This is a genomic window from Neomegalonema sp. (assembly GCF_028688855.1).
Taxonomy (GTDB): domain Bacteria; phylum Pseudomonadota; class Alphaproteobacteria; order Rhodobacterales; family Rhodobacteraceae; genus Neomegalonema.
On record NZ_JAQTXI010000001.1, the window covers coordinates 219,758 to 274,812 of the forward strand.

52 protein-coding genes and 2 tRNA genes (2 of these 54 running past the window's edge) are annotated in these 55,055 nt (G+C 69.5%); 31 read left to right on the forward strand and 23 right to left on the reverse strand.

Annotated features, from left to right (window positions below; translation table 11 throughout):
• Positions 1–1,156, reverse strand: partial view of a Ppx/GppA family phosphatase gene (locus PHN62_RS01110; protein ID WP_300145064.1) — the 5' portion only. Its footprint begins 359 nt before the window's first position; 1,156 of the gene's 1,515 nt are visible here — the first part of the coding sequence; its start codon is at positions 1,154–1,156; its stop codon lies off the left edge, out of view.
• A 244-nt stretch (positions 1,157–1,400) separates the two neighbouring features.
• Positions 1,401–1,904 (reverse strand): Hsp20 family protein, encoded by a 504-nt coding sequence (locus PHN62_RS01115; protein WP_300145067.1) that lies wholly within the window; start codon positions 1,902–1,904, stop codon positions 1,401–1,403.
• A gap of 254 nt (positions 1,905–2,158) precedes the next feature.
• Here PHN62_RS01115 and PHN62_RS01120 point away from each other — a divergent pair, with 254 nt between their 5' ends.
• The 13 genes from PHN62_RS01120 to PHN62_RS01180 all read left to right on the forward strand — a co-directional run bounded on the left by PHN62_RS01120 (position 2,159) and on the right by PHN62_RS01180 (position 16,345).
• Positions 2,159–2,884: a tetratricopeptide repeat protein gene (locus tag PHN62_RS01120; RefSeq protein WP_300145069.1), complete on the forward strand. Its 726-nt coding sequence runs from the start codon at positions 2,159–2,161 to the stop codon at positions 2,882–2,884.
• 128 nt (positions 2,885–3,012) lie between these two features.
• Entirely contained in the window at positions 3,013–4,164 is a 1,152-nt protein-coding gene (locus PHN62_RS01125; protein WP_300145071.1) for a COX15/CtaA family protein, read from the forward strand.
• 33 nt (positions 4,165–4,197) lie between these two features.
• Positions 4,198–5,730, forward strand: a complete 1,533-nt coding sequence (locus tag PHN62_RS01130) for an acyl-CoA carboxylase subunit beta (RefSeq protein WP_300145074.1) — start codon at positions 4,198–4,200, stop codon at positions 5,728–5,730.
• Between the two features lie 124 nt (positions 5,731–5,854).
• Positions 5,855–6,058 (forward strand): 50S ribosomal protein L35, encoded by a 204-nt coding sequence (gene rpmI, locus PHN62_RS01135; RefSeq protein ID WP_300145077.1) that lies wholly within the window; start codon positions 5,855–5,857, stop codon positions 6,056–6,058.
• A gap of 19 nt (positions 6,059–6,077) precedes the next feature.
• Positions 6,078–6,431 (forward strand): 50S ribosomal protein L20, encoded by a 354-nt coding sequence (gene rplT / locus PHN62_RS01140; protein WP_300145080.1) that lies wholly within the window; start codon positions 6,078–6,080, stop codon positions 6,429–6,431.
• A 197-nt stretch (positions 6,432–6,628) separates the two neighbouring features.
• The gene (locus tag PHN62_RS01145) at positions 6,629–7,261 is read left to right on the forward strand and encodes a hypothetical protein (RefSeq protein WP_300145082.1); all 633 of its coding nucleotides are present in this window, start codon (positions 6,629–6,631) and stop codon (positions 7,259–7,261) included.
• Between the two features lie 13 nt (positions 7,262–7,274).
• Positions 7,275–8,123 (forward strand): hypothetical protein, encoded by an 849-nt coding sequence (locus tag PHN62_RS01150; RefSeq protein WP_300145085.1) that lies wholly within the window; start codon positions 7,275–7,277, stop codon positions 8,121–8,123.
• 181 nt (positions 8,124–8,304) lie between these two features.
• A complete protein-coding gene (locus tag PHN62_RS01155; protein WP_300145088.1) occupies positions 8,305–8,838 on the forward strand; it encodes a hypothetical protein in 534 nt (177 codons plus the stop codon).
• Between the two features lie 115 nt (positions 8,839–8,953).
• Entirely contained in the window at positions 8,954–9,457 is a 504-nt protein-coding gene (locus PHN62_RS01160) for a hypothetical protein (protein WP_300145091.1), read from the forward strand.
• 107 nt (positions 9,458–9,564) lie between these two features.
• Positions 9,565–10,641, forward strand: a complete 1,077-nt coding sequence (pheS, locus tag PHN62_RS01165) for a phenylalanine--tRNA ligase subunit alpha (protein ID WP_300145094.1) — start codon at positions 9,565–9,567, stop codon at positions 10,639–10,641.
• Between the two features lie 22 nt (positions 10,642–10,663).
• Positions 10,664–13,078, forward strand: coding sequence for a phenylalanine--tRNA ligase subunit beta (gene pheT, locus PHN62_RS01170; RefSeq protein WP_300145095.1), 2,415 nt, complete (start codon positions 10,664–10,666; stop codon positions 13,076–13,078).
• 306 nt (positions 13,079–13,384) lie between these two features.
• Positions 13,385–15,313, forward strand: a complete 1,929-nt coding sequence (gene acs, locus PHN62_RS01175; protein ID WP_300145097.1) for an acetate--CoA ligase — start codon at positions 13,385–13,387, stop codon at positions 15,311–15,313.
• Between the two features lie 129 nt (positions 15,314–15,442).
• Positions 15,443–16,345: an HNH endonuclease signature motif containing protein gene (locus PHN62_RS01180; protein ID WP_300145099.1), complete on the forward strand. Its 903-nt coding sequence runs from the start codon at positions 15,443–15,445 to the stop codon at positions 16,343–16,345.
• 13 nt (positions 16,346–16,358) lie between these two features.
• On the opposite strand, the gene PHN62_RS01185 is transcribed toward PHN62_RS01180, so the two are convergent.
• The 3 genes from PHN62_RS01185 to PHN62_RS01195 form a co-directional block, all read right to left on the reverse strand.
• Positions 16,359–19,142, reverse strand: coding sequence for a [protein-PII] uridylyltransferase (locus tag PHN62_RS01185; protein WP_300145102.1), 2,784 nt, complete (start codon positions 19,140–19,142; stop codon positions 16,359–16,361).
• Positions 19,139–20,692, reverse strand: coding sequence for an ABC transporter substrate-binding protein (locus PHN62_RS01190; RefSeq protein WP_300145105.1), 1,554 nt, complete (start codon positions 20,690–20,692; stop codon positions 19,139–19,141). Before PHN62_RS01190 ends, PHN62_RS01185 begins: the two co-directional genes overlap by 4 nt.
• Before the next feature lie 240 nt (positions 20,693–20,932).
• Entirely contained in the window at positions 20,933–21,478 is a 546-nt protein-coding gene (locus tag PHN62_RS01195; protein ID WP_300145108.1) for a hypothetical protein, read from the reverse strand.
• Between the two features lie 587 nt (positions 21,479–22,065).
• Between PHN62_RS01195 and PHN62_RS01200 the strand changes: the two genes are divergently transcribed.
• From PHN62_RS01200 to PHN62_RS01215, 4 genes are all read left to right on the forward strand, one after another.
• Complete coding sequence (locus PHN62_RS01200) at positions 22,066–22,794, forward strand: hypothetical protein (protein ID WP_300145111.1); 729 nt, start codon at positions 22,066–22,068, stop codon at positions 22,792–22,794.
• A 182-nt stretch (positions 22,795–22,976) separates the two neighbouring features.
• Positions 22,977–23,750: a 30S ribosomal protein S2 gene (gene rpsB / locus PHN62_RS01205; protein WP_300145114.1), complete on the forward strand. Its 774-nt coding sequence runs from the start codon at positions 22,977–22,979 to the stop codon at positions 23,748–23,750.
• Between the two features lie 151 nt (positions 23,751–23,901).
• Positions 23,902–24,828: a translation elongation factor Ts gene (gene tsf, locus PHN62_RS01210; RefSeq protein WP_300145116.1), complete on the forward strand. Its 927-nt coding sequence runs from the start codon at positions 23,902–23,904 to the stop codon at positions 24,826–24,828.
• A 215-nt stretch (positions 24,829–25,043) separates the two neighbouring features.
• A tRNA-Arg gene (locus PHN62_RS01215) sits at positions 25,044–25,120 on the forward strand.
• Between the two features lie 75 nt (positions 25,121–25,195).
• Here the strand turns inward: PHN62_RS01215 and PHN62_RS01220 are convergent.
• Both PHN62_RS01220 and nadA read right to left on the reverse strand, forming a co-directional pair.
• On the reverse strand, positions 25,196–25,687 hold the full coding sequence (locus PHN62_RS01220; RefSeq protein WP_300145119.1) for a hypothetical protein: 492 nt from the start codon (positions 25,685–25,687) through the stop codon (positions 25,196–25,198).
• Positions 25,688–25,714: 27 nt separating this feature from the next.
• Positions 25,715–26,803: a quinolinate synthase NadA gene (gene nadA, locus PHN62_RS01225; RefSeq protein ID WP_300145121.1), complete on the reverse strand. Its 1,089-nt coding sequence runs from the start codon at positions 26,801–26,803 to the stop codon at positions 25,715–25,717.
• A 489-nt stretch (positions 26,804–27,292) separates the two neighbouring features.
• Between nadA and PHN62_RS01230 the strand changes: the two genes are divergently transcribed.
• From PHN62_RS01230 to prfH, 3 genes are all read left to right on the forward strand, one after another.
• A complete protein-coding gene (locus tag PHN62_RS01230) occupies positions 27,293–27,496 on the forward strand; it encodes a hypothetical protein (RefSeq protein ID WP_300145124.1) in 204 nt (67 codons plus the stop codon).
• Positions 27,497–27,807: 311 nt separating this feature from the next.
• Positions 27,808–28,956 carry an RtcB family protein gene (locus tag PHN62_RS01235; RefSeq protein ID WP_300145127.1) on the forward strand — a complete coding sequence of 383 codons (1,149 nt, stop codon included), beginning with the start codon at positions 27,808–27,810 and terminating at the stop codon, positions 28,954–28,956.
• Positions 28,953–29,576 carry a peptide chain release factor H gene (gene prfH / locus PHN62_RS01240; protein WP_300145130.1) on the forward strand — a complete coding sequence of 208 codons (624 nt, stop codon included), beginning with the start codon at positions 28,953–28,955 and terminating at the stop codon, positions 29,574–29,576. The genes PHN62_RS01235 and prfH overlap by 4 nt, the downstream gene beginning before the upstream one ends.
• Before the next feature lie 65 nt (positions 29,577–29,641).
• Here the strand turns inward: prfH and pnp are convergent, their stop codons facing one another.
• From pnp to truB, 3 genes are all read right to left on the reverse strand, one after another.
• Positions 29,642–31,885 (reverse strand): polyribonucleotide nucleotidyltransferase, encoded by a 2,244-nt coding sequence (gene pnp, locus PHN62_RS01245; protein ID WP_300145132.1) that lies wholly within the window; start codon positions 31,883–31,885, stop codon positions 29,642–29,644.
• 208 nt (positions 31,886–32,093) lie between these two features.
• A complete protein-coding gene (gene rpsO, locus PHN62_RS01250; protein WP_300145135.1) occupies positions 32,094–32,363 on the reverse strand; it encodes a 30S ribosomal protein S15 in 270 nt (89 codons plus the stop codon).
• Positions 32,364–32,375: 12 nt separating this feature from the next.
• Positions 32,376–33,275, reverse strand: coding sequence for a tRNA pseudouridine(55) synthase TruB (gene truB, locus PHN62_RS01255; protein WP_300145138.1), 900 nt, complete (start codon positions 33,273–33,275; stop codon positions 32,376–32,378).
• A gap of 341 nt (positions 33,276–33,616) precedes the next feature.
• Between truB and PHN62_RS01260 the strand changes: the two genes are divergently transcribed.
• A complete protein-coding gene (locus tag PHN62_RS01260; protein WP_300145140.1) occupies positions 33,617–34,219 on the forward strand; it encodes a hypothetical protein in 603 nt (200 codons plus the stop codon).
• 25 nt (positions 34,220–34,244) lie between these two features.
• Here the strand turns inward: PHN62_RS01260 and PHN62_RS01265 are convergent, their stop codons facing one another.
• The gene (locus tag PHN62_RS01265) at positions 34,245–35,237 is read right to left on the reverse strand and encodes a polyprenyl synthetase family protein (protein ID WP_300145143.1); all 993 of its coding nucleotides are present in this window, start codon (positions 35,235–35,237) and stop codon (positions 34,245–34,247) included.
• Between the two features lie 139 nt (positions 35,238–35,376).
• On the opposite strand from PHN62_RS01265, the gene PHN62_RS01270 reads away from it, so the two are divergent.
• From PHN62_RS01270 to PHN62_RS01280, 3 genes are read left to right on the forward strand one after another with little or no spacing between them, the layout of a single operon-like run.
• On the forward strand, positions 35,377–35,610 hold the full coding sequence (locus tag PHN62_RS01270; RefSeq protein WP_300145326.1) for a DUF2007 domain-containing protein: 234 nt from the start codon (positions 35,377–35,379) through the stop codon (positions 35,608–35,610).
• Positions 35,603–36,370, forward strand: a complete 768-nt coding sequence (locus PHN62_RS01275; protein ID WP_300145146.1) for a methyltransferase — start codon at positions 35,603–35,605, stop codon at positions 36,368–36,370. Before PHN62_RS01270 ends, PHN62_RS01275 begins: the two co-directional genes overlap by 8 nt.
• A gap of 59 nt (positions 36,371–36,429) precedes the next feature.
• Positions 36,430–37,617: an amidohydrolase gene (locus tag PHN62_RS01280; protein ID WP_300145149.1), complete on the forward strand. Its 1,188-nt coding sequence runs from the start codon at positions 36,430–36,432 to the stop codon at positions 37,615–37,617.
• A gap of 20 nt (positions 37,618–37,637) precedes the next feature.
• Here PHN62_RS01280 and PHN62_RS01285 read toward each other — a convergent pair whose 3' ends face one another.
• The 4 genes from PHN62_RS01285 to PHN62_RS01300 form a co-directional block, all read right to left on the reverse strand.
• Positions 37,638–38,072: a glyoxalase superfamily protein gene (locus PHN62_RS01285; RefSeq protein ID WP_300145152.1), complete on the reverse strand. Its 435-nt coding sequence runs from the start codon at positions 38,070–38,072 to the stop codon at positions 37,638–37,640.
• A gap of 10 nt (positions 38,073–38,082) precedes the next feature.
• Complete coding sequence (locus PHN62_RS01290; protein WP_300145155.1) at positions 38,083–40,011, reverse strand: potassium transporter Kup; 1,929 nt, start codon at positions 40,009–40,011, stop codon at positions 38,083–38,085.
• Positions 40,012–40,087: 76 nt separating this feature from the next.
• Complete coding sequence (locus PHN62_RS01295) at positions 40,088–41,122, reverse strand: patatin-like phospholipase family protein (protein ID WP_300145156.1); 1,035 nt, start codon at positions 41,120–41,122, stop codon at positions 40,088–40,090.
• Positions 41,119–41,919 (reverse strand): 3-hydroxybutyrate dehydrogenase, encoded by an 801-nt coding sequence (locus PHN62_RS01300; RefSeq protein ID WP_300145158.1) that lies wholly within the window; start codon positions 41,917–41,919, stop codon positions 41,119–41,121. The genes PHN62_RS01295 and PHN62_RS01300 overlap by 4 nt, the downstream gene beginning before the upstream one ends.
• Positions 41,920–42,119: 200 nt before the next feature.
• On the opposite strand from PHN62_RS01300, the gene PHN62_RS01305 reads away from it, so the two are divergent.
• Positions 42,120–42,389, forward strand: coding sequence for a hypothetical protein (locus tag PHN62_RS01305; RefSeq protein ID WP_300145161.1), 270 nt, complete (start codon positions 42,120–42,122; stop codon positions 42,387–42,389).
• On the opposite strand, the gene PHN62_RS01310 is transcribed toward PHN62_RS01305, so the two are convergent.
• The 3 genes from PHN62_RS01310 to PHN62_RS01320 form a co-directional block, all read right to left on the reverse strand.
• Complete coding sequence (locus PHN62_RS01310; RefSeq protein WP_300145164.1) at positions 42,356–43,288, reverse strand: chorismate mutase; 933 nt, start codon at positions 43,286–43,288, stop codon at positions 42,356–42,358. The two genes, PHN62_RS01305 and PHN62_RS01310, sit on opposite strands and share 34 nt — an antisense overlap.
• Before the next feature lie 74 nt (positions 43,289–43,362).
• Positions 43,363–44,202 (reverse strand): methyltransferase domain-containing protein, encoded by an 840-nt coding sequence (locus PHN62_RS01315; protein WP_300145167.1) that lies wholly within the window; start codon positions 44,200–44,202, stop codon positions 43,363–43,365.
• 95 nt (positions 44,203–44,297) lie between these two features.
• Positions 44,298–45,176 (reverse strand): 3-hydroxybutyryl-CoA dehydrogenase, encoded by an 879-nt coding sequence (locus PHN62_RS01320; protein ID WP_300145170.1) that lies wholly within the window; start codon positions 45,174–45,176, stop codon positions 44,298–44,300.
• Between the two features lie 368 nt (positions 45,177–45,544).
• Between PHN62_RS01320 and PHN62_RS01325 the strand changes: the two genes are divergently transcribed.
• The gene (locus PHN62_RS01325; RefSeq protein ID WP_300145173.1) at positions 45,545–46,186 is read left to right on the forward strand and encodes a hypothetical protein; all 642 of its coding nucleotides are present in this window, start codon (positions 45,545–45,547) and stop codon (positions 46,184–46,186) included.
• A 73-nt stretch (positions 46,187–46,259) separates the two neighbouring features.
• Here the strand turns inward: PHN62_RS01325 and PHN62_RS01330 are convergent.
• Positions 46,260–46,334 (reverse strand) — tRNA-Asn (locus PHN62_RS01330).
• A gap of 210 nt (positions 46,335–46,544) precedes the next feature.
• Between PHN62_RS01330 and PHN62_RS01335 the strand changes: the two genes are divergently transcribed.
• From PHN62_RS01335 to PHN62_RS01345, 3 genes are read left to right on the forward strand one after another with little or no spacing between them, the layout of a single operon-like run.
• Positions 46,545–47,348, forward strand: a complete 804-nt coding sequence (locus PHN62_RS01335; protein ID WP_300145175.1) for a GNAT family N-acyltransferase — start codon at positions 46,545–46,547, stop codon at positions 47,346–47,348.
• Complete coding sequence (locus tag PHN62_RS01340; RefSeq protein ID WP_300145178.1) at positions 47,345–48,190, forward strand: 1-acyl-sn-glycerol-3-phosphate acyltransferase; 846 nt, start codon at positions 47,345–47,347, stop codon at positions 48,188–48,190. The genes PHN62_RS01335 and PHN62_RS01340 overlap by 4 nt, the downstream gene beginning before the upstream one ends.
• A complete protein-coding gene (locus PHN62_RS01345) occupies positions 48,187–48,660 on the forward strand; it encodes a hypothetical protein (protein ID WP_300145181.1) in 474 nt (157 codons plus the stop codon). Before PHN62_RS01340 ends, PHN62_RS01345 begins: the two co-directional genes overlap by 4 nt.
• A 19-nt stretch (positions 48,661–48,679) precedes the next feature.
• Here PHN62_RS01345 and PHN62_RS01350 read toward each other — a convergent pair whose 3' ends face one another.
• Together PHN62_RS01350 and truA are read right to left on the reverse strand one after the other, a co-directional pair.
• Positions 48,680–49,591, reverse strand: coding sequence for a transferrin-binding protein-like solute binding protein (locus PHN62_RS01350; RefSeq protein ID WP_300145184.1), 912 nt, complete (start codon positions 49,589–49,591; stop codon positions 48,680–48,682).
• Between the two features lie 207 nt (positions 49,592–49,798).
• Positions 49,799–50,566, reverse strand: a complete 768-nt coding sequence (gene truA / locus PHN62_RS01355; RefSeq protein ID WP_300145187.1) for a tRNA pseudouridine(38-40) synthase TruA — start codon at positions 50,564–50,566, stop codon at positions 49,799–49,801.
• Between the two features lie 145 nt (positions 50,567–50,711).
• On the opposite strand from truA, the gene PHN62_RS01360 reads away from it, so the two are divergent.
• Together PHN62_RS01360 and parC are read left to right on the forward strand one after the other, a co-directional pair.
• Positions 50,712–51,731 carry an AbrB family transcriptional regulator gene (locus PHN62_RS01360; RefSeq protein WP_300145190.1) on the forward strand — a complete coding sequence of 340 codons (1,020 nt, stop codon included), beginning with the start codon at positions 50,712–50,714 and terminating at the stop codon, positions 51,729–51,731.
• 59 nt (positions 51,732–51,790) lie between these two features.
• Positions 51,791–54,031 carry a DNA topoisomerase IV subunit A gene (gene parC / locus PHN62_RS01365; protein ID WP_300145194.1) on the forward strand — a complete coding sequence of 747 codons (2,241 nt, stop codon included), beginning with the start codon at positions 51,791–51,793 and terminating at the stop codon, positions 54,029–54,031.
• Between the two features lie 48 nt (positions 54,032–54,079).
• Here the strand turns inward: parC and PHN62_RS01370 are convergent, their stop codons facing one another.
• Both PHN62_RS01370 and pyk read right to left on the reverse strand, forming a co-directional pair.
• Positions 54,080–54,958, reverse strand: coding sequence for an HNH endonuclease (locus tag PHN62_RS01370; protein ID WP_300145197.1), 879 nt, complete (start codon positions 54,956–54,958; stop codon positions 54,080–54,082).
• 38 nt (positions 54,959–54,996) lie between these two features.
• Positions 54,997–55,055 carry the end of a pyruvate kinase gene (pyk, locus tag PHN62_RS01375; RefSeq protein WP_300145200.1) on the reverse strand. It continues 1,369 nt past the right edge of the window, so 59 of the gene's 1,428 nt are visible here — the last part of the coding sequence; its start codon lies beyond the right edge, outside the window; it ends in the stop codon at positions 54,997–54,999.

Below are 55,055 nucleotides of genomic sequence, written 5' to 3' on the forward strand. Positions count from 1 at the left end.
TCATCAGCTCGAAGCAGGCCTCGGCGCGATAATCCGGATGGGCCCGCCAGGCCGTGTCGCTGAGCCGCGACGCCGCCCGCAGAAGCCGCGGCGACAAGGCGGGATAGAGCGGCGCCAGCCAGTCGCCGAGCTCGTCGCCGAAGCCGGGAAAACGCGCGGTCTCGCGCTCGATGGCGGCGGCGGCCTCCAGAAGCGGATCGCGGCGGCGCTCCTCCTCGGAGAGGGTCTCGAAGAGCAGCCCCTCGCGCAGGCCCGTCGCCGAGACCCGCAGCCGCGCAGGCTGGCCGAGGACGATCAGCCGGCTCAGCACCCGCGCCGCGAAAGGCACGGTCGCCAGCCGCGTCGAGGAACTGTCCACCATGGGCTTGAGCGCGGCGGGCGCCTGCCGGGCGGCCCAGAGCGCGGTGTCGAGCGCCTGCTCCGGCGACATGTCGTATTCATGCAGGACGTGCAGCGGATAGGCGCGGCGCGTCATGTCGATCCGGGCGAGGGCCCGCCAGGCGCCCCCCACGCAATAGATGGTCTTGCCGGAGATCTGGGGCAGCTGCGGAGCGGTCCGGAGCCGCTCGTCGATCCAGTCGTCGAGGGCGGCGGGCTTGAGCTTCAGCGCCTCCAGGCGCAGGGGTCCGAGCGGGCCGGTCCAGCCCTCGCCGACCCCTCCGCCGCCGATGGCGATCAGCTCCAGCGAGGCGCCGCCGAGGTCCGCCGCCACGCCTTCGGCGTCGGGCGCGCCCATCAGCACCCCGAGCGCCGAGAGCCGGCCCTCCTCGGGACCGCTGACGATGCGCGGGACGAGGCCGGTTTCGGCCTCCATGCGGGCGGCGAACTCCCGGCCGTCGGAGGCGTCGCGCACGGCGGCGGTGGCCGCGACGGTCGGGTTCTCGACGCCCATGGCCCGCGCGATGGAGGCGAAGCGCCGCAGGTTGACCAGCGCCGATTCCTTGCCTTCCGGATTCAGGACGCCGGTCTCCTGGAGGCCGCGCCCGAGGCCGCAGAGCACCTTTTCATTGAACATGTAGGCGGGGCTGCGCGTCGAACCGGCGAAGACCACCAGCCGGATGGAGTTGGAGCCGATGTCGATCACGCCGAAGGGGCGTTCGGAGGGATTCCGGGAATCTTCTCGGGAGAGGGGTGGGGCGGCGTCGGTCGGCGTCATGATGGCTCCCCTTCTGCGGACGCTCCGGAGCGCCTCCACGCCTTTCGACGAGGCCGCGCTCCAGCGCCGGATAAGCGCAGAGGCGGGGGGCGGTCAAGCGCGGAGGAGGAAGGACGCAGGCGGAGGACGCAAAAAGCGCCCCGGAACGCGGAAGGCTCCGGGGCGCAGGCGCGGTTTCGGGTCGGGGAAGGCGGAGGAGCCGGGCGCGGAGAAGTCCGGATCCCCCGTCATGAGGGAGAGAAGGTCAGGCGGCCTGATCCTCCGGCGCGGTCCCGACGGTCGGGGCGGCGGAGGTCGGGGAGCCAAGGGACGCGATCCGGATGCGGCGGGGCTTCAGGGCCTCGGGCACCTCGCGCACGAGGTCCACGTGCAGAAGGCCGTTCTCCAGCGAGGCGTCGGTGGCGCGCACATGGTCGGCGAGCTGGAAACGGCGCTCGAAGCCGCGCTTGGCGATGCCGCGGTGCAGATAGACCGTCTTCGGCGTCTCGCCTTCGGCGCCCTCGGCGGGGCGGGCCCGGGTCGCGGAGATCACGAGCGCGTTCTCGCGGCTCTCGATGGCGATCTCGTCTCCGGTGAATCCGGCCACCGCGATGGTGATCCGGTAGGAGGCTTCGCCGGTCTTCTCGATGTCGTAGGGGGGATAGGTCTGCGGCTCCGAGGCGTCGGTCAGCAGATTGTCGAGCAGCGAGGCCACGCGGTCGAAGCCGACGGTGGAGCGGTGCAGCGGAGCGAAATCAAGCGTGCGCATGAATCATACCCTTCATCAAGCGATATGGTCGTGTCGGGGCCCCTCCGGTTGCGGACGGGGCCGGGTCGTCTCGCCGGACCCTGCAGGAGGCGTCCGGTGAGGATGGATTTAGGAGAGCCCCGCGCCTTGTGAAGAGGCGCCTCCCGATTTTTCCCCGCGCCCGGAGAAACTCCGGAAAGAGGCGGATCCTTCAACCTTCTCCTAAGGTCCGCGCGTCTAGCCTCCTGCGCTCGGCCCTCTGCGGTTGGGGAGGAATGGACAAGGGAGACCGCGTGCGCGATCCGGCCTGGAAGCTCTGTTTCGCCTTCGTCGTGTTCCTCGGGACGGGGATCGCCGCCGACCGCTGGCTGGAGCGCGGACGCGCGGACACGCTCCGCGTCATGCGCGAGGCGCCCCCGCGCGACGACCCGCGTCGGCTGCGCTGGCTGGAGGCGGGCGCGGCGGCGGGCCACCCCCGGTCGATGATCCACCTCGCCTTCATGCACGAATGGGGATGGGGCGGACTCGAGCGGAACCAGGCCCTCGCCTGGTTCTGGACGCGCAAGGCCGCCGAAACGGGAGACCGCATGGCGATGCGGATCTTCGGCGAACAGCTCATGTGGGGAGAGCCCGAAGGCTCGCCGAGGGCGCGCGAAGGGCTCGTCTGGGTCGAGAGATCCGCCGCGGCCGGGAATCCGCTGGCCTTCCTGACGCTCGGGCGGCTCTCGGAGAGGGGCGCCCAGGGCAGGCCCCGCGACTGGGCCGAAGCCGCCCGGCTCTACGCGGTCGCGCAGGATTTCGTCGAGCCCCTGACGGCCCTCGCCGCCCTTTACGAAGAAGGCGGGCCGGGTCTGCCGCGCGATCCGGCGAAGGCTCTGGCGCTCTACGAGAGGGCCGCGCAGATGGGTCCGAAGCGCCGCGCCTCCTCGCCGCAGGAGGCCCGGGCGGCGCTGAGCCGCGCGCAGGAGCGCGCCGAGGCCCTGCGCGCCGCCGCTCCGTGAAGCCTCGTCCTTCCGTCCGCGACCTTCTCGGCGACCTCTCCGCGACTTCGCGTCCCGGCCTCTCCTCTCGCGCCCCGCGCCGAAATCCCTTAAGGACTCCAGCCGGGAACAGCGCAAGGAGAGGCGAGATGTCGCGTCTGGTGTTCGAAGAGGTGGCCCCCGAAGAGGAGGTCCGCCGTCGCGCGGCCGAGGCTCCGCGCCCCGGCGAAGCGGACCGGATCAGGGCGCGTCAGCGTCGGGCCGTGGCGATCTGGCTGTTCGTCATGGCGGCTCTGGTGGCGCTGGTCGCAGCGGTGGGCGCGGCCACGCGTCTGGCGGAGGCGGGGCTCTCCATCGTGGAGTGGGCGCCGATCAAGGGGATCCTGCCGCCCTTCTCCGAAGCCGCCTGGCTCGCGGAGTTCGAGAAATACAAGCTGATCCCCCAGTTCACCGAATCCGACCAGATGATGACCCTCGCCGAGTTCAAGGGAATCTACTGGTGGGAATGGGCGCATCGGCTGGTCGGGCGGCTGCTGGGCGTGGTCTTCTTCATTCCCTTCGTCTTCTTCGCCGTGAAGAAGTGGATTCCGGCGGGCTACATGGGCCGCATCCTGCTCTTCGGGGCTTTGGGCGCCTTTCAGGGCGTGCTCGGCTGGTGGATGGTCTCCTCGGGGCTGGAGGGCTCGGACCGGGTGCGGGTCGCGCCCTATCGGCTGATGGCGCATCTGGGGCTGGCGGCTCTGCTCTTCATGTTCATGCTCTGGACGGCCCTCAGCCTGCTGCGGCCCGCCCATGAGCTGCTCGCCGCGCGGCGGGGGCGCTCGAAGGGGCTGATGGCCTTCGCCGGCGCCACCCTGACGCTGCTGTCCCTTCAGGTTCTGGCGGGAGCTCTGGTGGCGGGGCTTCAGGCGGGCTGGCAATATTCCGACTGGCCGATGATGGGCGGGAGCTTCTTCCCGGCCGAGGGCGCTTCGATCTCGCCCTTCTGGCGCAATTTCTTCGAGGACGCCGCGACCACGCAATTTTTGCATAGAATGCTGGCTTATTGCTTTATAGGTATGGCGGTCGTGTTCTGGATGCGGGCGCGCCGCGCGGGCCACGCCGAGATTCGTCGTCGGGCGAACTGGGTTCTGGGCCTGACGCTGACTCAGGTTCTGATCGGCGTGACGATCCTGACTCATGGAATGCCCTTCTGGCTCTCCGTGGGACATCAGGTCTTCGCCTTCGCGCTGATGGGCGCCTTCGTCTGGGCCAAACATGAAGTCGCCTATCCGCGCGAGGAAAAGATCGCGCGCGCCTGAGCCCCTGACTGACGCTGAGGAGAATTTGCTCGAATGAAGGCCGTTCTTGACGAACTGGAGTCCCGGCGCGCTCAGGCGCGTCTCGGCGGCGGCGCCAAGCGCATCGAATCGCAGCACGCCAAGGGCAAGCTCACCGCCCGCGAGCGGCTGGAGCTGCTGCTCGACGAGGGCAGCTTCGAGGAATACGACGCCTATGTGCTGCATCGCTCCCATGACTTCGGCATGGAGCAGAGCACCATTCCCGGCGACGGCGTGGTGACGGGCTGGGGAACCATCAACGGCCGCCCGGTCTACGTCTTCAGCCAGGACTTCACCGTCTTCGGCGGCTCGCTCTCCGAGACCCACGCCCAGAAGATCTGCAAGATCATGGACATGGCCGTGCGCAACGGCGCGCCGGTCATCGGACTCAACGATTCGGGCGGCGCGCGCATCCAGGAAGGCGTCGGCAGCCTCGCGGGCTACGCCGACGTGTTCCTGCGCAACGTCATGGCCTCGGGCGTGGTGCCCCAGATCAGCGTGATCATGGGGCCCTGCGCGGGCGGCGCGGTCTATTCGCCCGCCATGACCGACTTCATCTTCATGGTCCGCGACAGCTCCTACATGTTCGTCACCGGGCCGGACGTGGTGAAGACCGTCACCAACGAGACCGTGACGCAAGAAGAGCTGGGCGGCGCCCGCACCCACACGACGAAATCCTCGGTGGCCGACGGCGCCTTCGAGAACGACGTCGAGACGCTCTTCCAGATCCGCCGGCTCTTCGACTTCCTGCCGCTCAACAACCGCGAGAAGCCGCCCGTCCGCCCGGTGAACGACGTCCCCGACCGGCTCGACAATGCGCTGGACACGCTGATTCCCGAGAATCCCAACACCCCCTACGACATGCGCGAGCTGGTCCTCAGCCTCGCCGACGAGGGCGACTTCTTCGAGATCCAGCAGGATTTCGCGAAGAACATCCTCACGGGCTTCATCCGCATCGAGGGCTCGACGGTGGGCGTGGTGGCGAATCAGCCTCTGGTGCTGGCGGGCTGCCTCGACATCGAATCCAGCCGCAAGGCCGCGCGCTTCGTGCGCTTCTGCGACGCCTTCAACATTCCGATCCTGACGCTGGTCGACGTCCCCGGCTTCCTGCCGGGCGTGGCTCAGGAGCATGGCGGCGTGATCAAGCACGGCGCCAAGCTGCTCTTCGCCTTCGCCGAAGCCACCGTGCCCAAGGTCACGGTCATCACGCGCAAGGCCTATGGCGGCGCCTATGACGTCATGAGCTCCAAGCACATCCGCGGCGACGTGAACTACGCCTGGCCCACCGCCGAGATCGCCGTGATGGGCGCCAAGGGCGCCACCGAGATCCTCTATCGCAGCGAGCTCGGCGACAAGGACAGGATCGCCGCCCGCGCCAAGGAATATGAGGACCGCTTCGCCAATCCCTTCGTGGCGGCGCAGCGCGGCTTCATCGACGAGGTGATCAATCCGCATTCCACCCGTCGGCGCGTGGCGCGGGCCCTCGCCGCCCTGCGCACGAAGAAGCTCGAAAACCCGTGGCGCAAGCACGACAACCTTCCGCTCTGAGGCTTGAAGCCCTCCCCCGCGCCTCTTGCCTTGAGGCGCGGGGGAGCCTATAAGCCCCGACTTCCTGTCGCCCGGCCGGATGGGCTGCCGCGGCGACCTCACGTTCCAGACTTCAGGAGCCGAAATGCCCAAGATGAAGACCCACTCGGGAGCGAAGAAGCGCTTCAAGGTGACCGCTGGCGGCCATGTGAAATACACCCAGGCCGGCAAGCGTCACGGCATGATCAAGCGCACGACGAAGTTCATCCGTCAGGCCAGGGGCACCGCCGTGCTCTTCGAGACCGACGGCGAGAACATCAAGCGCTATTTCCTGCCCAATTCCTTCTGACGCCTGAGGAAGAGACAAAATGTCCCGAGTCAAACGCGGCGTCGTCGCCCGCGCCCGCCACAACCGCATCCGCGCCGCCGCCAAGGGCTATTACGGCCGTCGGAAGAGCATCTTCCGCGCCGCAGCCCAGGCCGTCGACAAGGCGCTGCAGTATCACTACCGCGACCGCAAGAACAGAAAGCGCAACTTCCGCGCGCTCTGGATCCAGCGCATCAACGCGGCCGCCCGCGAGCACGGCCTGAAGTACTCCCAGTTCATCCATGGACTGGCCAAGGCCGGAATCACCGTGGACCGCAAGGTCCTGGCCGATCTCGCCGTGAACCAGCCCGCCGCCTTCGCCGCGGTGGTCGCCAAGATCCGCGCCGCCGCCTGAGCGGACCGCCAGAAGGCCGGACAGAGCCTCTGATCCTGAATCCGGGACGCCCTGCGTGAGCAGGGCGTCCTTTTTTACGGCTTCATGCGCCCGAAAACGCGAATGAATTTGCCATTTCCTGACAGATGGTCTCAAAATGAAACGAAACTGCGCTTTTTTTCAAGAGAGCGCGGATCATTTGTCTCAGGAGCGGTCAAATGCTTGGATCCCTGTCTGTCGTCCGGAGGGCTGGAGCCTTCCAGACGCAAGGTCCGGTCACCCCGAGATGGGGGGCCTTCGCCTGCCTGCCGCGAGGCTTCGCTCCGCGCGCGGGCGCGGCTCCGGTCGGGTGGGGCGGATTCGCGGCTCCGGCGCGTCCGGACGGCGGCTGGCCCGCCTCCGGAGCGGCCGCGCCGCGCTGGAGCTCCTTCGGCGCCGACCGCGCCCAGGATCGGGACTCCGCCGCCGCGGAGGACGCTCGGGAGGATTCCGGAGAATCCTCCTCACGCGAATCTTCCTCGGGGGGAGCCTCTTCGGCGGATTCCTCCTCCATGGCGCAGAAGCTCGCGGCCCTGCGCGCGGAGGCCTATGCGGGCGGATCCTCCGGCCAGAGCGAAGCCGGATCGGACGCCGGATCGGGCGAAGAGGCTGATTCGGGCGAGGCCGCGGAATCCGCCGCCCAGGAGGCCTCGTCCTCCGACTCCTCCTCCGGAGAGGATTCCGCGCAGGGTTCGGGTTCTTCGTCGGGCGTCGACATGCGCGGGATGCTCGCGGCGCTGCGCGAAGAGGCCTACGCCGGGGGCTCCTCGGACTCCTCGGGTCCGGATTCCCCGGCCCGGGCCGGAAGCTGAAGGCGGGAACATCATGCGGCTCTCCCCGGTCGCGGCCCGTCATGGCCGTTTCGCGGCTTCGGATCCGAGGATCCGATCCGCTCAGGAAGTCCCTCCGGCGCGCGACGCCGGAGGATGGGAAGCGCAGGCGCGGCGCGAGGCGCGGGAGGCGGGAGGCTGGTCCTCCTCCTGTCCGCCCTGCGGGCCCGGGGAGGCTCCGGGACGCGGCGGCTCTCCGGAGGGAGGGCCGCCGCCCTACGAACCGATTCGGCTCCGGATCTCCCTGCATGAGGAGGAGCCCGATTCCGACTTCGCGGAAGCCGCCGAATCGCCCGGGCCGTCCCCCTCCCGGCGCGAGGCGGCGCGGTCCGCCGAACCGGAGCCCGGATCTCTGGCCCATCGCCTCCGGGAGATGCAGGCCGAAGCCCGGGGCGAGGCCCGGCCTGCGGAGGGCGCGGGCCGCGCCGGAGGGCCTCAAGCGGCGGGCGGGGTCATGGCGGCGGCGGCTCCGCCGGATCCCCGACGCTGGGCCGCCGCGACCTGGGCTCAGGCGGCCCAACCGGCTCCTCCGCAGGAACGGGAGGAGGAGCCTTCGCCCTTCCTGCGGCTGCTCGAAGGGGCCTTCGGCTCCGTCCTGAAGCTCAAGGAGAAGCTCCTGACGAAGCTGTTCTCCCTGTTCGGGGGGGGCGGGCTCCTGCGCAGGCTCGCGGGCGCGGAGGAGGAGGGCGAAGGCCGCTCGCCGGAGCGGGCCGCCGCATCGGGCGAGGGCCGCAGCGCAGGAGGCCGGAACGGCGGCGGTCGGGAGGAGGCCCTCGCGCAGGCGCGCCGCGAAGCCGGGACGCCTCTGGAGGCGACGCCGACGCCGCATCAATTGCAGACCTGATCCGGAGCGGATCTTCAGACCCCGAGGCCTCAGGTCTCGGGGTCGTTCCGGAACGGGGCTTCTCAAGCGGGATTTTCTGCAAGGACGAAGAAAATTTTCACACTTTCCTGTTGATTGCTCCATATTGGGACAATACGCGCCTCATCGTGAGGCGTTGCAGATGTTCTCAGGAGCAGAACAGATGACCCTTGGATTGAAAGCGGCCCTCTTGGGCGGCCTGCACCGACCTCGCCAGGTGGTGACCTTCGCCCAGCCTCAGGGCGCCTCCGGATCGGGCGCGGCCTGGAACGGCGCCTACGGCCCCTCGTGGATGACCGGATCCAGCAGCGGCAACTGGCGCAACATCATCAACGGCGGCGGCGCGGGCGGCGCTTCGGGCGGCCTGCAGTCGACCTCCGCGCCGGGATCCTCCAGCGGCTGGATCGGCGCGCCGAGCTGGTCCAACTCCAACGCCAAATGGCGGCAGTATTACGCCAGCGTCGAGCAGCAGCCCCAGACGGTGACCGTCTCGCATGGGCGCCGCGGACTCCTGGGCGCGAAGCTGGATCTGCTGGGCCTCGGCGGCGGCTGGGGCCGCAGCTACAGCTACGCGGCGCCCGCGGGGAACGTGAGCTACGGCTACGGCTACGGCGCTCCCGCCGTCGGCGTGAGCTACGGCGCTCCGGCGGTCGGCGTCAGCTACGGCGGGCCGCGCTTCAGCGCGAGCTACGGCTGAGCCCGAGGCGGTCCGCCGCCCGAAGCTCCGCAGACCGCATCAGGTCAGGGATTGAAGGGCGTCTCCGCGAGGGGCGGAGGCGTCCCGGATCTTGTCAGACAGGGGATCGATACTCATGAACGCTTTCAACCTCGCCGCCTCCGGCGGAGCGGCGCAGCCGCGCGCCGCATTCTCCGCTCCGCTTCCGGGATCGGGCGCCGGACGCCTCCCGGCCTCCGCGGGGCCCGCCCCCGCCGGCTTGAGCGCGCCGGGCTGGTCCGGCTCGGGCGTCCGGTCGGGCTGGAGCGCGCCGGGCTGGGGCGCCGCAGCGCCCGGGACTCCGGCCGGCTCCACGACCGTGATCCATCACGCGCCGCCGCTGAGCCGCGGATTCTCCCGGAAGCTCGACAAGGCGCTCGGCAAGCAGCTGCATCACGAGCTCAAGGATCTGGGCAAGCTCGACAAGGCGCTCGGCAAGCAGCTGAACCGCGAGCTCAAGGACCTGGGCAAGCTCGACAAGGCGCTCGGCAAGCAGCTGCATCACGAGCTCAAGGACCTGGGCAAGCTCGACAAGGCTCTGGGCAAGCAGGCGGGCCGCGAGCTCAAGGACCTGGGCAAGCTCGTCAGGCGCTTCTCCTGACGAAGGCTGCGGCGCGCCTCGGGGAACCCGGCGCGCCGCGGTTGGCGCGTCGGGCGAAGATGTGCTATTCCGCCCGCTCTCGATACGGAACATCAGGTCAGGCGGGCATGAGCGATCTCGAAGGTCTCAGGACGCGTCTCCTTGCGGAGATCGCGGCGGCGGCGGACGACAAGGCGCTGGAGGCGGCGCGCGTCGAAGCTCTCGGCAAGAAAAGCGCGCTGATGGGCTTTCTGCGCGACCTCGGCGGTCTCGACGCCGAGGCGCGCAAGGCCCGGGGCGCGGAGGTCAACGCCGTCAAGGCGGAGGTCGAGGAGACCTTCGCCGCCCGCAAGGCGGGCTTGAAGGCGGCGGCGCTCGAAGCGCGGCTGGCGGGCGAGAGGCTCGACGTCACGCTTCCGGCGCGTCCGGCTCCGGCGGGCTCGGTCCATCCCATCTCGCAGGTGACCGAGGAGGTCACGGCCATCTTCGCCGACATGGGATTCTCGCTGCGGGAGGGACCGCAGATCGAATCCGACTGGCATAACTTCGACGCGCTCAACATGGCGCCGGAGCATCCGGCCCGCCAGGAGCACGACACCTTCTTCATGGCGCCCCGTCCCGACGGCTCGCGCCATGTGCTGCGCACCCACACCAGCCCGGTGCAGATCCGCACCCTGCTGGAGGAGGGCGCTCCCGTGCGCTTCATCGCGCCGGGCCGGGTCTACCGCTCCGATTACGACATGACCCATACGCCGATGTTCCATCAGCTCGAAGGCATGGCCATCGGCAAGGATGTGACCATGGCGAATCTCAAATGGGTGCTGGAGGAGTTCCTCAAGGCCTTCTTCGAGATCGACAACGTGGAGCTGCGCTTCCGCGCCTCGCATTTCCCCTTCACCGAGCCCTCCGCCGAGGTGGACATCCGCTGCGACCGCTCCGGCGGCAAGATCAGGCTGGGCGAGGGCAACGACTGGCTGGAGATCCTCGGCTCGGGGATGGTGCATCCGAACGTCCTGCGGGCGGGAGGCGTCGATCCCGACCAGTGGCAGGGCTTCGCCTTCGGCATGGGGCTGGATCGTCTGGCCATGCTGAAATACGGCATCGCGGATCTGCGCGGCTTCTTCGACGCCGATCTGCGCTGGCTGCGTCATTACGGATTCCAGGCGCTGAACGTCCCGACCCTGCGCGGCGGCGTGAGCGGTTGATCCGGCTGAGGGAAGAAACATCATGAAAATCACCCTTGGCTGGCTCAAGGACCATCTCGAAACCTCCGCGACGCTCGACGAGATCGCGGCGGCCATGACCGACCTCGGGCTGGAGGTGGAGGGGATCGAGGATCCCGCCAGCCGCCTGAAGGGCTTCGTCGTGGCCCGCGTGGTCGAGGCCGCGCGCATCGAGGGCTCGGACCATCTCAACCGCTGCCGCGTGGACGCCGGGACCGGTCAGGAGATCCAGGTCGTCTGCGGCGCGCATAACGCCCGCACCGGCATGAAGGCCGTCTTCGCGCCGGTCGGGACCTACATCCCCGGCCTCGACAAGACCCTGAAGCCCGGCAAGCTCATGGGCGTGGAGTCCAACGGCATGCTCTGCTCGGAGCGCGAGCTGGAGCTCTCGGACGAGCATGGCGGAATCATCGAACTGCCCGAAGACGCGCCGGTCGGCGTGGCCTTCAGCGATTACCGCCCTGCGGATCCGGTGATCGAGTTCAAGCTGACCCCCAACCGCCCCGACGCCCTCGCGGCGCGCGGCGTGGCGCGGGATCTCGCGGCGCGGGGACTCGGGACCCTGAAGCCCGCCCCCGTCGAGCCGGTTCCGGGCGGCTTCGCCTCGCCGGTCGGGGTGAAGCTGGCGGCGGAGGTCGCGGAGGATCTTTGCCCGCATTTCGTCGGGCGGCTGATCCGGGGCGTGAAGAACGGGCCTTCGCCGCAATGGCTTCAGGATCGCCTGAAGGCCGTGGGGCTGCGTCCGATCAACGCCCTGGTGGACGTCACCAATTTCTTCACCCTCGACCGCGCGCGGCCCCTGCACGTCTATGACGCGGCCAGGCTGAGCGGCGACATCCTCGTGCGTTCGGCGCGCGAGGGCGAGAGCCTCGCGGCCCTCGACGGCAAGAGCTACGAGCTCGCGCCCGGCATGACGGTCATCGCGGATCAGGCGAAGGCGGTCGGCGTGGGCGGGATCATGGGCGGAACCGACACCGGATGCGAAGCGGAGACCACCGAGGTCTTCCTCGAAGGCGCCTGGTTCGACCCCATCCGCACCGCCGAGACCGGCCGCAAGCTGCGCATCAACTCCGACGCCCGCTACCGCTTCGAGCGGGGCGTGGATCCCGGCTTCACCCGCGAGGGCGTCGAGGCGGCCACGCGGATGATTCTCGAGCTCTGCGGCGGCGAGGCCTCCGATCTGGTCGAGGCGGGCGCGGCGCCGATCCGGACCCGCATCCTTCCGCTGCGCAAGGGGCGGCTCAAGGCTCTGGTGGGGCTTGATCTCGCGCCCGAGACCCAGGCCTCCCATCTGGAGGCCCTCGGCTTCAAGGTCCACGACCGGGGCGACCGCTTCGAGGTCGAGGTCCCGAGCTGGCGTCCGGACGTCCATGGCGAGGCGGATCTCGTCGAGGAGACGGCGCGCGTCGCCTCGCTGACCAGGCTCGAGTCCCAGCCTCTGGCGCGGCCTCCGGGCGTGGCGAAGCCGGTCCTGACCCTCCGCCAGAAGCGGACGGCGGCGGCGCGTCGGGCTCTGGCGGCGGCGGGCCTCGACGAGGCCGTGACCTGGAGCTTCATTCCGGCGGATCAGGCGGAGCTCTTCGGCGGCGGCGCTCCGGAGATGAAGCTCGCCAATCCCATCGCCTCGGATCTCTCGGACATGCGGCCTTCGCTGCTTCCGGGCCTTCTGGCGGCGGCGGCGCGCAATCAGGCGCGGGGCTTCCTCGACCTCGGGCTCTTCGAGATCGGCGCGGAGTTCTTCGGCCCCGAGCCCGGCGAACAGCGCGAGACGGCGGCGGGTCTGCTCGTCGGCGGGACGACGGCGCGCGAATGGTCGGGCGCGCGGCGGCTCGTGGACGCCTTCGACGCCAGAGGTCTGGCCGAAGCCGTGCTGGCGGCTCTGGGCGCGCCGGTGGCGAGCCTTCAGGTCGCCCGCGAGGCGCCGGAATGGCTGCATCCGGGACGCTCGGGCGCGCTGAAGCTCGGTCCGAAGAACACCCTCGCGGTCTTCGGCGAGCTGCATCCGCGCGTCGTGGAGTTCTACGGCCTGCGCGGCCCCGTGGCCGCCTTCAGCGTGGATCTCGACGCGCTTCCGGCGGCTCCGGCGGGCAAGACCCGCGCCCGGACGCCTCTGGAGGCTTCGGATCTGCAGCCCGTCGAGCGCGATTTCGCCTTCGTGGTCGAATCCTCGGCGGAGGCCGCGGCCTTCCTGCGGGCGGCCCGCGGCGCCGACAAGGCCCTGATCGCCGAGGCGCGGATCTTCGACGTCTTCGAAGGCCCCAGAGCCGAAGCGCAGTTCGGTCCGGGCCGCAAGTCGGTGGCGCTGACGATTCGCCTCCAGCCGCGCGAGCGCACCCTCACCGACGCCGAGATCGAGGCGGTGTCGGACAAGCTCGTCAAGGCCGTGGCCAAGGCCACGGGCGCGAGCCTGCGGAGCTGACCGCCGTCGCCGCGGGCTTCGGGCCGCGCGGCGGCGCCCGGCCTCCGGTCCCGAAGCATCGGGGCGAGCCCTGGAGCGCCTTCCGCGCGTTCCGGGGCTTTTTCGCGTCGGGCCCCGGGAGGCGCCCGCAGAAGATCTGCGCGCCGCGCGGGTTTTTCTCCGTCTTGGCGCTTTTGACTATTGGCGCCCCCGCCCGAACCCTGGATAATGCCCGCAAGATTCTTGCCCGAACGATAGGGACAGCCGCTCTGCGCTGCGGCTGGGCAGGGGTTTTCAGAAGAAAAGCGCGGAGGGAGACGTTCGAATATGGCTGCCGAACAGAACGACTACAAATCCTCCATCATCGACGCCGAAGGCTATCAGCGGCTGTACAAGCAGTCGGTGGAGGATCCCGACGGCTTCTGGGGCGAACAGGCCAGGCGCATCGACTGGATCAAGCCCTTCACCAAGGTGAAGAACGCCAGCTTCGCCTATCCCGACGTCTCCATCAAATGGTTCGAAGACGGCGTGCTGAACGTCTCGGCGAACTGCGTGGATCGCCACCTCGCCAGGCGCGGCGATCAGACCGCGATCCTCTGGGAAGGCGACGATCCGAAGGACAGCAGGCGCATCACCTATCGCGAGCTTCACGAGCAGGTCGGCAAGATGGCCAACCGCCTGAAGGCCATGGGCGTGAAGAAGGGCGACCGCGTCACGCTCTATCTGCCGATGATTCCCGAAGCGGCCTACGCCATGCTGGCCTGCGCGCGCATCGGCGCGCCGCACTCCATCGTCTTCGGCGGCTTCAGCTCCGACGCCCTGGCCGACCGCATCGAAGGCGCCTCCTCGAAGATCGTGATCACCGCGAACGAAGGTCTGCGCGGCGGCCGCAAGGTCGCGCTCAAGACCAACGTCGACAAGGCGCTGGAGCGCCTCAAGGATGATTCGGTCAAGGTGCTGGTGGTCCGCCGCACCGACAGCGACACCCCCATGGTCGCCGGACGCGACGTCTGGCACGACGAGGGCCTGGACAAGATCTCCGCCGACTGCCCCCCCGAGCCGATGAACGCCGAAGATCCGCTGTTCATCCTCTACACCTCGGGCTCGACCGGCAAGCCCAAGGGCGTCGTCCACACGACGGGCGGCTATCTGGTCCACGCCTCGCTGAGCCATCAGGTCGTCTTCGACTATCGCGAGGGCGACGTCTTCTGGTGCACCGCCGACGTGGGTTGGGTCACGGGCCACAGCTACATCGTCTACGGGCCGCTGGCCAACGGCGCGACCACGCTGATGTTCGAGGGCGTGCCGACCTATCCGGGGCCGGACCGCTTCTGGGAGGTCTGCGAGAAGCACAAGGTCAACATCTTCTACACCGCCCCGACCGCCATCCGCTCGCTGATGGGCGCCGGAGACGGCAACGTCACGAAGCACGACCTCTCCAGCCTGCGGGTTCTGGGCTCGGTGGGCGAGCCGATCAATCCCGAGGCCTGGCGCTGGTATCACCGCGTGGTGGGCGGCGGACGCTGCCCCATCGTGGACACCTACTGGCAGACCGAGACCGGCGCCTTCATCATCACGCCCATCGCGGGGGTGAATCCGGCCAAGCCCGGTTCGGCCACGACGCCCTTCTTCGGCGTGGTGCCTGCGGTGCTCGACAACGACGGAACCGAGCTGCAGGGCGCCGCCGAAGGCGTCCTGGTGATCAAGGACAGCTGGCCGGGCCAGGCCCGGACCATCTACGGCGATCACGACCGCTTCGTCTCGACCTATTTCGAGACCTTCAAGGGCAGCTACTTCACCGGCGACGGCTGCCGTCGCGACGCGGACGGCGATTACTGGATCACCGGCCGCGTGGACGACGTGATCAACGTCTCGGGCCATCGCATGGGCACCGCCGAGGTGGAATCGGCTCTGGTGGCGCATCCGAAGGTCTCGGAGGCGGCGGTGGTCGGCTATCCGCACGACCTGAAGGGCCAGGGCATCTATTGCTACGTGACCCTGATGGAGGGCGAGGAGCCCAGCGACGCGCTGCGCAAGGAGCTGGTCGCCTGGGTCCGCAAGGAGATCGGCCCCATCGCGAGCCCGGATCTGATCCAGTTCGCGCCGAGCCTGCCCAAGACGCGTTCGGGCAAGATCATGCGCCGCATCCTGCGCAAGATCGCCGAGAACGAATATGGCGCGCTCGGCGACACCTCGACTCTGGCCGATCCGACCGTGGTGGACCATCTCATCGAGAATCGCCAGAACCGGAGCTGAAGCTCCGGAGCAGGCGGGGCGCGCGGTCCGGGGGGCCCTTCAAGGGGGAGCGCGCGCCGAAAATCCGCAGAGGGACGAAGACGGGGCGGCGAAAGCCGCTCCGTTTTCATTGGCGGGGTGAGGGAGAGAATGCGGAATCCCATCGACGACGAAGGGCGGGAGCTGGATGCGCGATATTCCGTCGAGGCCGCGCCAGGCGGCTTCGATCTGATCGTCGAATCGCGCGGCGGAGCGATCCGTGGGCCGCAGGTCCGGAACCGGGATTATGCGCCCGCCCTGACGTTGCATCTCGTCAGACTGGGCGCGCTGGGCGCAAGCCTGCATGAAGTGCAGGTCGTCAGCGGGCCGGCCCTGAAAAGGCCGGAGGAGGAGCGGCGGCTGTCCCTGCGAGGGCTCCGCCTTCCTGCGAGGCTGTCGGAAGGCGGCGATGTTCAGGCGCTCCGCGCGGAGATCGGGCGGGCTTCGGCGGCTTTCGGGCAGGCGGAAGGCGTGAAGGGCGGGAACGCCACGAAGCGGATCCTGCTGCGTCTGACATGGCCGGGCGCGGCGGGAATGTCGGCTCAGGAGATTGAAGATCTCCTGGCCCGACCGATCCGGCCGCCCGCGCGGGAGCCGGAGGCGCCGACCGCCGATCCCCGGGAGTTTTCAGAGCGCGTCGCCCGCGCTGCGAACCGCCTGCGCGGCGCCCCCGAAGCGCCGCCGGTCGGGCGGAGGGAGGTTCCGAGGGTGGAGCGCGTCGTCTCGTCGTTTCTCCGGGATCCGGAGGTCGTCGCATGGGCGTCGCGCGTGGCGGCGGGGCGTTGCGAACTCTGCGGCGCGCCTGCGCCCTTCCTCCGCGACGACGGCGAGCCTTACCTCGAAATCCATCATCTGCGGCCTTTGTCGGAGGGCGGACCGGACACGATCGACAATGTGCTGGCCTGCTGCCCGACCTGCCACAGGCGGCTGCATCATGGCGCCGATCGGGAGAGCCTCCGGCGAGGCGCGCTCAAGGCCGTTCCCAGACTCCGGGATCATCCCCTCGCCCTGTGATTTCGCGCCGACCTCAGCCCTCGGCGGGCGCGGGGCTGGCCTCTGCCTCTTCGGGGTTCAGGGCCGCCCTCAGACGCCGCTCCAGAGCCTTGCGCTTGCTCTCCTGGGTGATCTTGTGGCCGAAGAGGTCCTTCACGTAGAAGCTGTCCACCGCCCGCTCGCCATAGGTGGCGATCACCGCCGCGAAGATGTTGACGTTCTCTTCCGCGAAGGCGCGGGCCAGCTCGTGCAGAAGCCCGAGGCGGTCGCGGCCCGTGGCCTCGACCACCGTGTAGAACTCCGAGGCCTCGTTGTCGAAGGCCACATGCGGCGCCACCACGAAGCCCTGCTCGCGCTTGCGGATCTTCGCCCGGCGGCGCAATTCCTGACGCGGCAGGATCTCGCCGCGCAGCGTCCGGAAGAGCGTGTTGCGCAGACGCCCGATGCGGTCGGGATCCTCGTAGGCCCCGCCCTCGTCGTCCTGGATCCAGAAGCTGTTGAGCGCCATGCCGTCCGAAGTGGTGAAGCTCTTGGCGTCCACCACATTGGCTCCCGCCAGGGCTATGGCCCCGGTCATGCGCGCGAAAAGTCCCGGATGGTCGTTCATCGAGAGGCTGAGCCGCGTCGTGGCGCGGGCCGGATCGTGATCGACATGCATGTGCGGCTCCTCGCCGCCTTCGGCCAGCATGCGGGCGTGCGCCTCGTGCATGTCGGTCTCCAGCCCCAGCCAGTAGGACGGATAATGGCGTTCGAGGAAGCGGTCCACGCGCTCGGCGGGCCAGTCGGCCAGACGGGCGCGCAGGGCGGCTCTGGCGGCCTCCTCGCGAGCCTGCCGCGTCTCCGAGGCCGCGGCGTGTCCGCCGCTGAGCAGCGCGTCCGCCTCGCGGTAGAGGTTGCGCAGCAGCTCGGCCTTCCAGCCGTTCCAGACGTTCGGACCCACCGCCCGGATGTCGCAGACGGTCAGCAGCAGCAGCAGCCTCAGCCGCTCGCGGCTCTGCACCGTCGAGGCGAAGTTGCGGATGGTCTCGATGTCCGAGAGGTCGCGCTTCTGGGCCACGTCCGACATGAGCAGATGCCAGCGCACCAGCCAGGCGACGGTCTCGGTCTCCTCGGGGCTGAGCCCCAGACGCGGACAGACCTTCAGCGCGACCCGCTCGCCGACGATGGAGTGATCCTCCTCGTAGCCCTTGCCGATGTCGTGCAGCAGGATGGCGACGTAGAGCGCCCGGCGGGAATTGGGCTCCAGCCCCCTGGCCAGCCGCGTCGCGAGGGGCAGCTCCTCCTTGAGCGCGCCATGCTCGATCCGCGACATCACGCCGACCGCCGTGATGGTGTGTTCGTCCACCGTATAATGATGATACATGTTGAACTGCATCATCGCCACGATCCAGCGGAATTCGGGCAGGAAGCGGCCGAGCACCTCCGTCTCGCTCATCAGCCGCAGGGCGCGTTCGGGATCGCCCCGCGAGGAGAGGATCGCGAGGAAAAGCTCCTTGGCTTCGGGGTTCTCGCGGAAATCGGCGTCGATCAGCCGGAGGTTCTCGCGGATGCGCTTGAGCGCCGCCGGATGGGCGGGAGCGCCGGTGTCGGCCACGGCCTTGAAGAAGCGCAGGATCTCCAGCGGATGGGCCTTGAGGTCGAGCTCCGGCTCCAGAGCCAGCCGCCCGCGCTCGATCTTCACCTCGGAGACGCCGCCCGGCGGCTTCAGCCGCGAGAGCAGCCCCCGGAAGATCCAGGGACGCGGACGCTCCACGTCGGCGCGCTCGACCTTGTGCTGCTCCTCGATGGCCGAGCAGAAGATGCGCGTCAGGTCGCCGACGTTCTTGGCGGTGTGGAAATAGCGCTTCATGAAGCGCTCGACGCCGCGGCGTCCGCCGCGTCCGCGGAAGCCCATGCGGTCGGCGATCTCCAGCTGAAGGTCGAAGGTGAGCTGCTCCTGAGCCCGGCCCGTCAGCAGATGGAGCCAGAAGCGCACCGTCCAGAGGAAGACCTCCGCCCGGCCGAACTGCCGCGCCCGCGCCGCCGTGAAGACCTCCTTGGCCACCAGATCCTCGACGGAATCGGCCTCGTAGAGATATTTGGCGATCCAGAAGAGGCTCTGCAGATCGCGCAGGCCGCCCTTGCTCTCCTTGACGTTGGGCTCCAGCAGATAGCGCGAGCCTCCGGCGCGCTTGTGGCGCTCGGCGCGCTCTTCGAGCTTGGCGGCGACGAATTCGGGTCCGGTGCGGGAAAACAGCTCCTTCCAGAGCCTTTCGCGCATCTCCTCGTAGAGGGCGGCGTCTCCGCAGATGAGCCGCGTCTCCAGCAGCGAGGTGCGGATGGTCATGTCGGCCTGGGCCTGCCGGAGGCATTCGTCCACCGAACGCGAGGCGTGGCCGACCTTCAGCTTCATGTCCCAGAGCGCATAGAGGATGCTCTCGATGACGCTCTCGCCCCAGGCGGTCTGCTTGTAAGGCGTGAGGAAGAGCAGATCCACGTCCGAGGCCGGAGCCAGCAGCCCCCGCCCGTAGCCGCCCACCGCCACCAGAGCCATGCGCTCGCTGGAGGTGGGGATGGCGTTGCGGTGCAGACGCCGCGCCGCCACCTCGAAGAGCAGCGAGACGGCGGTGTCCTGAATGGCGCTGAGGGCGCGTCCGGCCTCGACGCCGTCGGCGCCATGGGCCTCGAAATCGGCGACGACTCCGGCGCGGGCCTCGCGCAGCACGCGGCCGATGCTCTGGGAGGCGCGCTTGCGGATCTCCTCCGGCGAGCCGGAGGAATCGGCGAAGACCGCTTCAAGGGCCTGATCGAAGGCCCCCAGACCCAGCGCGCGGCTCATCTCGGAGGGGCGCCCGCGAATCCGGCGGAGCCTGGCACGAAGGTTCTGGGCGCGGGATCGACCACGGTGAATTCGCGCCGTCCGACCTCCAGCACGGCGAGTCCGCGTTCGTTGCGGCCGTCGGGCAGGAAGCGGTAGACGCCCGTCACGCCCGAGAACCCGTTGGGGTCCATGATGTCCTGAGCGTCGAAGGGCGAGGAATCGCCGGTGCGGCGCGCGTCTTCGAGCAGGGCGGCGGCGGTGGCCACCGCGTCATAGGCGAGGCGGGCGAGGGGGTCGGGCTTGACGCCGTAGGCGCTTTCGTAGCGCGTCTCGAAGGCCTTGCGCAGCTCGGGGTCGGGGGCGGCGAACCAGCCGCCGCGCAGGGTGGCCTCGCGGAAGACGTCGTCCTCCTCCCAGGAGCCGGGGCCGAGGAACTTCACCTTGCTCGGCAGCACGTCGTTGTAGGCGAGGAAGCTGGCGAGGGCCTGGAGCGTCTGGCCTCCGGCGGCGAGCATCACGCCCTGCAGCTGCGGATTGCGGCTGTATTGGGCGCCGAAGCTCTTGGCCTGGGCCTCGATGGCCTGGAAGTCCTGGGCGAAGTTCTGGGAGTCGAGGATCTGGATGCGGGCGTCGGTCGCGGCGCGCTGGGCGGCGGCGCGCACCACGGCGCCATAGGGCGTCTGGGGCGTGAAGAGCGCCAGGGAGGCGAGGCCCCGCTGGGCGGCGTAGGTCAGGATGCGGCGGGTCTCGGTTTCGGGCAGGAAGCCGATGGACCAGACCCCCTGGCCGAGCACGCCCGCATCCGTCGAGAAGGAGATGACGCTGATTCCGCGCGGCGCGGTCTCGCGGCGCACGGCCTGGGTGTTGGCCGAGAAGAGCGGCCCGAGGATCAGGCGCGCGCCGTCGTCCATGGCCTGACGGGCGGCGGCGGCGGCCTTGGCGGGGTCTCCGCCGTCGTCATAGGCGGTGAGGACCACGTTGCGGTCGCCGATGTCCTCGGCGGCGAGCTTCGCCGCGTTGGCCAGGGATTCCGCGAGGCGGCGCACTCCGGCCCGCGAATCGGAGGTCGGGAGCAGGATGGCGATGGGCGCGGGCTGATCGGTCCGGAAGGGCGTCTGGGCGACCGGCTGCGGATAGCCCGGCTGGACGTATCCGGGCTGGGCGTAGGTCGGTTGGGCGTAGCCCGGCTGGACGTATCCGGGTTGGGGGGGCGTCGGCTGCGGATAACCCGGCTGGGGCGCGGCGTAGCCCGGCGCAGGATAGGCGGGCGCCGGAGCCGGAGCGATATAGGCGGGGGCGGCGGGCTGGGGGGCGTAGACGGGGGCGGGCTGGAGGGCGGGCCTCGCGGGGGCCTCGCCGGGATCGTAGATCGGCCCCATCTGGAAGGAGAAGGGCGCGTTGGGATCCACCGCAGGCCGGACCGCCTGACCCGAAGGCTGGACGCTCTGGCCCGCTCCATAACCCACCGGAGCGGGCGGCTGCTGGGCGCAGGCGCTGGCGGCGAAGGTCATCATCGCCGCGGCGACGGCTTTGGCCGTCAGCGCCAGAGGCAGGCGGGGACGGGTCATGCTCGGAATCTCCTCAGCCGCGTCGGGAATTCTGGTGTCGCGGCGCGCCTGCGGGTCGAGCCGAGGGCGTCGCCGAAGGGGTCGAATCGCCGGGCCGCGCGGGCCAGGGGGCGAGCCCGACGCTATGCGGGGCGACGCAGGATGTAAATCCTCAAACCCGCCGCAAACCCGCCGTTCAGGGGGGCGCCATGCTTTCGCGCCATGCTCCGCAGACGGAGCCAGGCCCGGGAAAGATGGGCGTCAGGCGGCGTCCAGCCGTCGGCGCAGCGCCAGAGGCAGGACGGGGGCTCCGTCGCGCGCCGCCTCTGCGGAGGGGGCGCCCTCCGCTGCGGCGGGTCCGGGCGCGGCCCGTCCGGAGGAGCGGCGGGCCCTGTCGCGCGCCCTGGAGCGCAGCGCGTCCACGCCCCAGATGAGCAGCACCAGCCGGTTGGCCAGAGCCTCAGGATCGAAGGGCCGCAGCGTGAGCAGTTCGGCCCGTCCGGCCGCGCTGGCGGCGGCGATGCGTTCGGGCGTGGCGGCCTCGGTGAGGATCAGCAGATAGGGGCCCGCTCCGGCTTCGGGGCTTTCGGCCCTTCCCGGCGGACGCAGCCCGAAGGCGCTTTCGCCCGCCTCGTCCGACCATCGGCAGATGGCCAGGGCGGGGGCGTCGGCGCTCATGGCGGCCCTGGCCTCGGCGAGGGTCTCGAAGGCCGCGACCTGGGCGCGGGCCTCGCGTTCGGCCACCCGCGCCGCGAGGGCCCGCAGGCGCGAATCCGGCTCGACCACATAGACGACAGGAGCCGTCATGCGCGCTCTCCTCGATCTTGGGGGCGGGGTCCTCTCCCGCTGGGGAAGGAGAGTCCGGGGAAATCCTTAACGAATCCTAAACGAAAGGCGTGGACGGCGCGGAAGGCGGGCGCAGGACGGAGGATGTCGGCGCCAGAGCTAGTGGATGGCGGGGAGGGGGCCACCAGATCTTGTGGATAATTATGTGCATATCTTTCTGATTCTTCAAGCTTGTCAACGGGTTGCGGACGGAGTTGATCGAAATTCGGAGCTTCGTGGCGCAACCTGCGGATTCGACTGGGGAAATCACGCTGCGCCGCACAAATTCCCTCCGTCCTCCTCCTGGGGGCCTCCGCGCGGCCCTTTCCCGGACGCCGTTCCGGATCGGGACGCCCCCGAGGTCTCCCCCGAGGCGCCCTTGCGCGGCTCTCCCGGAGGCGGCGGCTCCGCGCCACGCCTTGCGGATGATCCGCGCCTTTCCCAGATGGAAAGTCCTGCGCCGCCCTGCGTCCCGGCCTCCGGCCCTCCCGGAAGCCGGGGCGGGGAGAGGCCGCCCGACCCCGCGGGTCGATCCCGAAACGCATCAGAACGCCTCAGGGAGTGCCTTCATGAAACCCGTCCTCGCCTCCGCCGCCGGCCTCGCGCTGGCTCTGGGCCTTGCGGCCTGCGCCTCGATTCCGGCGACGCCCGTTCCTCAGGACGATCTGCCCGAGAGCCTCCGGCCTTACGCGCCGGAAGTCTTCGTTCCGCCTCCGGGGGCCTTCGTGCTGCTGAACCCCGACGTCCCGCTGGGCGAGGCGGCGGTCTGGAGGGGCTCGGCTTCGGCGGCCGATCCCTGCCGCGCGCCTGCGGGCTCGGGCCGGACCGAGCCGACGACCTGCCTCGTCGAGGGGCTTCAGGCGGCGGGCGCCGCCTCGCCTGCGGTCGCGGCGGCGCGCTGGCTCTCGACGCGGGGCGATCCGGGCTATCTCTCCGGCTGGCGGCGCGAGGGCCCCGTCGGAATCGCGACCGTGACGCGGCCTCTGCGCGCCAACACGAACGTCGAGACCGTGCTGGTTCCGCCGGGAGGCGAGGCGCTCTTCATCGACGAGGCGCCCGCGCTCGGCTTCGAGACGGACGCCATCTGGACCGGCTTCAAGGCGAAGCAGCCGAACGCCTTCCCCGTGCCGCCCTTCGAGCTGGTGGCCTCCGAGCGCCATCTTCTGGGCTGGCGTCTGGCCTATGGGGTTCCGCTGCGGGACTGCCGCGCCTGCGCCGACGCCGGGCGGATGCTCGTCGCCTACGACTTCGATTCGAGCGGCCGCTTCAAGGAGCGCCGCCTCCTCTCCATCGACTGATTCCCTTCCGCGCCTCTCCGCCTTGAATCGGGACTCCGCTTGCGCGGCGCTCCGGGCTGAGGTAGGAGAGGCGCCATCTCACAGGCGGGCCTTTCGGCGCGCTGGGCCCTCCGTGGCTCATCGCGCCTCCGGTCGCCCCTCACGGGGCGGACGCCCGCCGAGGCCAAACCGGAGTTTCTCTCATGGCTGTTCCTGATTTCTCCATGCGCCAGCTGCTCGAAGCGGGCGTCCACTTCGGCCACCAGACCCACCGCTGGAACCCGCTGATGAAGCCGTACATCTACGGCCAGCGCAACGGCGTGCACATTCTGGACCTGACCCAGACCACCCCCATGCTGCATCAGGCCCTGGTGGCGGTGCGCGACGTGGTGGCGCGCGGCGGCCGCGTGCTCTTCGTGGGCACCAAGCGCCAGGCTCAGACCGCCGTGGCCGAGTCCGCCGAGCGTTCGGCGCAATACTACATCAACCATCGCTGGCTCGGCGGCACGCTGACCAACTGGGTGACCGTCTCCAACTCGATCACCAAGCTGAAGAAGCTCGACGAGGAGGCCGCGGGCGGCGACGCGGGCTACACCAAGCGCGAGCAGCTCGACCGCGAGCGCCTGCGCAACAAGCTCTCGGCGGCTCTGGGCGGCATCAAGGAGATGGGCGGCCTGCCCGACCTGCTCTTCGTGATCGACGTGGGCCGCGAACAGCTGGCCATCGCCGAAGCGAACAAGCTGAAGATCCCGGTCGTGGCCGTGGTGGACAGCAACTGCTCGCCCAAGGGCGTGGACTACATCATCCCCGGCAACGACGACGCCGCGCGCGCCATCGAGCTCTATTGCGGCCTCGTGGCGAGCGCCGCCATCGACGGCATCAGCCAGGCGGCGGGCGCTTCGGGCGTGGACCTCGGCGAATCCGCCGAGCTGCTGCCCGAGACCCTGCCCGAGAGCGAAGGCGAAGCCGCGCAGTAAGGCGTCATGAAACCGCCGGAGCTTCGGGACGAAGCTCCGGAACATCCGGGCTTTGCGTGAAAGCGGCGCCGCCTTCGTCGCGCGCCGCTTTTCCGTTTTCCACTCCGGCCGCGTGCGAAGCTTTCCGCGGCCCCAGCAAGGAGCTGACCCCATGGCCGAGATCACCGCCGCCCTCGTGAAGGAGCTGCGCGAGCGCACCGGCGCCGGCATGATGGATTGCAAGAAGGCCCTCGCCGAGACCAATGGCGACATCGAGGCGGCCATCGACTGGCTGCGCTCCAAGGGCATCGCCAAGGCCGCCAAGAAGGCCGACCGCGCCGCCGCCGAAGGCCTGGTGGGCGCGGCGACCGACGCGCGCGTGGGCGCGCTGGTCGAGATCAATTCCGAGACCGACTTCGTGGCGCGCAACGCCGAATTCCAGGCGCTGGTCGCCGAGACCTCCAGGCTGGCCCTCGGGCTTCCGGGCGGGCTCGAGGAGCTGAAGACCTCGCATCTGGGCTCTGCGGGCAAGCCGGTCGCGCTGGCCATCGCCGACAAGATCGCCACCATCGGCGAGAACATGAACCTGCGCCGCATGGCGCGTCTGGCCGTGTCGAACGGCGTGGTCTCGACCTATGTGCACAACGCGGTGGTTCCGGGCCTCGGACGCATCGGCGTTCTGGTGGCGCTGGAATCGACCGGCGACGCCGCGAAGCTGGACGCTCTGGGCCGTCAGATCGCCATGCATGTGGCGGCGAACAACCCGGCCTCTCTGGCGGACGAAGACCTCGACCAGGCTCTGGTCGAGCGCGAGAAGGCCGTGCTGACCGAAGAGGCGCTCCAGTCGGGCCGCCCGGCGGCCGTGGTCGAGAAGATGATCGAGGGCCGCATCCGCAAATTCTACGAGCAGGTCGTCCTGCTGCGTCAGGCTTTCGTGATGAACCCGGACATCACCGTGGCGCAGGCCGTCGAGGGTCTGGCCAAGGAGCTGGGGACGCCGGTGAAGCTGGTCGCCTTCTCGCGTCTCGCGGTGGGCGAGGGCGTGGAGAAGGCCGAGACGGACTTCGCCGCCGAGGTGGCCGCCGCCGCCAAGGGCTGAGCCCTTCGATCGTGGATGAATTCAGGCCCCTCCGCCCGCCAGGCGGAGGGGTTTTTTCATGAGGGAATCGGGGCGCGAGGCCGATGGAGCGCGCCGCGCCGATTTCTGCGTGAAAAGGCTCTTTTCCCTGCGGAAAGCACTTGCGCGGCTGTCGAGGGGGGGCTATAGATCGCCCCGCACCGACGCGGCGGACTTCGCCGCATCGCTCGGAGCATGCGCCCATAGCTCAGCTGGATAGAGCACCAGACTACGAATCTGGGGGTCAGGAGTTCGAATCTCTTTGGGCGCGCCATTCTCCTTGAACATCGCCGGATGATCTTCGAAGCCCGCGCCTCAGGCGATGGGCTTTCGGCGTTTGCGCCGCGCCTCAGGGCGCCCGCATCGCGGCGAGCGGCGAAGAAAACACCCCTTCGAAGACCGTCCGGACGGGCTGCGCCCTGTAGAACTCCCTGAACTCCCGAACCGCCGCCTGCTGCGGCAGCCAGGCGCAGATCGCGCGCCGGAACTTCCAGGGCTTGGCCTCCTTCGGCAGCCGCGAGAGCCAATGCCGGTTCGGGTGCCCGCGCGCGAAGCCGGGAACAAGAGAGCCTCCGGAAGGCAGGGGATTGCTCGACATCACCGACAGGAACTGATCCAGCTCCAGAGGCGTGGCGAAGATCAGATCCACATCCTGAAAGCTGACGGAGAGCAGCCCCCAGACCTTGCGCTGGTTCAGGAAGGGATGCGGGACGCTCTGCGGCCGCCGGACCTGTCCGCCCGGCGTGAACGCGCGCGTCCAGCCGAAGCGTCGCGCGCCCGCCCAGGGGCTGATCGGCGTTTCCGGAAAATGATCACGCCGGGAGAAGACCGCCGATTTCATGAGCCTTCCCCCGCATGAAGCCCGCCCTCAGGCCAGAGCCGAAGCCGCCCGACGCGCCGCGATCTCGTTGCTGATGGCGATCATGCGCTCGATGGGCAGACGCGCCCGCGGAATGATCTCTTCAGGCACCGTCACTTCCTCCTGGCCCGTATGCAGGCACCAGAGGATCTTCTCCAGCGTGATGCGCTTCATGTGCGGGCAGAGGCTGCACGGCCGGATGAACTGCGTCTGCGGATTGGCGGCGGCCACGTTGTCGCTCATGGAGCATTCCGTGACCATCACCACCTTCTCGGGCTTGTGCTCCTTCACCCAGTCGATCATCCCCGAGGTGGAGCCGGCGAAATCCGCCTCGCGCACGACCTCCGGAGGGCATTCCGGATGCGCGATCACCGTCACGCCCGGATTGGCCTCGCGGAAGGCGCGGATCTCCGGCGCGGTGAAGCGTTCGTGCACGATGCAGCTGCCGCTCCAGTAGACGATCTTCTTGTTCGTCTTGGCGGCGACGTTCTGCGCCAGATAGCCGTCGGGAGTCATGATGACCACGTCCGACTCCATCGCGTTGACGATGTCCACGGCGTTGGCCGAGGTGCAGCAGTAATCCGAAGCGGCCTTGGTCTCGGCGGTGGTGTTGACGTAGGAGACCACCGGCGCCCCCGGATGCAGCTTGCGCATGGCCTCGATGTCGTCGGCCCGGATCGAGGAGGCCAGGGAACAGCCCGCGCGGCTGTCGGGGATGAGCACGGTCTTCTGCGGATTCAGGATCTTCGAGGTCTCGGCCATGAAATGCACGCCGCATTGCACGATCACCGGCGCGTCGACCTTCGTGGCCGCGATGGCGAGCTGAAGGCTGTCGCCCGCGATGTCGGAGACGCCGAAGAAGATCTCCGGCGTCATGTAGTTATGCGCCAGGATCACGGCGTTCTTCTTCTTCTTGAGCTCGTTGATGGCGCGGATGTAGGGCGCATGCGCGGGCCATTCGATCTCGGGCATGACCGGGCGCAGCTTCTCGTAGATATGCGCGGTTTCCTTGGCGAGGCCTTCGGACCAGCTCAGGTCGTAATGCGCGGCCAACTCGGCGCGAGCGGTCTGCATCGGCATGGCGGCGTTGATCAGCATGGCTAGCCCTTTCTCGAATAGCTCCCCGGACGGCTCCCTGCGGGAAGCTGGCCTCTGAATGTAAAAGAGCGAGGGCTCCGGCGCCAGAGGAGCCCCCGGATTCACCCGCTGATTCGCAGGCCATGGCGGCTGATCCGCATCGTTCCGGCGTCATGAATTCGACATTGAACAAGAATGAAGCATGAATCCCTAATCTTGAACGCACCTGAAGGATGAAATCCGGGTGAAGTTCCCGTCAGCTTGTTGACAGAGACCGCATCATCCCGTTCACTCAGGGTAAGGAGCGCTCCAAGCCTCCGCCTCGCGAAGCCGGGAGGACCGGACTTCAGCGTCAAGGCGGGCCTGAAGAAACCCCCGGAGCCGACGGCCTCCGTCGGACCCGGAGCCCCCTGATCTTCCACACAGGCGTTGTTTTCGTCCCTTCCGCAAGGCTCTCGCCGCGCGCTTCGTCATGGCCCGGCGTCAGCCTCTCGACAGAGGAGACCCGTCATGAACGCTCTGAATCCGCTCACGCCGCAGGTGGTGGTCTGCAAATGCGCCCGCCCGCCCCGCAAGTCGCCGGAAGGGCGCGCGGGCAAGCCCGCCGAATATCAGCTCGTCTTCCTGCCGCTGCCGCGCGGCGAGACCGTGACATGGCTGCGCGAGATGGAATGCCCCTATCTGCGCGACTGCTGGTTCTGTCCGCACAAGTGACGGGACCGGAGCCTTCGGAGGGCCGCAAGGGGGAGCTCTGTGGCCCTCCGGCGACGGCGCGGCGAATCCGCGCGTCCTGCGCCGCGCCGGACTTGCGCGCCCGCCTCCGGAGCCCCATCCTTCCGCGCATCGGAGGCGGCCCGACCGGGGCCGTCTTGTTCTCAGGTTCACAAGGAGCCTCGCCCATGTCGCGCAAGCTTCCTTCGCCCGGATCGGGCTCCCTCCGCATCTGAACCGCGTCGGCGTTCGGAGGCGGAACCGGCTTCAGAGCTTTCTGAAGATGGATTCTCCTTCCCGAGACCCGAAACCTCATGACTTCTTCCCATCTGGCGGCCAGCGACTCCGGAGAGTCGCAAGGGCTGCGTCGTTTCTACGGCTCCGGCGCCTGGATCGAAGGCGACGCCGAGCGGCAATTGACTCAAACCCTGACCCGGCCGGGCGTTCAGGCCGTGGCGGCCTTTCCGGATCTGCATCCGGGGATTCACGGTCCGGTGGGCGCGGCGATCCTTTCGGAGCGGGTGCATCCGGCTCTGATCGGCGGCGACATCGGCTGCGGCATGGCCATGTTCCGGCTGGATCTCCCGGCGCGGCGGCTGAAGCTCGACAAGGCTGCGGCGGCTCTGCGCGGACTCGGCGATTCCTGGTGGGGGAACCCCTGGGCGGCTCTGGAGGCGGAGGGGCTGCATCCCGAGACCTTCCCGGCGGCTCTGGGGACTCTCGGCGGGGGCAACCATTTCTGCGAGCTCCAGGCCGTGGCCGCCCTCGACGACCCGGAGGAGGCCGCGCGGGCGGGCGTCGACTCCGGGAGCCTGCTGCTGCTCGTGCATACGGGCTCGCGGGCTTTCGGGCCGATGCTCCTCGGCGCGCTGACTCCGGCGGAGCAGGAGGCCCTCGACCTCGCGACCGAAGCGGGCGCGGATTATCTGCGTCAGCAGGAGATGGCGGTGCGCTGGGCGGCTCTGAACCGGCGGGTGATCGCGGAGCGGGCGGCGGAGCTTCTGCGCGCCGAGGCCCTGCTGATCGTCGATTCCCCGCATAACCTGCTGGAGCCTCATGCGGGGGGCTGGCTGCATCGCAAGGGCGCGGCGAAGACCTCGCCGGGGGGGCTGGTTCCTCTGGCGGGGTCGCGCGAGGCGCCGAGCTGGCTTCTGAAGGCGGCGGTCGAGACTCCGGAAGGGGCGCTCGATTCGCTGGCTCATGGAGCGGGGCGGCGCTATCGGCGCTCGGCGATGCATGGGCGGGTGGGGCGCAGCAAGTCCGAATTGCTGCGTCTGGAGCGTCCGGCGGGGGGCTCTCGGGTGATCTGCGAGGACCGCGGCCTGCTCATCGAGGAGGCCGGGGCCGCCTACAAGGACGCCCGCAAGGTGCTCGCGGATCTGGTCGCCTTCGGGCTGGCGGCGCCGGTGGTCGAGACGCGTCCGCTCCTGACCTTCAAGACCGCGCGGGAGACCCGGACATGAAGCGTCTGCTCGTCTCCAGCGGGGCCGGTCCTGCGGAATGCCGACTCGCGGTGGCGCATGCGCTGCGGCGGCTCGGGGCGGAGGCGGAGGAGGCGGGGCTCGACTTCGCCGCCGTCGAGGGCCCGCGTCCGGACGACTGGGGCCCGGTCTCCGCTCTGGCGACGCTCTACGGCGAGGGGGCGGAGATTCTGGCCCGGCGCTGGCTGGGGACGATCCTCTGGACGGCGGAGAGTCCGGCGCGTCCGCATCACAAGCGGCGCAACTGGTTCATCGGCGTTCACGAGTCTCCCGAGATCCCGCAGGCGCCGCTGCTGGATCTCGCCGACCTGCGCTTCGAGGCCTTCCGCGCGGGAGGCCCCGGCGGGCAGCATCAGAACGTCACCGACAGCGCGGTGCGGGCGGTCCATCTGCCGACCGGGCTCTCGGTGGTCGCGCGCGAGGAGCGGTCCCAGCATCGCAACAAGGCGGCGGCTCTGGCGCGGCTCGGCGAGATGCTGATGGGTCAGGCGGTTCTGGCGGCGGCTTCGGCCCGGCGCAAGGACTGGCTCGCGCATAAATCCCTTGAGCGCGGAGCCCCCGTGCGGCGCTTCAAGGGGCCGCGCTTCCAGCCGGAAGCCTGAAACGGAAACCCCCTCCCGGCGAACCGGGAGGGGGCTTTTTTCAGGATGTCGGCCTCAGGGCCCGATCAGGAGACGATATGGCCGCCGCGGCTGCCGCCGCCGCGACGCTCGCCGTCGCCGCCCCGGTCCCGACGCTCGCCGCCCCGGTCGCCGCCTTCGCGACGCGGCGGACGCTCGCCCCGCGGAGCCGGACCTTCGTCGTCGGCCACGCCGGCGATCTCGGCGCCGGTGGTCTGGTCCACGGCCTTCATCGAGAGGCGGACCTTGCCGCGCTCGTCGAAGCCCATGAGCTTGACCTTCACGATGTCGCCTTCCTTGACGATGTCGGAGGGCTTGGCGTTGCGCTCGGGAGTCATCTGGCTGACGTGCACCAGGCCGTCGCGGGGGCCGAAGAAGTTCACGAAGGCGCCGAACTCCATCACCTTCACGACCTTGCCTTCGTAGATCTTGCCCATCTCCGGCTCGGCGGCGATGCCGAGGATCCGGTCCTTGGCCTTCTGGATCGACTCGGCGTTGGCCGAGGCGATCTTGACCACGCCGTCGTCGCCGATGTCGATCTTGGCGCCCGACTGCTCCACGATCTCGCGGATCACCTTGCCGCCCGAGCCGATCACTTCACGGATCTTGTCGGTCGGGATCTGGATGACCTCGATGCGCGGGGCGTGGGCCGAGAACTCGGCGCGGCCGGCGGAGAGCGCCTTGGACATCTCGCCGAGGATGTGCAGACGGCCGTCGCGGGCCTGAGCCAGCGCCTGCTTCATGATGGCCGGAGTGATGCCCGCCACCTTGATGTCCATCTGGAGCGAGGTCACGCCCAGCTCGGTTCCGGCCACCTTGAAGTCCATGTCGCCGAGGTGGTCTTCGTCGCCGAGGATGTCGGTGAGCACCGCGAAGCGCTCGCCTTCGAGCACGAGGCCCATGGCCACGCCCGCCACCGGACGCTTCAGCGGAACGCCCGCGTCCATCATCGCGAGGCTGCCGCCGCAGACCGTCGCCATGGAGGAGGAGCCGTTCGACTCCAGGATCTCCGAGACGAGGCGGATGGTGTAGGGGAAGTCGGTCGGGGCCGGCAGCATCGGGCGCAGCGCGCGCCAGGCGAGCTTGCCATGGCCGATCTCGCGACGGCCCGGCGCGCCCATGCGGCCCGCCTCGCCCACCGAGAAGGGAGGGAAGTTGTAGTGCAGCAGGAAGCGCTCGCGATATTCGCCTTCGAGCGCGTCCATGATCTGCTCGTCGTCGCCCGTGCCGAGCGTGACCACCGCCAGAGCCTGGGTCTCGCCGCGCGTGAAGAGCGCCGAGCCGTGCGTGCGGGGCAGGGGACCGGCCTCGGCCACGATGGGACGCACCGTCACGAGGTCGCGGCCGTCGATGCGGCGGCCCTCGTCGAGGATGCGGCCGCGGACCACGTCCGATTCGACCTGCTTGAAGGCGCCCTTGACGGCGAGGCTGTCGGCGGCCTCCTCCTCGGTCAGGTTCGCGAGGAACTTCTTCTGCGCCGCGTCGATCTGGTTGCGGCGGTCCTGCTTGACGACCGTCGAGAAGGCGGCCGCGAGATCCGCGCCGACCAGGCTCTTCGCCCTGGCGATCAGGCCGGACTTGTCCGCCGCGGCGAACTCGAAGGGCTCCTTGGCGGCGTCTTCGGCGAGGTCGATGATCAGGTCGATCACCGGCTGCATCTGCTCGTGGCCGAAGACCACGGCGCCGAGCATGTCCTCTTCCGAAAGCTCGTGGGCTTCGGATTCGACCATCATCACGGCGTTTTCGGTGCCCGCCACGACGAGGTCGAGACGGCTGTCCTTGAGCTCGGCCACGGTCGGGTTGAGCTTGAACTTCCCGTCGATGAAGCCGACGCGGGCTCCCGCGATGGGGCCGAGGAAGGGCGCGCCCGAGAGCGTCAGGGCCGCCGAGGCGCCGATCAGGGCCGCCACGTCGGGATCGTTCTCGAGGTCATGGCTCAGCACGGTGGCCACGACCTGGGTCTCGTTGTAGAAGCCTTCCGCGAAGAGCGGACGGATCGGACGGTCGATCAGGCGGGAGACGAGGGTCTCCTTCTCCGAGGGCTTGGCTTCGCGCTTGAAGAAGCCGCCGGGGATCTTGCCCGCCGCGTAATATTTTTCCTGGTAATTCACGGTGAGCGGGAAGAAATCCACGCCCGGCTTCACCGACTTGTTGAAGACCGCCGTGCAGAGGACGGTCGTCTCGCCGAAGGTGACCAGAACGGCCCCGTCGGCCTGACGGGCCATGCGCCCGGTCTCCAGCACGAGGCGGACGCCGCCCCAGTTCAATTCTTTGCGAACTACGTCGAACATGCTTCATCCTGTCCCGGCGGAGCCGCCCTGAGGCTTCGCCGTCGCCGCCCCTGCGGCGCGTCATGGCCCGTTCCTGAAAGATCCTCGCCCCGCCTCCGGGCCGCAGAGGCGATGCGTTTCGGGCGCCTCGGGGCCGGGCGGTCAGGGCCGCGCGGGAGGAGGCGCAAGAAGAACGGGCGCGCCGCAGCGCGCCCGTCGGCGTTTCAGATCACTTGCGCAGGTTCAGGCGCTTGATCAGCTCCTGATACCGGGGCTCGTCGCGGTCCTTGAGGTAGTCGAGGAGCTTGCGGCGGCGGCTGACCATGCGCAGCAGGCCGCGGCGCGAATGGTTGTCCTTCTTGTGGTCCTTGAAGTGGCCGGTCAGGTTGTTGATCCGCTCGGTGAGCAGCGCGACCTGCACTTCGGGCGAGCCGGTGTCTCCGGCCTTGGTCGCGTATTCCTGAACCACTTCGACTTTGCGTTCTGCGGCGATCGACATCGGGGCCTCCATTCAGGCGAGGTTGAACACCCGGTCCGGCTGGAATCTCCCCTCCTTCATATGGCCGATCGCCACCGGCTCGCCCGCGAGGGACGCCCAGAGCTTGTCGCCGTCGTGAAGGGAGAGGACTCCCGCCGCCGGAACGGCCCTTCCCTGTCGGACATGGGCCGCTTCAGCCTCCGTCACGGCCAGAACCGGGATGTCGTCCAGACCGGTCGAGACGGGCAGCAGGCGCGTGAGCGCGTGCGGGTTATCGCGCAAAGCGTCAAGGCTTTCCAGAGAAATCGCCCGGTCCAGCGCGAATGGACCCGCCGAGAGGCGCCGAAGCTCCGTCACATAGGCCCCGCAGCCCAGAGCCCGCCCCAGATCGCGCGCCATGGAGCGCACGTAGCCGCCCTTGCCGCAGGTCATCTCGAAGCGGCCGAGATCCGGCGTGGACTGGTCTTCGAGCCAGGTCAGAGCCTCGATCCAGATGGGGCGGGCGGCCATTTCGGGGGCTTCTCCGGCGCGGGCGAGGTCGTAGGCGCGTTCGCCGTCGATCCGGATGGCCGAATAGGCGGGGGGCTTCTGCTGAATCTCGCCGTGGAATCCCGGCAGGACCGCGCGGATCTCCTCCGCCGAGGGGCGTGACCCGGAGATCAGGCGCGGCTCGCCTTCGGAATCGTCGGTGTCGGTCTCGAATCCCCAGCGCGCCGCGAAGCGATAGGTCTTGAGGCCGCCCATGGCGAAGGGGATGGTCTTGGTGGCCTCGCCGAAGGCGAGGGCCAGAAGCCCGCTCGCCAGAGGGTCGAGGGTGCCCGCATGGCCCGCCTTCTTCGCCTTCAGCGCCCAGCGCGCCTTGCCGAGCGCCTGGGTCGAGCCGATCCCGACCGGCTTGTCGAGCAGGAGCCAGCCGTGGATCTCGCGTTTCATGGAGTCCTCTCCCCGTCCTGACGGAAAGCAGGCTTCATAAGGCGCGGCGCGGCGTTTGGGAACCGGACTCCGTCCGCCTCGCGCGAAGGGGGATTCGGGGGCCTCCGGCGCGCCTTTCGCGACATGCGCCTGCGCGACGAGGGGAGGAAAAGGCGAGGGAGCCCCGCACATGATTGTTTGGTAAAGAGGAATCTCGGACCGAAATCGCCGGAGAGGGTGAATTTCAGCCTGAAAGTCACAGATTCGTGATAGGGTCGCCCCATCGCGAGATCCAGACGCCCACCCCGATTTCGACCCCCCCGATTTCGGCAGGGCGCCTCAGACCATCCGGACCCGAGACCATGACCACAGGCCTGCCCCTTTACCTCTCCGATTTCGCGCGCGTGGCGCATCTGCTGACCTTCGTGGCGGGGTTCGGCGTGGCCATGGCCGCCGACGCGCTCTATCTCGCCAGTTCGCAGGAGGGCCTGACCAGGGAGCGCTTCGGGCTGCTGCTGCGCGCCCATGACCTCGCGAGCTGGGCGCTGGCGGGGCTCTGGATCACGGGGATCCTGCTGGTCTACGACCTGACGCGCTTCGATCCCGAGCGCTTCACGCCCAAGCTGGTCATGAAGATCGGCGCCGTCACGCTGCTGACCGCCAACGCCCTGCTCATCAAGGAATACGTCCTGCCGATCATGCGGGAGTGGGGGCGTCGGCCCTTCCGCCGGATTCCCTTCCGGCTGCGGCTCGGGCTGACTCTGGCGGGGATCGTCTCGACGACCTGCTGGCTGGCCTCCCTGACGCTCGGCGCGACCCGCAGCGTCAGGAGCATGGATTTCAACCAGCTGTTCCCGCTGCTCGCTCTGGCGGCGGGAGGGGCGGCGCTGGGCGCCTTCCTGCTGCTCTGGACTCCCTTGCCGCGCCTGCTCGCCCGGGTCCTCCAGCCCGGCGGGCGGGCCTGACGCGGCCTCCGCTTCACGCGAGGGCTCAGGCGGCGCGCTCGACGCAGTAATCGACGAGATCGGCGAGAATCCCGCGCAATTCGCTGGGCGGGAAGATCTCCAGCGCGGTCTTCGCCTCCTCGCCCCAGAGCCGGGCGCGGGCGATGGTCTCGCGCACGGCGCCATGGCGCGTCAGCAGGGTCAGGGCGTGGCCGAAGTCCTCGGGCTCCTGACGCTTCTTCTCGATGGTCCGGCGCCAGAATTCGCGTTCGTCCTCGGAGGCGGCGCGGGCGAAGGCGACCATGACCGGCCCGGTCACCTTGCCTTCGCGGAAGTCGTCGCCGGCGTTCTTGCCGAGCTTGCGGGTCTGTCCGCCGTAATCCAGGGCGTCGTCGGCCATCTGGAAGGCGATCCCGAGGCGGTCGCCGTAGATCCTCAGGGCCTCGCGCTTCTCCGGCGAGGCCCCGGCCAGCACGGCGCCGGTCTCGGTCGCGGCGGAGAAGAGCGCCGCCGTCTTGGCGCGGATCACCGCCAGATGCTGCGCCTCGGTGGTCGAGAGGTTGTTGGCGGTGGAGAGCTGCATGACCTCGCCCTCGGCGATGGTCGCGGAGGCGTCGGCGAGGATGCGCAGGGCCTCCATGGACCCGGCCTCGACCATGAGCTGGAAGCTGCGGGCGAAGAGGAAGTCGCCCACCAGCACGCTCGGCTTGTTGCCGTAGAGGATGTTGGCCGAGGGCCTGCCCCGGCGGAGCGCGCTTTCATCCACCACGTCGTCGTGGAGCAGGGTGGCGGTGTGGACGAACTCCACCGCCGCGGCCATCTTCGCGACGCCCGCGCCGCCGCCGCCGCAGAGCTCCGCCGCCGCGAGGGTCAGCGCCGGACGCACCCGCTTGCCGCCCGCCTCGATGAGATGGGCCGACAGCTGCTCGATGAGCGGGGCCGCCTTGCTGGACATGCGGCCGCGCAATTCGGAATCCGCGAGCTTCAGACCCTCGGCCGTGCGTCGCGCCAGACGATCCATCGCCGTGACTTCCGCCATGCGTCCCTACTCCCCAGACCGCCGCCCGCATTGCGGCGCTTTGACAAACTCTCCCCGAGGCGGGATCATGCCCGGATCGGAGACGACCATCCGCCCCGATCCGGATTCGCCCGGAGATCGAAACCCATGGAGGCCGCCCTTGATCGAGATCCTCAAGACGACCGATCCCACGGTGATCGCCGCCGCGCGGGCCTATCTTCAGGGCGAAGCTATAGAGTTCTTCCTGCTGGACGTCCATATGAGCGGGCTTTACGGGGGGGCGCTCGGGTTCATTCCTCAGCGGTTGATGGTCGCGGACGAAGACGCCGCAAGAGCGCGGATGATCCTGCGCCCCCTCGGCCTCGAGCTTTCGCCGCCGCCGGAAGATGACTGACGCCTCCCGCTCCGCCTCTGGTTCCGCCTCCGGCCCGGAGGATCTGACCGAGGACGGCATGCTCGGCGGGCGGCTGATCCTGCGTCAGCCGCGCCGGGGCTTCCGCTCGGCCAGCGACGCCGCCTTGCTGGCCGCCGCCGTTCCGGCCCGCTCCGGCGAAAGGGTTCTGGACTGGGGATCGGGCGCCGGAGCCGCGGGGCTTTGTCTGGGGCGCAGGGTGGAGGGGCTGGAGCTCCACGGGCTGGAGGCCAATCCGGCCATGGCCGCGCTCTCGGAGGCCAACGCCGCCGCCAACGGTCTGAGCTGGCGCGCGCATGTCGGGCGGGTCGAGGCGCCGCCCGCCGGGCTCAAGGCGCTGGAGTTCGACCATGTCCTGACCAATCCGCCTTACTTCCCCGCCGGATTCGCGGCCTCTCCGGAGAGCCTCCGCGACGAGGCCAACCGCGAAAGCGCGCCTCTGGCGCTCTGGCTGAGGGGGGCGCTGAAGCGGCTGCGTCCGGGAGGGAGCCTGACCATCGTCCAGCGCGTCGAGCGCCTGGCGGAGATCCTCGCGGCGCTGGAGGGCGGAGCGGGCTCCTGGGCGATCCTGCCTCTGGCGCCGAAATCCGGGCTGCCCGCCAAGCTGATCCTGATGCGGGGGATCAAGGGCGGGCGTTCGCCCCTGAGGCTGGCCTTTCCGCTGGTCCTGCACGAGCCCGGGGGCGCCTTCGCGCCGGAGGCCGAAGCGATCCTCCGCGAGGGGCGCGCTCTGGCTTTTTGACGCGAAAGGCCCATACTGGCCGGACCCATCCAGATCGTGAATTTCGAGGGCTCTCCGCCATGAACGCCTCCCCGCCTTTGAGCAATGAAGTCCTCCAGATCGCCGAGGAGATGCGCGCCTGGCGCCGCGATCTCCATCGTCATCCCGAACTCGGCTATCAGGAGACGCGGACCTCGGCCCGCGTGGCCGGGCTTCTGCGCGAATTCGGCTTCGACGCCGTGGAGACCGGACTCGGCGGAACGGGCGTGGTGGGGGTGCTCCATGGCGCGGGCGGCCCCGCCGCCGACGAATCCGGACGCATCCTCCTGCGCGCCGACATGGACGCCCTGCCCATGCTGGAGGAATCCGGCGTCGAGCATGCTTCGACCCGTCCGGGCGTGATGCACGCCTGCGGCCATGACGGCCACACCACCATGCTGCTCGGCGCGGCGAAGCTGCTGGCGGCCTCGCGGAATTTCAAGGGCACGGTCCATTTCGTCTTCCAGCCCGCCGAGGAAGGCGGAGCCGGCGCCGCCGCCATGATCCGGGACGGGCTCTTCGAGCGCTTTCCGGCCCATCGGGTCTTCGGAATGCACAACTGGCCCAACGCTCCGGTGGGGGCCTTCTTCACGCGGGTCGGGCCGCTGCTGGCGGCGGCGGACGAATTCTCGATCAAGGTCCACGGCAAGGGCGGCCACGCCGCCCAGCCCCATCAGGGCCGCGATCCCATTCCCGGCGCGGCGGCCATCGTGCTGGCGCTCCAGACGGTGGTTTCGCGCACGGTGGATCCGCTTCAGCCCGCGGTGCTCTCGGTGACGCAGTTCCATGCGGGCACGGCCTTCAACGTCATCTCGGAGCTCGCCGAATTGCGCGGCACCGTCCGCAGCTTCGACGAGGAGACCCACGAACGCATCTACGCCGAGATGACCCGCATCGTGCGCGACACCGCCGCCGCCCATGGCCTGACCGCCGCGATCGAGCGCAAGTCCTCCGGATATTACCCGCCGACCGTCAACGAGGCCGAAGCCACGCGCTTCGCTCTGGGCGTGGCGCGGGAGGTCGCGGAGACGGTGGTGGGCGACGTGACCCCGACCATGGGCGCCGAAGACTTCTCCTTCATGGCGCAGGCGCGTCCGGGCTGCTTCATGCTGATGGGGATCGGGCCGGGGGCGCCGCTGCATGATCCGCGCTACGACTTCAACGACGAGGCCGCCCCCTGGGGGACGGCCTATTGGGTGCGTCTGGTCGAGCAGGCTCTCCCGCGCTAGGCGTCGGCCGGCGAAGCCCGTCAGGCTTCCGGGGGCGCCTCGCCTGCAGGCGCCTCCCCCAAAGGCGCCTCGCAGAGCCGCAGGCCGTTGCCGAAGGGGTCGAGGAGCGTCAGCTCCAGGCCCCAGGGCTGCGCCTCCAGACCGGGGCGCAGGCCCGGATAGGGCCGCCCCGTCAGCTCGGCGTGGAGCTCCCGGACGCCCCGCATCCGCACGAAGACCAGGCTGCCCGGCGTTCCGTCGCCGTGGTGCATGCTCAGATGCAGCGCCAGACCCGCCCGCGAAACCTGCATGTAGAGCGGCATCCCCGGCGCGAAGCGATGCTCCCAGTCCGGCGTGAAGCCGAGCCAGTCGAGATAGAACTCCCGGGCCTTCGCCTCGTCGAAGATCCTCAGGACCGGATGGGTCTCCAGAAAGGCGATTCCGGCGATTCCGGCGATTCCGGCGGCTGCGCTCATGATCTTCCCCTCAGAGCTGGATCTGGGCCCCCACCTCGACCACCCGGTCGGCGGGGAGCTTGAAATAGGTGCTGGCGTCGCTGGCGTTCTCCGACATGAAGGCGTAGGCCCGCGCCCGCCAGCGCGGCAGGGTTCCTTTCTCCATCACCCGCAGACTCCGCCGCGAGAGGAAGAAGGAGGTCTGCATGATGTCGGGCTTCCAGCCGTGCTTGCGCTCCAGCAGCAGGGCGCGGGGCACGTTGGGGGTCTCCATGTAGCCGAATTCGAGCGTCAGATGGTAGAAGCCCATCTCCTCGTCGATGACCTCCAGGCGGGCGCGTTGGGAATCGGGCACGCGGGGCGTCGGGGCGGTGCTGATGGTCAGGATGGCCACCTGCTCGTGCAGGGCGCGGAAATGCTTCAGCGTATGCATGAGCGCCATGGGCGCGGTGGCGGGCTCCGAAGTCAGGAAGACCGCCGCGCCCGCCACCCGATGGGGCGCCTTCACCTTGAGGCTGCGCAGGAGGGCGTCGATGGGGATCTCGTTCTTGCGCGACTTGGCCGCCACCGCCTGAGCCCCGAGCCGCCAGCTCTGCATGGTGAAGAAGACGCCCGCCGCCACCAGAAGCGGCGCATATCCGCCCTCGCCGAGCTTGCGCAGATTGGCCGTCAGGAAGGCGACGTCCACCAGCAGGAAGGGCGCCATGAGCGCCGCCCCCGCCACGAGCGGCCATTTCCAGACCCGCCAGGCCACCAGTCCGGCGAGCAGCGCCGTGAGCACCATCTCGCCCGCCACCGCCACGCCATAGGCTCCCGCCAGAGACGAGGAGCTGCGGAAGCTCAGCACCAGCGCCACCACCAGCACGAACATGATCGCGTTGACATGAGGCATGTAGATCTGTCCGGCGTGGTCCTCCGAGGTGTGGAGGATCCGCAGACGCGGCAGAAGCCCCATGCGCACCGCCTGGCTGGCGTAGGAGAAGGCGCCGGTGATCACCGCCTGACTGGCGATGATCGTCGCCAGAGTCGCCAGGATCAGCCCGAAAGGCAGCAGCCAGCCCGGAAACAGGCTGAAGAAGGGATTGGCCGCCGCCGCCGGATCGGCGATCACCAGAGCGCCCTGTCCGAGGTAGTTCAGCGCCAGGGCCGGAAAGGCGAATCCGAGCCAGGCCGCCCGGATGGGCGCGCGTCCGAAATGGCCGAGATCGGCGTAAAGCGCCTCGGCGCCGGTGGCGGCGAGGAACACCGCGCCCAGGATCGCCAGAGTCCGGCCTTCGCCCTCCATGAGCAGCTTCAGCCCCCACATGGGATTCAGCGCCTGGATCACCTCGGGATGCGCGAAGATGCGCACGAGGCCCATCAGCCCCAGCACCGCGAACCAGACGAACATGATCGGCCCGAAGAGCTTCGCGACCTTGGCCGTGCCCCGGCTCTGGGCGAAGAACAGCCCCGCCAGGATCAGGATCGCCAGAGGCAGCACCACCGGCTGGGCCGAGGGGATCAGCACCGTCAGGCCCTCCAGGGCCGAGAGCACCGAGACCGCCGGAGTCAGCACCGCGTCGCCGAAGAAGAGCCCCGCGCCGATCATCCCGAGGAAGATGGCGATGATCCGCCATTTGCCTCCGGCCTTCTGCGCCAGAGCCACCAGCGAGAGCGTGCCGCCTTCGCCTTCGTTGTCGGCGCGCAGCAGGATGAAGACCGTCTTGAGCGTGATGATGATCGTGAGCGTCCAGACGATCAGCGAGAGCACCCCGAAGATTCCTTCGGGACCGGAATGGGGTCCGGCGGCGATCAGCGCCTGCTTGAAGGCGTAGAGCGGACTGGTGCCCACGTCGCCGTAGACCACGCCCAGAGCCCCGAGAGTCAGGATCCAGAAGCCGGGCCTGTGGGGGGAAGAGGACGCGGAGGCCCCGTCGCTCCCGGGAGCGGGAGGAACGGATTCGGGAGAAGGCGAGGACATGGACCCATCCGCCGGAAGGCCCGCCGCAACCTGGCGACGACGGGCCTCGGCCGGAAACGGCCCGCGGCGCGCGAGGTTAGAGGAACACGCGCCGAACGTCCAGAGTCGACTCCACGCCGATCCGGTTCTTGTGCGTCTTCAGCCATGAATCGGCCTGGCGGCGCCCGGAATCGCGGAGGGTTTCGAGCACGCGCCAATCCGGAAAAAGCTTGGTCGCCGGCCCGAGCTCGCGCATCAGGGGATCGTCGCTGATCTCGTGCAGACGCAGCTTGCGCCAGCGTCCGGAGGCCAGATGTCCCGAATCCACCAGCCGCGCCACGAAGTCTATGGCCCGGATCTCGGCGCGCAGGGCCGCTCCGAAGCTGATCTCGCTCACGCGGTCGGAGATCTCTCCGGCGCTTTTCGGCAGATGGTCGCGCAGATCGGGCTCCAGCCGGATCAGCATCAGATCCGAACATTGCGTGCCGTAGGTGATCGGCCAGAGCGCCGGATTTCCCGTATATCCGCCGTCCCAGTAGGTTTCGCCGTCGATCACCACGCCCTGGAACATCTGCGGCAGACAGGCCGAAGCCAGGATGGCGTCCACGGTGAGGGTCTCGCGGCGGAAGATGCGGCCCTTGGCGCTCTTCACATGGGTCGCGTTGACGAAGACCTCGGGGCCTTCGCCCGTCCGGAGGGCCTCGTCCGTGACGAACTCCAGCAGCACCGAGCGCAGCGGATCCAGATTCAGCGGATTCAGCCGGTAGGGCGAGACATGGTTCTGGAGGAAGCCCAGACCCACGTAGAAGGGATTCGTCTCGTAGAATCCGCGGATGGTCTCCACGGGCGGCTTGATCCCCGCGCAGGAGGCGTCCCAGAGGGCGGGCGGAATCGCGAGACTCCGCTCCGCGACGCGCCGCCAGAAGGCCCCGAGCCTGCGCCGGGCCTCCTGACGTCCGCCCGCGCCCCATCCGGCGCGCAGCACGGCGGCGTTCATCGCCCCCGCGCTGGTTCCGGTCAGGGCGGAGATCTCCAGATCCTCCTCTTCGAGGAGGCGGTCGAGCGCGCCCCAGGTGAAGGCGCCATGCGCGCCTCCCCCCTGGAGACCCAGAGCCAGAGCGGGGCGGCTCACAGGGCGGTCCAGCCGCCGTCGACGGAGATGGTGGTTCCGGTGATCTGGGCGGCGTCCTCGGAGCAGAGGAAGGCGGTCGTGCCGCCGAGCTGCTCGACGGTGGCGAACTCGCGCGAGGGCTGACGCGCCAGCATGATCTTTTCGAGGACCTCCTCCTTCGTCATGCCATGGGCCTTCATCTGGTCCGCGAGCTGGCCCGCGACGAGGGGCGTCCAGACGTAGCCCGGGCAGATGGCGTTGCAGGTGGCCTTGATCTTCTCCTCGGCGAATTCGAGGGCGATGGTCTTGGTCAGGCCGACGAGGCCGTGCTTGGCCGCGACATAGGCCGATTTGTAGGGCGAGGCGGTCAGGCCATGGGCCGAGGCGATGTTGACGATGCGGCCCCAGTTGCGCTGCTTCATGCCGGGGATGGCGGCGCGGGCGGTGTGGAAGGCCGAGGACAGGTTGATCGCGAGGATCTGGTCCCACTTGGCGACCGGGAACTCCTCGACCGGCGAGACGAACTGCACGCCCGCATTGTTGACGAGGATGTCCACGGCGCCGAATTCGGCCTCGGCCTTGCGGATCAGCCGGACGCAGGCTTCGGGGTCGGACATGTCGGCCTGGACGTAGAGGGCGCGGGCGCCGCCCGTCGCGAGCTTCGCGACTTCGGCGGCCACGGCGTGGTCGGATTCCGTGTCGGAGAAGGAGTTCAGCGCGACGTTCGCGCCGCGCGCGGCCAGAACCTTCGCGATTCCAAGGCCGATGCCGCTCGTCGAGCCGGTCACGACGGCGGTCTTGCCGGAAAGGTCGCCCATGTTTGTCTCCTCGGGAAGCGTCCGGCCGGAGGCGTCCGGTCGGAGGACAGGGGATGTTGCGATGCGAAACGCCGCGCGGGACTATAGGAGGGGAATCCGGCGCGGTCAGCCCCCAAACCACGGGCGCCCCCCTCCCTCTGCGACGGCGCGCCCGCGATCGTGAAGCGTTTTCCGGATGATTCGCGCGGGGGATTCGTGGAATGCTGGGCCGGAGAGCCGATCAGGGGAGAAAGACGGTGCTGACGAAGATCCTCATGCTGGGATTGGCCGCCTTCGGGCTCTGGGTGTTGCTGCGCCGCGCCTTCGCGCCGCCGCCTCAGGCCCCCGCCGCGCCGCCGCGCCTTCAGGCGCAGGATCTCGAGGCCTGCCCGCATTGCGGAGCCTACAAGGCCCCCTCGGAGCCCTGCGCCTCCTGCCGCGAGCGCGCCCGCCGCGATCAGACGCCGGGCGGCGGCAGCGGTCGGGCGTAGAGCCCCGCCGCCACAAGATCCTGAGGATCCGCGTCGAAGCCCTCGGCCAGGGCCTTCCTCACCGGCGAATCCGGCTCCACATGGGCGCCTTCGCAGGCGATCAGGAGGGCGTCGGGCGCCAGGGCCGCCAGACGCGCCTCGACTCCCAGAGCCTCCATCACGCGCCCCAGCCGGGCCGCGATCTGGGCGCGGCTGATGGGCGCGGAGGCGCGCAGGCCGAAAAGCGTCACGTCGTCGCCGCTGGGCTCCAGCGGCCCGACGCCGAGCAGCCAGGCGTCGATTCCCTCGCCGGTTTCGGGCGCGAAGGGCAGGGCGGCCAGAATCCGGGGCGCGAGCGGACTGGAGTCGAGGCAGGCCCGCCACCAGACCTCTCCGCCGGAATCGGGCGAGAGGTCGCCCGGCGCGACTCCGGCGGCGGGCTCGGGGCCTTGCAGGTCCTGGATCATCCGCCCCGCCGAGGCCCGTCCCACCAGAGGCGTCAGGACTCCGAAGCGGGTGCGCGCCGCCCGCCAGACGCGTTCGCGCTCGGGGCCTTCGCCGGGGGCGTAGACGGAGACCGTGACGCCGCCCTGCATCGCCACCGAGCTGGCGATCAGCTCGTGCCAGATGGCCGCCGTCCCGCCGAAGGGCATCGGCGAGCCCGACAGCAGCGAGAGTCGCGACAGCCGCCGCAGGATCTGCGCCTCGCGCGCGAGCCGCAGCGGCGTGCGGGGCTGGATCCCGGAAGCCGGAGGGAGGGCGGCCTGAGGCGCGGCCTCCTCGCGCCGGGCGGCCTTGAGGGCGCGCACCTGTTCGACCAGCCGGGCGCGCTCCTGGATGGCGGCCAGAATCCGGTCGTCCACGGCGTCGATCTGCGCCCGAACCGCAGCCATGGGCGCGTCCGCGTCCGGCGTTCTCATGATGTCTGGCTCCTCCGCGCTGGCCTCGCTCCGGACTTAGAAGATTTCCCGCGAAAACGGAACCGCTTTCCCGGTCAGGAGCCCTTCAGAGGCCCGTCCTGCGCGTCCTTGCGCCGGACCGCGCCCGACTCGGGGCCGCTCTCGGGAGAAGGCTCGGAGGCCGCCGCCAGACCCGGCCTCGGGGCGGTCGCGGGACGCCAGCGCCAGGGCGCGGCGGCGGCCTCGCGAGCCCCTCCGCGCGGCAGGGCGTAGATCTCCTTCACCGCCTCGACGACCCGCAGCCCCGCCAGACGCTCGGCGCCGATGCGCGCGCCCGCCCGCTCCAGCGGCGTCGAGGCCCGCAGCCAGAAGCGCCGGTGGCTCGGCGGGGCGTAGAGCGCGGCGGCCCGGCGATGGGGCGTGAAGCCGGCCTCGATCAGCAGGTTTTCGAGCTGTTCGGCGCTGAAGGGGCGTCCGAAGGCGAAGGGGGTGGTCTCGCGGCGCGCCCAGAGCCCCGTGCGGTTGGAGACCACCGCGATCAGCCGCCCGCCCGGCGCCAGCGCACGCCAGACCTCGCCGAGCAGGGCGGCGGGATTCTCGCAGAGCTCCAGAGCATGGGCCAGCAGGATGCGGTCGAAGAAGCCGTTGGAGAAGGGCCATCCGCCCTCCTCGACGAGGACGCAGAGATTGCCGCCCTCGCGCGGCCAGTGGACCGCGCCCTGATGGGCGGGCATCAGCGCCGCGACGCGCTCGACGCCGCTCTGGCCCTGAGGCAGATAGGGCCGCAGGAAGGGCGTGGGATAGCCGTATCCGGCGAGGCTCTGGCCCTGGAGATTCGGCCAGAGCGCGCGCAGCACGCCCTGCACATGGCGCTGGGTCATCGCGCCGAGCTGGGTTTCGTAGAACTCCCGCAGGTGCAGAACGTCCAGCCGCACGGCTCCTCCTCGCTTCTCCGCGGCCCTGTCGCAAGGCCGCGGAGATCATAACCCATCGTCGCGGCGAAGGCCATGAAGGGCGCGGAGCGCAGGAGTCAGCGCGTCGGGACGGGCTTTTCTCCGCGATAATCGTAGAAGCCGCGCCCGGCCTTGCGTCCGAGCCAACCGGCCTCGACGTATTTCACCAGCAGCGGGCAGGGGCGATACTTGCTGTCGGACAGCCCCTCGTAGAGCACGTTCATGATGGCGAGGCAGGTGTCGAGGCCGATGAAGTCGGCCAGCTCCAGCGGGCCCATGGGGTGGTTGGCGCCGAACTTCATCGCGGTGTCGATGGATTCCACCCCGCCGACGCGCTCGTAAAGCGTGTAGACGGCTTCGTTGATCATCGGGATCAGCAGGCGGTTGACGATGAAGGCCGGGAAATCCTCGGCGAGGGCGGGCACCTTGCCCACGCTCACGATGAGGTCGCGGATCTGGTTGAACACGGCCTCGTCGGTGCCGATGCCGCGGATCAGCTCCACCAGCTTCATCACCGGCGGCGGATTCATGAAATGCACGCCCATGAAGCGTTCGGGATAGCCGCTCACCGCGCCGAGCCGCGTGATCGAGATCGAGGAGGTGTTCGAGGCGAGGATGGTCTGCGCGCCGACATGAGGGCGAAGGGTTTCGAAGATCCTGTTCTTGACCGCCTCGACCTCGGAGGCCGCTTCGATCACCAGATCCAGCGCGCCCAGCTCGGCGATGGCGCCCACGGGCCTGATCCGCGCCAGAGCCGCCGCCTTGTCCTCGGCGGAGATGGCGCCCTTGCGGAGCTGACGCTCCAGATTGCGGTCGATGACGGCCAGGGCGGCCTGCACCGCCTCGGGCTTGAGATCGTAGAGTCCGACCTCGCGCCCCGAAAGGGCGAAGACATGGGCGATGCCGTTGCCCATCTGCCCGGCCCCGATCACGCCGACGGTTCTGACGTCCTGCATCGTCCGCTCCCCCCTGGGCCTCGCCCTGGGGCGGGCCGTCCTGCGAAATGACCGCGCCAACCTAGAAGCCGCAGGGAGAGCGCGCAAGCGCCGATGGAGCGCGGGCGCAGAGGGAATCCGGCTCCGGACGGAGCCCGGAATCCAGCCCTGGACATGGCCCGGCCCGCGCCTGGAAGAGCCCGGCCCGCGCCTGGATCCTGCGCGGCCTCTTCACGTCGGGCGCGCCTTGATCCGGACATCTTCTCCTGCGCACCATGATCCGCGCCGGGAGAGCGGAGCTTGTCGAAGGCGGGAGGCTCCCGGCGTTTCGTCCTCAGGAAGCCCGGGCGGATCCGCGCCTTCGTCCGCCGGGAGGAGGGATCTGCGTCATGAGACAGCTTTCAGCCCTGGCCTTCCGCGCTCTGGGATTCGTCTGGCTCGCCGCCGCGCCTCTGGCGGCTCAGGACAAGCCGCCCGGCGGCCTTTTGGGCGCGCCCTGGCCGCAGGGCTCCGATCCGCGGCTCCTGTCCGCGCCGTCCTTCGATCCGCGCGTCCTGATCCGCGCTCCGGAGGACATGGCGGGCCGGGCGGGCTGCGTCTTCCACGAACATCCGAATTATGGCGGCCAGAGCCGCCGCGTCGTCGTCGGATGGGCCGCGATCCAGGAGCCGCGCAACATCCAGTACGCGCAGGCTGTGAACAACCTCGGCGACTGGTGGAGCGGCGGGCCCGCCTCCGTCGACTGCGACCGGACGGAGACCTACTGGTGCGTGGCCGATCTCTACGACCGCCCGGATCTGGGCGGCCGCAGGCAGACGATCCAGCCGGAGAGGGACGGCGTCTCCGCCGAGGAGGCCGCGCGGCTGCGCGCCGGGGAGATCGCCGCGAACCGGAACGCGGGCGACGGCGGATTCCGCTTCAGCACGGTCCCTCCCGTCGGGAGCGGGCCGCGCAACGTGGGGGTGCTCGGCGGACGGGTGGCTTCTCTGGCGGTGATCTGCCATTGGGCCTTCCCGAGCGTGGTCCGCTGAAAGGGCGGCTTCCCGGTCTCGGGGCGACGTCCTGCATCTGTCTGGGAAACCGGCGCGCGAGCCTTGAAGGATATGGCTCGGGAGGAGGGATTCGAACCCCCGGCCAGGCGGTTAACAGCCGCCTGCTCTACCGCTGAGCTACTCCCGATCAGCGCCGTGGCGGGCTTATAACGCAGAGCTTTCGCCGTCGTCCAGAAGATTTTGCGCCGAGGCCCGCGCGTCTTCCCGCGCGCGCTCCGGAGCCTGGACCGCGCGCCGGACCCACGCCCTTTGCGAATCCCGGGGGCCGCCTTGCCGCGTTGCGCTTCCCGTCCGGGGGCTCTAAAGTCCCGGCGCCTGATCCTTGGACGGAGGACGCATGCGAATCAAGGTCGGCCGGTTTCTGTTGCGGCTCGCCGAAAGCGAAGAGGACCTGCGCTCGGCGCAGCGCCTGCGCTACGCCGTCTTCGTCGAGGAGCTGGGCGCGGAGGCCTCGCCCGAAAACCGCGCCGCGCGGCTGGAGGCCGATTCCTTCGACCCCTTCTGCGAACATCTCATCCTCATCGACGAGGAGGCCGTCCCCGACGACCCCCTGGACAAGGTGGTGGGCGTCTATCGTCTGCTGCGGGGCTCCGTGGCGCGCCGGGGGCCGGGCTTCTACTCGGCGAACGAATTCGACCTCAGCCCGCTGGATTCCTACCCCCGCGAAGTGCTGGAGATGGGGCGTTCCTGCGTGGCGAAGCCCTATCGCGGGGGCTCGGCGATGCAGCTGCTCTGGATGGGGCTGGCGCAATACATCGACATGCACGACATCGGCCTGCTGGCGGGCTGCGCGAGCTTCCACGGCTCGGATCCCCGGGCCATCGCCGAGCCGCTGAGCTATCTGCAGCAACGCAAGCTGGCGCCGCCGGAGCTGCGTCCGCGGTCCTGGGCGCGCCATTACGTCTCCATGGACATCCTGCCGCCCGATCAGGTGGATCCGGTCGCGGCGGTCAAGGCCATGCCGACGCTGATCAAGGGCTATCTGCGGGCGGGGGGGCTGGTGGGCGACGGCGCCTATGTGGACCACGCCTTCAACACGGTGGACGTCTGCTTCGTCGTGGAGACCAGCCAGATCGCCAACCGCTACCGGAACTTCTACTCCCGCCAGACTCCGGAGCATCTGGACCGGCTGCTGGGATGACCGGGACGCCTTCCGCGCCGCCCGCCGCCCCGCCTCCGGGAGCGCCGGGCGCTCCAGAGCCGTTCAGGCGGCGTTTCGCGCCGCCCGATCCCCTGCCGCCGCTGACCTTCCGCGAGAAGCTGCGGGCGGTCTGGCGGGGGGGGGTGATCCTGATCGTCACGGCGCTCCTGATTCCCGTCTATCTGCTGGCGCGGCTACTGCCAGGGCGTCAGCCCGACCGCTGGGTGGCGGGGCTCTGGGGGCGGATTCTGGTCCGTCTGGTCGGAGTGCGGCTGGAGATCGTCGGGGCGCCCATGAAGGAGCCGGGGGCTCTGGTGGCGAACCATGTCTCCTGGATCGACATCCTGGCTCTGGCGGCTGCGGCGCCTGCGCATTTCGTCTCGAAATCCGAGGTGGCGCATTGGCCGGTGGTGGGGTTCATCGCGCGCATCGCCGACGCCGAATTCATCGAGCGCCGCCCGGCTCAGGCCCGCGAGCACGAGGCGCGGCTCGCCCGGCGGATCCGCGAAGGCGATCTCCTGTGCTTCTTCCCCGAGGGCACCAGCAGCGACGGACTCGTCGTGCTGCCCTTCAAGACCACGCTCTTCGCGATCTTCCAGGCCACGAAGGCCAAGGCTCAGCCGGTTTCGCTGAAATATACGCCTCCCGAACATTTGCCCCGGCGCTTTTACGGCTATTATGACGACCTGAGTTTCGGAGACTCGGCGGGCGCCGTCCTGGCGCGGTCGAGGGGCGGGAGGTTGACCGTGACCTTCCATCCGCCCGTCGATCCGGCGGAGATTCCGGACCGCAAACGCATGGCCGCCTTTTGCGAGGCGCAGGTCAGGAGCGCCGCCCTATGACTCATCCTCCGCTTCCTTCGACGAAGCTCCTCGCGCTCGGCCTTCTGGGCGCGGTTCTGCTGGCGGGCTGCGCGACCTCGCGCGCCACGACGGGGGAATCGCTCGGGCCGGGCTACACGCTCTATCCGGGGGAGTGGAAGGGCGGTTCGGTCACCACTCTGGCGCTGAGGGCCCGCGAGGACGGCGGCAAGGTCTCCTTCTGCGGCGCCTACGCCACGGTTCCGGGGCGGGACGGGCTGGAGCTGCACATTGATTCCTATGTGGCGAATCTCCTGCGCGGGGCGCGGGTGGGGCTCGGCGGAACCTGGATGCTGCTGGATCTGAGCTTCCTGGCCGATCATGGCGCGGACGCCCGGTTCTCCGGCCGCCCGGCTTCCTGCGTGGTCACGGAGATCCCCTGGCGCGCGCGCTACGCCTCGACGCCGCTGGATTTCATGGCGCCCGGCTTCTTCGGGCGGCCCGCCGACTGACGCCCCAAGGGCGACGCCCCTACTGCTTCTTCGCGCCGAATCCGCCCGAGAAGCTTTCGGCGCCGGGGCCTTCGAGGGCGAAGATCCCGCCGATCTCCGTCGCGTCGGGGCCGTAGAAGCGGGCGTCGAGGCCGCCGGAGAGGCCGCCCGCCGTCCGGACCTTTCCGGAGAGGCGGCCGTCCGCTCCGGCGCTCAGGGCGCCGGTCATGTCCAGCGATTCGTCGAGGATCTTCTCGCCTTGGGCGTCGCGCCCGACGGAGCTGCCCGTGGTGCTGAAGCTGGCGCTGCGTCGGGCGAAATCCGCCTCGATCCGGGCCTGGGCGCGCACGATCCGGAATTCCAGGGAATCGCCCGCCGAAGTCCGCATGCCCGTGGCCTCGCCGACGAAGGTCGCCTTGCCCGATTTCGGCAGATCGGCGGCGGCGGTCTCCTCGCCCGCGCTGAGCGAGCCGAAGCGGTTCAGGCCCGAGACGGCGTCCACGTCATACCAGAATCCGAAGGTCTGATGCGCGAAGCCCCCCTGATCGGGCGAGGCGATCACGGCGGCCTGCGTGCGCCCCGCCTTGCTCCGGTAGCCGACGAGCAGACCATCGTCCAGAGCCAGCTGCTTGTCGTCCTTGCTCCAGGAGGTCGAGAGGTCCGGCGTCGTCAGGGCGATCTCCGAGACCGCGCCCTGAGCGTCGCGCGAGAGGGTCAGCTCGTTCGCGGCGAGGGCCGAGAATCCGGTCCTGCGGGCGTCGCCGACCTTCTCGCCCTGCTGGACGACGAAGGAGCGGCCGAAGCCCGGCGCGACGGTCTTGCCCGGCGCGGCGGAGAAGGCGGCGGGCGTCGCCGCGAAGGAGGAGGGCTTGTCGCCCCCGCCGCCGCAGGCCGCCAGAAGAGTCGGAGCGGCGAGCGCGACGAGGATGCGCAGGAAGGCGGATTGTCCCATTTCGCTCTCCGAGCCGAGGGTGAAGTCTGAAAATCTTCACTTCCGGAGAGCAAGGATCGCGCCATCATGGGATTTTGGCGAAAAAACCTGAATTAAGCGCGGCGCGGGAAGACGCCTCCCGAGAGAATCGTCCCGAATCTCATGGTTTCCGGAGGGTTTCCGGAGAGATCCGCCCCGAATCAGGACGGACGAGCGGCCTGGCCCTCTTCAGGCCGGCCCCAGATCGGCCCAGGGCTGCGGATAGCGCACGCCCTCCAGATAAAGCCCCTCGGAAGGCGCGAGAGGTCCGCAGGCGGCGCGGTCGCGGGCTTCGAGGATGCGGCGCATGTCGGCGGGAGCCCAGCGCCCCGAGCCGACCAGCGCCAGACTCCCCACCATCGAGCGCACCTGATGATGCAGGAAGCTGCGGGCGCGCGCGGTGATCTCGCAGCCTTCGGGAGTCGCATGGACGGAGAATTCGTCGAGCGTCCGCAGGGGCGAATCCGCCTGGCATTGCGACGAGCGGAAGGTGGTGAAGTCATGGCGCCCGAGCAGATGCGCCGCGCCCTCGGCCATGGCCGCCAGATCGAGGGGCGCCTTCACCCGCCAGGCGAGCCCTCTGGCGAAGGTCAGGGGCGCGCGGCGGTTGACGAGCTTGTAGCGATAGAGCCGCTCCAGAGCCGAAAACCGGGCGTTGAAGTCGAAATCCACGACATGGGCGGCCAGAATCGCGACGGGATCGGGCAGCAGATGCCGGTTCAGGGCCTCGATCAGGCGGAAGGGCTCCCAGCTCCTTTCAAGGTCGCAATGGACCACCTGACCCATGGCGTGGACGCCCGTGTCGGTGCGTCCGGCGGCGGTGATGGTGGGCGCTTCGGGCTCCAGCTTGCGGATGGCCTCTTCGAGCGCCTGCTGGACGCTCCGGGCGTTGGCCTGACGCTGCCAGCCCGCGAAGGGCGCGCCGCAATATTCCACGATGAGCTTGAAGCGGGGCATGAGGCCTCTCTGAACGACGGACCGGGGCCTTTTGGCCTCTCGCCGCCCGCATCGCAAGAGCCCGCGGCGCCGGAGCGGCGCGCCCTCTGGACGCGGAGCCTCGGCGGGCGCATGAAGGCCGCCGACGGCGCGAAGGGGGATCATCATGAGGGCGCGGGAGTTCGTGCGTTTGGCGGCTCTGCTGGGAGCGGCTCTGGCGGGGGGCGCTCTGGCGCAGGGTCTGGGTCTTCCGGCGGGCTGGATGCTTGGGGCGACGGCGGCCTCCCTCGTCATGGCGACGCTCGGCCATGACGCCAATCCGCCGGCCTGGCTGCGCGACGCGGCCTTTCTGGTCCTCGGCGTGATGCTCGGCTCCAGCGTGGACGAGCGGACCCTCCAGGAGGCCGCCCGCTGGCCCGCGAGCTTCCTGATTCTGGCGGTCTCGGTGGTGGCGATGATGGCTCTGGGCGCGGGGCTTCTGCGCAGGGGCTTCGGCTACGACGCCAATACGGCGCGGCTGGCTTCGGCGCCGGGGGCGTTGTCGGCGGTGATGGCCACGGCCCTCTCGACGCCCGGCTGCGACGTGCGCCGGGTGGCGCTGCTCCAGACCCTGCGGCTGATCGTGCTGGTGGCCTTTCTGCCGATCCTGCTCGACGCGGCCCTTCCGCCGCCCGCCTCGATGCCCGCGCCGGAGATTCTGGAGGATCCCCTCGAACTGGCGCTGGTCTTCGGGCTGGGAGGGCTCTGCGGCTGGCTGCTCACGCGGATCCGGACTCCTGCGGGCTATGTGATCGGCGGACTTCTGGCGAGTCTGGCGCTGCATCTTGCGGGGATCGTGCATGGGCGGCCTTCGGTCTGGTTCGCCGCGCCCGCCTATGTGGTGGTGGGGGCTCTGATCGGAGCGCGCTTCATGGGCGTGACCCGGGCGGAGCTGCGCGCGGCCTTCGGGGCGGCGGCGGCTCTGGTGGCCCTGCTGCTGGCGGTGGGCGGCGCGGGGGCGGCTCTGGCTTCATGGGCTTCGGGAGTCCCCTTCGCTCAGGCTGCGGTGGCCTTCGCGCCGGGCGGCGCCGAGGCCATGGCCGTGATCGGCCTGACCATGGGATTCGAGGCGGCCTATGTGGGCTCGCATCACATCGCCCGGATTCTCGCGCTTTCGCTGACGGCGCCTTTCTGGCTGAAACGCTGATAGTTCTTTTTACGTTCTTGTCCCTTGCGCTTCGCCGCGGCTCCGGCTAGGAAGGCGTCATGACCCAATCTCCCGACTCCTCGCCTCCTGACGAAGGCCGCATCTTCGACGAGCCGCTGACCCGGGCCCTCGGGTCGCGTTATCTGGCCTACGCCATCTCGACGATCACCCATCGCGCGCTCCCGGACGTGCGCGACGGACTCAAGCCGGTGCATCGGCGCGTGCTCTACGCGATGCGTCAGCTGAAGCTCGACCCCTCGACGGGCTACAAGAAGTCGGCCCGCGTGGTCGGCGACGTGATCGGCAAATACCACCCTCACGGCGAGGCCTCGGTCTACGACGCCATGGTGCGCCTCGCGCAGGATTTCGCGACGCGCTATCCGCTGGTCGACGGCCAGGGCAATTTCGGCAACATCGACGGCGACAGCGCCGCCGCCCAGCGCTACACCGAAGCCCGCCTGACCGAAGTCGGCGCGGCGCTCATGGAGGGCCTCGACGAGGACGGCGCCGACATGCGCCCCACCTACGACGGCTCCGAAAGCGAGCCCGAGGTCATGCCTGCGGCCTTTCCGAATCTGCTCGCCAACGGCGCCAGCGGCATCGCGGTGGGCATGGCGGCCAGCGTGCCGCCGCATAACGCGGGCGAACTCTGCGACGCGCTTCAGGTCCTGCTGAAGAACCCGAAGACGCCCCTGGACGACCTGATCGCCCTGATTCCGGGGCCGGATTTCCCCACGGGCGGCGTCCTCGTCGAGCCCGCCGCCGCCATCCGCGAGGCCTACCGCACCGGGCGCGGCGGCTTCCGTCTGCGGGCGCGCTGGCGCACCGAGGATCTCGGACGCGGGCAATGGCGGATCATCGTCACGGAGATCCCCTATCAGATCCAGAAGGAGAAGCTCATCGAGCGGCTGGCCTCGCTGATCGAGGACAAGAAGTCTCCGCTTCTGGCCGACATGCGCGACGAATCCGCCGAGGACGTCCGCATCGTTCTGGAGCCGAAATCCCGCGCCGTCGCGCCCGAGGCCCTCATGGAGGCGCTCTTCAAGCAGACGGATCTGGAGACGCGCTTTCCGCTCAACATGAACGTCCTCGATTCCCGCCGCACGCCCCGCGTCATGGCGCTGGACGAAGTGCTGCAAGCCTTCCTCGACCATCGGCGCGAGGTGCTGCTCCGGCGCTCGAACCATCGCCTGAGCAAGCTGCGGACGCGGCTGGAGCTGGTCGAGGGCTTCCTGATCGCCTATCTGAATCTGGACCGGCTGATCGAGATCCTGCGCGGCGAGGAGGAGCCCAAGCCTCTGATGGTCGCGGAGTTCGGCCTGACCGACACCCAGGCGGAGGCGATCCTCAACATGCGGCTGCGCTCTCTGCGCAAGCTGGAGGAGATGGAGCTCCGCAACGAACGCGAGGCGCTGCTCAAGGAGAACGAGGAGCTGTCCGCCCTCGTGGAGAGTCCGGCGAAGCAGAATTCCCGTCTCTCCGCCGAGATCCGCGAGACGAAGCGCCGTTTCGGCCCCACGGCCAGAGGCGGCGCCCGGCGCACCGAGATCGCCGAAGCGCCGAAAATCGCGGCGCCCTCCCTCGAGTCCTTCATCGAACGCGAGCCCGTGACGGTGATCCTCTCCGAAAAGGGCTGGATCCGGGCGATGAAGGGCCATCTCGCGGCCGATTTCGAGGCCAAGCATCGCGACGGCGACAAGGAGGCCTTCCGCCTTCACGCCGAGACCACCGACACGCTGGTGGCCTTTTCGGCCAGCGGCAAGGCCTATTCCCTCGCGGCGGACAAATTGCCGGGCGGGCGCAGCCTCGGCGAGCCGGTGCGGCTCATGGCGGATCTGGCGAACGAGGACGAGATCGTGGCCCTGTTCGTCCCGCGCCCCGAGGGCAAGCGCCTTGTGGCCTCGACGGACGGACGCGGCTTCGTGGCGCTGGAGGCCAACATGATCGCCCAGACCCGGGCGGGGCGTCAGGTGCTGACTCCCGACGAGGGGGCCAGGGCGAAGCTCTGCGCGCCGGTGGAGGGCGACCATGCGGCGGCCGTCGGGACGAACCGCAAGCTGACGGTCTTCCCTCTGGAGCAGGTCCCGGAGATGACCCGCGGCAAGGGCGTGACGCTTCAGCGCTACAAGGGGGCGGAGCTGTCCGATCTGCGCACGCTGAATCTGGCGGAGGGCCTGAGCTGGACCGAAGGCGGCGGACGTCGGCGCCATGAGCCGGATCTGTCGGCCTGGCTGGGGAATCGCGGCGCGGCGGGGAGCATCGCCCCGCGCGGCTTCCCGCGCGACAACAGATTCGGCTGAGCCTTCAGGCTCCGGCGGAGGGTCGGGGCGCGGGGCGGCGCCTCGGGTTCAATCCGGCTGATCGGGCCTGCCCGCCGCGACCCAGGCCCGCAAGGCCGCGACGTCATGCGGAATCAGGCGATTGGGGCTCAGATGGGCCTGCCGGTGGCAGGTCGGGCAGAGAATGGCGAGATCCTCGGCGGAGCTGTCGCGCTCTCCCGCGCGCAGAGGGGTCTTGTGATGCGCGTCGAACATGCGCGGGTCGGCGTATGGGAAGCCGCAGGCCTCGCAGCGGAGACGTCCGCCATGGCGCTCCCGGTTTCGGCGCTTCGCCTCCCGGACGAGAGCGGGATTCCGCTCCGGCTCCTTCTGGAGCCTCCAGATCTCCTTGCCTTCCGGCGAGGTCGGGTCCGGAGCCTCCATCCTCCGTCCGGGCCTCTCTTCGGGCGGAGCGGAGGCCGGAAGGCTGAGAGCGCCTGCAGGCGGGGCCGCGTGGAGAAGGCCCGGAGGCGTCAGGATCTCCTTGTCCCGCCGGCCGGCGTACTGGATCCAGGCTCTTGCGCCGTCGCCCCAGCGGATGCGCAAGACCTCTCTGAAAGCCGAGAGATGGGGGAGAAGCTCCAGACGATAGAGATTCGCGTCGGCGGGGAGCTTCGTCCCGATCAGGGGGCACGGCCAGGCGATCTTGCGCGAATCCTCCCGAGCAGCGCGATAGAGGCCGACGAAGAGAACGCCGCCGTCAGGCTCCACGACGAAGCTGGCCCAATGCTCCGTCGAGCAGATTTTCTGAAAACGCCTTTCCTGCGTCGATTGATAGCGGTCGAAGGCCGTCCTGTTGGCGAGCCAGAGCCCATGAGGCGTGGGCGGCTTCGCCGTGGCGTGCCGCAGCAGGATGACTTCGCGGGGATCCAGGCCTTCGGCGCGGAGGAGGTCGTTGAAGGTGGTCATTCTCCTCTCTCTCCTTTCACTCCGCGCCGGGCGCGTCCTCAGAGGGTCGGGCCGCCGACGTTGGCGACGCGCAGGATGTTGGTCGATCCGGCGCGGC

Coding starts and splice junctions, on each gene's coding strand:
- PHN62_RS01115 (WP_300145067.1), bottom strand. CDS start 1,904: ATGCGCACGCTTGATTTCGCTCCGCTGCACCGCTCCACCGTCGGCTTC.
- PHN62_RS01120 (WP_300145069.1), top strand. CDS start 2,159: ATGGACAAGGGAGACCGCGTGCGCGATCCGGCCTGGAAGCTCTGTTTC.
- PHN62_RS01125 (WP_300145071.1), top strand. CDS start 3,013: ATGTCGCGTCTGGTGTTCGAAGAGGTGGCCCCCGAAGAGGAGGTCCGC.
- PHN62_RS01130 (WP_300145074.1), top strand. CDS start 4,198: ATGAAGGCCGTTCTTGACGAACTGGAGTCCCGGCGCGCTCAGGCGCGT.
- rpmI (WP_300145077.1), top strand. CDS start 5,855: ATGCCCAAGATGAAGACCCACTCGGGAGCGAAGAAGCGCTTCAAGGTG.
- rplT (WP_300145080.1), top strand. CDS start 6,078: ATGTCCCGAGTCAAACGCGGCGTCGTCGCCCGCGCCCGCCACAACCGC.
- PHN62_RS01145 (WP_300145082.1), top strand. CDS start 6,629: ATGCTTGGATCCCTGTCTGTCGTCCGGAGGGCTGGAGCCTTCCAGACG.
- PHN62_RS01150 (WP_300145085.1), top strand. CDS start 7,275: ATGCGGCTCTCCCCGGTCGCGGCCCGTCATGGCCGTTTCGCGGCTTCG.
- PHN62_RS01155 (WP_300145088.1), top strand. CDS start 8,305: ATGACCCTTGGATTGAAAGCGGCCCTCTTGGGCGGCCTGCACCGACCT.
- PHN62_RS01160 (WP_300145091.1), top strand. CDS start 8,954: ATGAACGCTTTCAACCTCGCCGCCTCCGGCGGAGCGGCGCAGCCGCGC.
- pheS (WP_300145094.1), top strand. CDS start 9,565: ATGAGCGATCTCGAAGGTCTCAGGACGCGTCTCCTTGCGGAGATCGCG.
- pheT (WP_300145095.1), top strand. CDS start 10,664: ATGAAAATCACCCTTGGCTGGCTCAAGGACCATCTCGAAACCTCCGCG.
- acs (WP_300145097.1), top strand. CDS start 13,385: ATGGCTGCCGAACAGAACGACTACAAATCCTCCATCATCGACGCCGAA.
- PHN62_RS01180 (WP_300145099.1), top strand. CDS start 15,443: ATGCGGAATCCCATCGACGACGAAGGGCGGGAGCTGGATGCGCGATAT.
- PHN62_RS01185 (WP_300145102.1), bottom strand. CDS start 19,142: ATGAGCCGCGCGCTGGGTCTGGGGGCCTTCGATCAGGCCCTTGAAGCG.
- PHN62_RS01190 (WP_300145105.1), bottom strand. CDS start 20,692: ATGACCCGTCCCCGCCTGCCTCTGGCGCTGACGGCCAAAGCCGTCGCC.
- PHN62_RS01195 (WP_300145108.1), bottom strand. CDS start 21,478: ATGACGGCTCCTGTCGTCTATGTGGTCGAGCCGGATTCGCGCCTGCGG.
- PHN62_RS01200 (WP_300145111.1), top strand. CDS start 22,066: ATGAAACCCGTCCTCGCCTCCGCCGCCGGCCTCGCGCTGGCTCTGGGC.
- rpsB (WP_300145114.1), top strand. CDS start 22,977: ATGGCTGTTCCTGATTTCTCCATGCGCCAGCTGCTCGAAGCGGGCGTC.
- tsf (WP_300145116.1), top strand. CDS start 23,902: ATGGCCGAGATCACCGCCGCCCTCGTGAAGGAGCTGCGCGAGCGCACC.
- PHN62_RS01220 (WP_300145119.1), bottom strand. CDS start 25,687: ATGAAATCGGCGGTCTTCTCCCGGCGTGATCATTTTCCGGAAACGCCG.
- nadA (WP_300145121.1), bottom strand. CDS start 26,803: ATGCTGATCAACGCCGCCATGCCGATGCAGACCGCTCGCGCCGAGTTG.
- PHN62_RS01230 (WP_300145124.1), top strand. CDS start 27,293: ATGAACGCTCTGAATCCGCTCACGCCGCAGGTGGTGGTCTGCAAATGC.
- PHN62_RS01235 (WP_300145127.1), top strand. CDS start 27,808: ATGACTTCTTCCCATCTGGCGGCCAGCGACTCCGGAGAGTCGCAAGGG.
- prfH (WP_300145130.1), top strand. CDS start 28,953: ATGAAGCGTCTGCTCGTCTCCAGCGGGGCCGGTCCTGCGGAATGCCGA.
- pnp (WP_300145132.1), bottom strand. CDS start 31,885: ATGTTCGACGTAGTTCGCAAAGAATTGAACTGGGGCGGCGTCCGCCTC.
- rpsO (WP_300145135.1), bottom strand. CDS start 32,363: ATGTCGATCGCCGCAGAACGCAAAGTCGAAGTGGTTCAGGAATACGCG.
- truB (WP_300145138.1), bottom strand. CDS start 33,275: ATGAAACGCGAGATCCACGGCTGGCTCCTGCTCGACAAGCCGGTCGGG.
- PHN62_RS01260 (WP_300145140.1), top strand. CDS start 33,617: ATGACCACAGGCCTGCCCCTTTACCTCTCCGATTTCGCGCGCGTGGCG.
- PHN62_RS01265 (WP_300145143.1), bottom strand. CDS start 35,237: ATGGCGGAAGTCACGGCGATGGATCGTCTGGCGCGACGCACGGCCGAG.
- PHN62_RS01275 (WP_300145146.1), top strand. CDS start 35,603: ATGACTGACGCCTCCCGCTCCGCCTCTGGTTCCGCCTCCGGCCCGGAG.
- PHN62_RS01280 (WP_300145149.1), top strand. CDS start 36,430: ATGAACGCCTCCCCGCCTTTGAGCAATGAAGTCCTCCAGATCGCCGAG.
- PHN62_RS01285 (WP_300145152.1), bottom strand. CDS start 38,072: ATGAGCGCAGCCGCCGGAATCGCCGGAATCGCCGGAATCGCCTTTCTG.
- PHN62_RS01290 (WP_300145155.1), bottom strand. CDS start 40,011: ATGTCCTCGCCTTCTCCCGAATCCGTTCCTCCCGCTCCCGGGAGCGAC.
- PHN62_RS01300 (WP_300145158.1), bottom strand. CDS start 41,919: ATGGGCGACCTTTCCGGCAAGACCGCCGTCGTGACCGGCTCGACGAGC.
- PHN62_RS01305 (WP_300145161.1), top strand. CDS start 42,120: ATGCTGGGCCGGAGAGCCGATCAGGGGAGAAAGACGGTGCTGACGAAG.
- PHN62_RS01310 (WP_300145164.1), bottom strand. CDS start 43,288: ATGAGAACGCCGGACGCGGACGCGCCCATGGCTGCGGTTCGGGCGCAG.
- PHN62_RS01320 (WP_300145170.1), bottom strand. CDS start 45,176: ATGCAGGACGTCAGAACCGTCGGCGTGATCGGGGCCGGGCAGATGGGC.
- PHN62_RS01325 (WP_300145173.1), top strand. CDS start 45,545: ATGAGACAGCTTTCAGCCCTGGCCTTCCGCGCTCTGGGATTCGTCTGG.
- PHN62_RS01335 (WP_300145175.1), top strand. CDS start 46,545: ATGCGAATCAAGGTCGGCCGGTTTCTGTTGCGGCTCGCCGAAAGCGAA.
- PHN62_RS01340 (WP_300145178.1), top strand. CDS start 47,345: ATGACCGGGACGCCTTCCGCGCCGCCCGCCGCCCCGCCTCCGGGAGCG.
- PHN62_RS01345 (WP_300145181.1), top strand. CDS start 48,187: ATGACTCATCCTCCGCTTCCTTCGACGAAGCTCCTCGCGCTCGGCCTT.
- PHN62_RS01350 (WP_300145184.1), bottom strand. CDS start 49,591: ATGGGACAATCCGCCTTCCTGCGCATCCTCGTCGCGCTCGCCGCTCCG.
- truA (WP_300145187.1), bottom strand. CDS start 50,566: ATGCCCCGCTTCAAGCTCATCGTGGAATATTGCGGCGCGCCCTTCGCG.
- PHN62_RS01360 (WP_300145190.1), top strand. CDS start 50,712: ATGAGGGCGCGGGAGTTCGTGCGTTTGGCGGCTCTGCTGGGAGCGGCT.
- parC (WP_300145194.1), top strand. CDS start 51,791: ATGACCCAATCTCCCGACTCCTCGCCTCCTGACGAAGGCCGCATCTTC.
- PHN62_RS01370 (WP_300145197.1), bottom strand. CDS start 54,958: ATGACCACCTTCAACGACCTCCTCCGCGCCGAAGGCCTGGATCCCCGC.